The sequence below is a fragment of the Streptomyces paradoxus genome (genome assembly GCF_014202475.1).
Classification (GTDB): domain Bacteria; phylum Actinomycetota; class Actinomycetes; order Streptomycetales; family Streptomycetaceae; genus Streptomyces; species Streptomyces paradoxus.
Genome location: NZ_JACHGV010000022.1, coordinates 1 through 41,255 on the forward strand (window position 1 = coordinate 1; position 41,255 = coordinate 41,255).

The following is a 41,255-nucleotide window of genomic DNA, read 5'->3' on the forward strand; positions in this document are numbered from 1 at the left end:
GCTCGAGACGCGGGGCCTGCTCGAGCGCCAGCCCGACCCCGGCGACCGGCGTGTCAAAATCCTGGCGATCACGGACACCGGCAGAGAGATGGCCGAAGATCTGCTCGACCGCCTCCGCTTCGCCCGCGAACCGCTCGCGGCCCTCGACGAGAACCAGCGACGCGACCTGTGCGACCTGCTCCAGCTCATGGCCGACACCTGAGAGCAACGATCCACCTCCGCCTTGAACACCGTGCCGGGCAAGTCGATCGCCGTCCCGAGCAGGTCGCACAGCTCCGGCAGGACCTCGCCATCGGTCTCGCGCGGTCGCGCTCGGCAAGCTGCACGAAGCAGCGGAGAGCACCCTGGTGCCCCGGCCCGCCGCGCCGAGTTCCCACGCAAGCGCCGCCCAAGCATGGTTCCCACCAAAGAGGCGACCACCCGCCCCGGTGAGGGTCCAGACAGCGTCATGCTCTTGTGGAACCGGCGCCCGATCAGCGTCTTGATCCGCGCCAGCGTCCACGTCTGGTCCGGCCAGCCGTGCGCGACCGGCCCCTTGGCGAGCTCCTCCTCGAGCACGGCGAACAGGGCCTCACCCAGCTTGGGCCGTGACACCGGCCCGGCAGACCGCAGCCCCTCGGTGCCGGCGTCGTGCCAGGCCCGGCGCCAGCGCTGCACCGAGCGCACACTCACCCGCAAGTCCTTGGCGACCTCGGCGTTGGAGGCACCCGCAGCGAAACGCTCCGCGGCCTCCAGCCGGATCCGCTCGCGAAACGCCTGCCGTTCAGGCGTCAGCCCACCACCCTGTGGATATCTCACACAACAGGCATACCGCGACGATCACACATCGTCAGCCCTCAACGACATCACGCCGCAAAGGTCAGTAAGCACTGACTACGAGAGGGGCGTCAGCCTCTGGCTGACGCCCCTCTCGTAGTCGTAACAGGCCGGCACACCACGTGCTGCGTACCGGACATCCTGAGGAAGCACTCCCGGCATCACACCTCGACCTCATCGGAAGGGGACGCGGAACACTGCGGACGCGACGGTGGTGGTTCCATTGATCTCGGGACCACCACGCCGAGGAACAACGCCCGCGCCGCGAGAGGGGTGAAGGTCACGCTCTTCTCAGCTCAGCCACCTATTGGACGTTGGGAACCCGGAACGGTTCGTGCCGCTTCGACGAGCTCAGGTTCAGACATCCGGCGATAGGCCGAAGCCACTTGCATTGGCGCTCCCACCCGCGTATACCGAGCCGCTCTTGGTGAGGGCTTCCCCGAAGCACACCGACCACGAGTTCTTCGCGAGCCCCGAAAGCGAGCACGCCCAGGCACCCGCCTGGATGGTGGATGGGTTGTACAGCGCCACCCTTGCCTTCGCGACGTAGATGCTGTCTTGGTTGTTGCGCACGATCACCGCACCCTGGACGGAGGTGCCGCTTGGCGACCTAGTTGAAAAACACCTACTCAGTGCCCGGTGGGACCCGCGTTGCCTCCTTCGCTGTGTGGGTGGTGGTCAGCGTTTGACGCGGCTGCGGATGGCGAGGACGGCCATGCCAAGGAGGACGGGCTCGGCCAGCCGGGAGGCCATTTCGGTGTAGGTGCCGGCGGTGGTGAGGTCCTGACCGGAAGAGCGGAAGATCACCGAGTTGATCACCACTCTCAGACTCTTCTCCACCCGTTCAGTGGTGACGCGTTCGGCTGGCGGACCGGTCGGATTGACCGGGTCGGGGGGCGGCGGTAAGGATGACCTTTTGTCCAACGGCGGCCTGACGGCCGGTGATAGTCAGCTTGGGATCACTGGCGGGCAGGCTCCACAGCACCATTACCGCGATCGTGACGGCCATAGTCGCTCCCAGCCAGGCCAGCGCGCGGGTGGCACGCAGCCCGTACCCGGATAGGGCCCAGTAAGCGGCCAGCAGTGCCCGCTCGCCCCTGGGCCGGGTGGTGTCGTGGCGGCGCATCTCGCACTCGCCGTAGTAGAAGTCGGCGGCGTCCGGCTCGTTCTTGCCGTCCTCCAGTGACTTGCGCAGTTGCCGGTTTCAGAGCGGGGGCATCCTGCGGCGGCGTCCAGCTGCGGGCGGTGCCACGGTCGGGGTGGCGGGCGGTGCGTGTACGCCAGTGGTGCTCCTCGATCAGGGTGTTGCGCTGGCTCCATCTCCAAGGCAAGCCGCATCGGCGCAGCCTCCGACCCCGCCGGCATGACTGGCGTGCCGACCGGGTCGGAGGTGCCGACGGGCGGTTGTGTTGTGCGTCAGTCGGTCAGGTTTCCCATCTTCCAGATGGTCATGGACTTGACGACGCTGCCGTCGCCGAAGAGCCGCAGGCCGAGAGAGTCCTGCCGGAAGGGGTAGGCGCGGGTGGTGATGGACTTGTGCGCGTTCGCGTATGCCTCGATCATCGAGCGGTCCAGGAACACATCCAGTGACAACTCTCCGTTGGAGAGCGTCAGCGGACCTTTCTGGATGCCCAGGTTGGCGTCGACGCTGGAGTTGTTTCCGGATCGTGTTCGGTCGACGCCCAGTTGTCCGGCCGGGGCGTCGTAGAACAGACGGGTCCGCTCTTCGCCACCGGGGCTGCGCAGCACATCGAGTCCGAAGGTTCCGGCGCTGCCCCGTTCCAGGGTCAGCTTGATGTGGAGCATGTCCCCCTTGATGTCTGCCAGGCGCGCGTTGGCGTCGGCGACGGAGATCGGTTCGTTGATGTCGAGGAGTGGTTCGCCCACATGGAGCCGGGAGACCTCCTCGATAGGGCTGACTCCCAGGTCTCCGTCAGGTCGCATGGACAGTTGGACGGGGAGGCCGGCGTTGTGGGCCCAGCCTGCGTCGTAGTGGGCGCGCTCCGTGCGCCGGTCCTGCGCGATGCTGAAGACGAGGGAGCGGCCCTTGTCGTCGACCGTGCCGCTGGGGCCGGTGAAGTGATCGCCGTAGTCGAGCAGTTTGGGCTCGGTGGTGTCGGGTGTCCATCGGCGGGCCTGGGCGTCCCAGGTGCCGACCCAGTAGTAGGTGTACTTGCTGCTGTACTCGGCGGGGCCGTCGGGGAAGGACGGGTTGACGAGCAGCGCCCGTCGCTGGCGTCCCTGGTCGTCCTTGCCGATGGGGAGGAAGGTGGGGAGCTCCCAGACCTGGCCGGTCCTGGGGTGGGCCTCCACGTCACCGACCATGAGAGGTCCCGCGTAGGTCCAATCGGTGAGGTTCTTGGACGTGTAGAGGAGCGCCGTCCCGCCGACGCTTTGGCCTGAGGTGGTCTGGACTCCCGAGCCGACCAACTGGAACCAGGTGTCGCCCTCCTTCCACACGTCCTGGTCGCGGAAGTCCCCGAAGCGGACCTTCCGTCCGGCGCCGACGTCCAGATCGGCGGTCTGGATGGTCACCAGGGTCGGGTGCATCTTCCACTCGACCAGGTCCGGGTCGCCGGGGTCGACGGGGCGTGCGAGTCCGGTTGCCTGATTGGGGCGCTGGGAATCGTTGCCGGCCGTGAACAGCAGGACCGGGACACCGTTCTCGTCGAGCGTCGCGTCGCCGGACCAGACGCCGTCCGGTGCCACGCTCCCCGCGGTGGGGGCGAGGGCGACGGGCAGGTCGCGCCAGTGCACCAGATCCTCGCTGACCGCGTGCCCCCAGCCGATGTTGTGCCAGTAGGGGCCGTGGGAGTTGTGCTGGTAGAAGATGTGGTACTTGCCGTTGACCTGGATGGGGGCGTGGGGCTCGTTCATCCAGTGGTTGGGGGCCGAGAAGTGGTAGCCCGGGCGGTAGCGGTCGCCGTCGTAGCGTGAGCGGTCCATGGCCATACGGGCTTCGGGGATGCTGCCCCCGGCGAATGTCCGCATGTCGTGCTCGTGGCCGGCGCGCACGGATTCGGCGGTGAGCGCGTCAGTGTGGACCTTCACCTCGTCGACCAGGCCGTTGAACATGTTCACGGCAAAGGTGCCGTTGATGATGGCGGGCTGGTTGTGGCGGCCGATGAGCAGAGGAACGTCGGCCCTGGCCAGGCGGGCCGTGGTGGGGATGGCTGTCCGGGCGACCCGCTCGCCGTTCAGGTACAGGCTGATGGTGCCCTCGCTCGGAACGAAGACCGCCGCGATGTGCGCCCGCTTGCCCGCGGCCAGAGCCGCCGCCTGGGGAACCGCCGTCTCGTACCAGGCGTCACCGGTGCCGATGCCGAACTGCCACACGCCGTGTCGGCCGACGCCGAGCGAAAATCCTCGGCGTGCTGCCTTGTCCTGCTGGTTGACGATGGCCGAGGGCTTGCCTTCGTCGCCCCATTCGAAGGCGCGCGGCGCGACCCAGGCTTCGACGGTCATACCGTCCGTGGGGAGCTGGGTTTGCGATGCGGCGCGGGTGACCCAGGTGGAGTAGCCGTCGAAGAGAAGGGCGCCGGAGAGAACACCATCCTCTTGCCGCTCGGTACGCCACAGTGGGTCGCTGTTCGGCTTGTAGACCGCGTTGTTGAAGACGTAGCTGATGGGATCCGCGCTCCGGCTGATCCGCTCCGTGGTCGCGGTGCCCTGCCCCTCGGCGAAGTCCCAGTAGGCAGCGAGCCCCTCAAGGCCCGGGTCCGGAGCCTCGTCCAAGCCGACTCTCACGTCGTCCAGGTTGATGTGTCCCCAGCCGCCGGTGGCCCGGTCGACCGCCGTGATGCGCAACTGCTCGCCCAGGTACTCCCGCGCGTCCCAGGTGACACGGCGGTACGCCTCGTCGTCGGTGCCGGTGGCCTTGTGCAGGACGGTGCCGTCCAGTGTCGTCAAAGCCACGTACAGATGGTCGTCGTTGCGGCCGCCGGAAACCAGGACGCTGGCCATCCCGGTGCCGGTCAGGGTGAACGGCTCGGAGGTGACGGTGCCCGTGGGGGCATCACCGCCGCCCGCGAATCCCCACAGGTGGTAGGTGCCCTGCTGGTTGAAGCAGCAGCCCCATCCCCAGCCCGGCTGGTTGGTGACTGATCCGTTGAAAGCGGCTCCTGTAGTGCTCCAACCGCTCAGGTCTCCCCTCTCGAAGCCGGGGTTGGACAGGGTGCTCTCACTCGCGCCCGCCTGTCCCGACATGAGGGGAGTTGTCATGCCGAGACAAGCCACGAGGACGAGCAGTGTGCGTAGCAGGCTGCCCGGGGGCCCTGTCCTGGATATCGCTGATGAACGCGTGCGCATGCATACCTCCGGTGATGTGTTGAGGTGTGTTGAGCAGGCTGATCAGTGCGTTTCCTGGTCGCGGGCCCACGGCAGCGCCCCGGGAGCGTGGAACGTGGATGGGGCAGGTGGTCAGGAGCGCTGGACAGGCACGTTGACGTCGTCGACGTTGATGTGGCCCCAGCCGCCCGTCGCCTTGTCGACGACCTCGACGTAGATCCGTTCGCCGATGTGCTCGGACAGGTCGAAGACGACACGGCGGTACTGTTCGGCACCACGCCCGGTCTCCTTGGCCAGCACCTTGCCGTCGTCTGCGCGGACGACGGCGGCGTAGAGCCGGTCGAGGTCGTTGCCGCCGGACACGAGCAGGTCGACCACGCCGTCTCCGCCGAGGACGACGGTGGCGGAGCGGAGCACACCTGTGGCGTCGTCGCCGCCCGCGTTCGGGTTGTAGCCCCACAGGTGGTGGCCGGCCGGGTCGTCCGCCGTCTCGGCCTGGTAGAAGGGTCCGCCCCAGCCCCAGTCGGTACGGGTGGTCACGTTGGCGTCGCCGAAGGTGGTGCCCGAGACGACGGTCCATCCGGTGAGGTCGCCGGTGGCGAAGTCGTGGTTGGGCAGGGCGCCGACGTTCGTCGGGCGCGGCGGGTCGTAGGCGGCCGGCGCGACGGACGTGTCATAGGCGCCGTTCATGCGCCAGACGTCCAGGGAGACGACCCGGGCGGAGCCGCCCTCGCTGGTCAGCCGCAGGCCGGTGGCGTCCCTCCGGGTCGGGTAGACGCGGCTGGTGAGGCTGTTGGTGCCGTTGACGTACGCCTCCAGCATCGAACGGTCGAGCAGGACCCTCAACCTCAGCTGTCCGCCGACGAGTTCGACCCTGCCGCCGTGGACGCCCTTGCGAACGTCCGGGTCGAGGCTGGAGCGGCCGCGGTCGCTGGAGAAGCGGTGCTTGCTCGTGTCATAGGAGAGCAGAGTCCGCTCACTGCCGTCGGCGCTCGCCCGGACGGCCAGGGTGACGGTCGTGGCGTCGCGGGGCTCGATGACGGCCTCGATGTCCAGCATGTCACCGGAGACGCCGACGAGTTGGCGGTCGGCCTCCTTCACCGAAGCCTGTCGGATCTTGACCAGCCGTCGGCCCCGCAGTCCGGCCGCCTCTTCGATCGGCTCGACTCCGAGGGTTCCGTCCTGGCGCAGCGAGACGCTGACCGGCATGCCGGCGTTGTGAGCCCAGCCGGACTGGGCGTGCTGCTGTTCGCTGCGGCGGTCCTGGGTGATGCTGAAAAGCACCGAGCGGCCGTCGGGGGTGACGAAGCCGGACGGGCCGGTGAAGTGCTCGCCGAAGTCGAACTCGCGGGGCTTTTCGTGGTCCGGCACGAAGCGGAATGCGCCCTTGTCGAAGGTGCCGATCCAGTAGTAGGTGTGCTTGACGGCGTCAGGGCTGAACGCCTCCCACCAGGGGCTGACCAGCAGGATGTGCTTGCCGCTGCGATTGCCCTTCGGGCCGGGGAGCGGGAGAAGCACCGGCAGCTCCCAGACTTCTCCCGGCTCGGGGACCTTCGCGAGGTCATTCCAGTGCAGCGGCCCCCGGTACGTCCAGGGCCCCTCGGGCCTGCGCGCGGTGTAGACGAGTGCGGTGCCGCCGTGCTTCTTGGTGACCCGGGTGCCGTCGTAGTCGACGATGCCGCTGCCGACCAGCTGGTACCAGACGCCGTCCTCCTCCCAGACGAACGGGTCGCGGAAGTTCTCCGCCCACGCGGTACCGGGGCCGGCGGGGAGACCGGCCGGGGCCTCGGTGACCGGCTCGGACTTCATGGTCCAGGTGGGCAGGTCCGTGTCGCGGTCGGTCTTGTACGAGGACACGGCCATCCCGGTGCGCTGACGGTAGGGCAGCCGGTCGTCGCCGCCGGTGAAGAAGAGCACCGGCCCCCGGTCGCCGTCGACGTACGCCGAGCCCGACCAGATCCCGTCCGGCCCGACCGAGTCCCCTGCCGGGGCGAGGGCTATGGGCATGTCCCGCCAGTGCACCATGTCGGTGCTGACGGCATGTCCCCAGTGGATCTGGCCCCAGAACGGGCCGAGCGGATCGTGCTGGTAGAAGATGTGGTACTTGCCCTTGAAGTACACGGGCGCGTGCGGCTCGTTCATCCAGTGCCAGGGCGGCAGCATGTGGAACTGGGGGCGGTGCCGGTCGCCGTCGTAGCGGGCCCGGTTCAACGTCAGGTCCGGGCGGGGCACGCGGTGGCCCGGCAGCGCGGCGACCCTCTCGGCGTGCTCCCGCTGGGCGGTGGTGTCGTCCAGGGTGCCTTGGCGGATGACAAGGCTGTCCATCAGGCCCATGTACATGTTGGCGTGGAACTCGCCGTTGAGCAGGGTGGGCCGGTTGTGCCGGCCGATCAACAGCGGCTCGCCGGGGGCCAGATGGGGGGCCTTGTCGGGAGTGGGGGCGGTGCCGATGAGGCGGCCGTCGCGGTAGAGGCGCAGCTGGTGGGCGGCCGGGTCGTAGCTGGCGGCGACGTGGGTCCATCGGCCCTTGGAGGCCGGCCGGTCCTGGGCTCCCTTGACCTCGATCAGGTCGGTGCCGAAGCCGAGTTGGAAGACGATCTGTCCGAAGCGGCGCAGGCCCAGCAGAAAGCCGGTCTTCGCGTCCGGGTTGTGCTGGTTGACCAGGGCCTGGGGCTTGCCGTCGATGCCGTGCTCGTAGGCGTAGGGGGCGATCCACGCGTCGACGGTCAGGCCCTGGGCGGGGTCCAGCTTGCCGGGGCCCTTGGCGGTGACCACGGTGGAGTAGCCGTCGAAGTACAGCGCCCGGCCGCGCACTCCGCGCCGCCTGACGGGGTCGGTGTCCGGCTTGTAGCGGGCGTCTTCGAAGACGTAGTCGATGGGGTCGGCGGAGCCCGAGACCGCCTCCCGGGCGACCGTGCCGCCGCGCTCGTCGAAGTCCCAACGGGCGGTGGGACTTTGGGGGCCGCGCCGGCCCTCCGCAGCGGCGGAAGCGGAAGCGAACGAGAGCGGTACGACGGCCCCGCCGATGGCGGCGGACACGACGGTGAGGGCTGTTCTTCTCCTCATGGGCGGGCTCCTGGGTGGTGCGCGGCAGGTCTGACGCTCTGCCAAATCGGTTTAAGCGAGATGGCTCGGCATCGTTCGCGCCCCGCCCCTGCTAACGCAAGAGCTAATGCATACCGTTTTACCTGGGTGACGCAAGAGAGACGGACAAATCGCCATATACCTCCCCGATTTCTCATTCGAGATGTCTGCGGTGTTGACATCCGGCCACAGGCGCATCAATCTCTTCGCAACTTGCTAATCCGATTTAACAACGGAGCTGAGCAGCGTGTCTGAACGTCGTGTGACCATGGCCGATGTCGCCCGCCATGCGGGCGTCTCGCCGACGACCGCGTCGTTCGCCCTGTCCGGTCGCACCGACATGCGCATCTCCGATGCCTCCCGCCAGAAGGTGCTGGACGCCGCGAAGGAGCTGGGTTACCGCCCGAACGTCACCGCGCGCAGCCTGCGGACGAAGTCGACGCAGACCATCGGGTTCGTTTCGGACCGGATCACCACGACGCCCTTCGCGGGCGAGGTGATCCGCGGCGCGATGGAGGCCGCCCGGGAACGGGACAACCTGCTGTTCATCACGGAGGCGGGCGGCGATCGCGATGCCGAGTCGTCGCTGGTCCACGCGCTGCTGGACCGCCAGGTCGACGCGGTGATCTACGCGTCCATGTTCACCCGGTACGTCACTCCGCCCAAGGAGCTGTTCGGTCGCCGCGTGGTCCTGCTGAACTGCCTGGCCCCCGGCTTCGACGCGCCGTCCGTCGTCCCGGACGAGTTGGAGGCCGGCCGGGACGCGGCCCGCGCCCTGCTCGTGGCCGGTCACACCGAGGGCATCTGGGCGATCGGCGGGCACCAGGCCGTCCCGGCCACGCCCGAGGGGATCATCGCGGGCAACGAGCGCATGCGCGGTCTGGAGGAGGTTCTGCGGGAGGGCGGCGCGCGCCTGGACGGCGTCATCGAGTGCGACTGGGACACGCGGGACGGCTACCGGGAGGTGGCCGCGTTGCTCGCGGCGGGTCACCGTCCCCGGGCGCTGGTGTGCCTGGCCGATCGGGTGTCCCTCGGCGCCTACCAGGCGCTCGGCGAGGCGGGTCTGGCGGTGCCCGGCGACGTGTCGGTGGTCTCCTTCGACGACCAGGACATCGCGTCCGTGCTGCGCCCGGCGCTCACCACGCTGAAGCTGCCGCACTACCGATTGGGTCGACTCGCCGTGGAGTTGATACTCCGCAGGGGGCCGCTCGAAGCAGTTGTCCACCGTGTGCCCATGCCGCTGCGGGAACGTGCCTCCATCGGCGCCCCTGCCGGGGGCTGACACCGGGCACCCGAAGACGGTTGTCCCGCCGCCAGGAGTTCTGACCCTCCGGGCGGCGGGACGACCACCAAGAACAGCGACCGTCGCAACCGGTCGCCAAGGCGGGTCCGGCAAGACCCGTCTCAGTGAGATGGAGGAACCCTCGTGGTGTTCAGAACCAGGCGCCTCGCTGGTGCGAGTGTAGCTGTGGCAGCGGCGACCGCGCTGGTCGCCGGATGCGCGACCGGCAGCGGCGGCAGCACGTCCGGAGCCGACGGCGACACACTGACCCTGTGGACGCACAACGCCGGCAACTCGGCCGAGCTCGACGTCGTCAAGAAGATCATCAAGGACTTCAACGGATCCCAGAGCAAGTACAAGGTCAAGCTCCAGGCGTTCCCGCAGAGCGACTACAACAACTCCGTCGTCGCCGCCGCCTCGGCCCGCAAGCTGCCGTGCCTGCTCGACGTGGACGGGCCCAACGTGGCGAACTGGGCCTGGGGCGGCTACCTCGCCCCGATCGACGTCTCCGGCAGCGAGGTCCCGCTGTCCGACCAGCTGCCCAGCACCGTCGGCCGCTACAAGGACAAGGTCTACGGCTTCGGCTTCTACGACGTGTCCCTGGCCTTCTTCGCCCGCAAGTCGGTGCTGAACAAGTACGACATCCGCATCCCCACCATGGACAAGCCGTGGACGAAGACCGAGTTCGACGCGGCGCTCGCCAAGCTGAAGAAGAGCGGGAAATTCAAGTACCCGCTCGAGATGGGCACCGGCGGCACCGGTGAGTGGTGGTCGTACGCGTACTCCCCGCAGCTGCAGAGCTTCGGCGGTGACCTGGTCAACCGCGACGGCTACAAGACCGCCTCGGGCACCCTCGACGGCAAGAAGTCCGTGGAGTGGGCGACCTGGTTCCGCTCGCTGGTGTCCAAGGGCTACATGTCGAAGAAGTCCGGCGCCGACCCCAACAAGGACTTCCTGGCCGGCAAGAGCGCCATCCAGTGGGACGGCAGCTGGAACGCGACCAAGAACGCCGACAAGCTCGGCGACGACCTGGCGATCATCCCACCGGTCGACTTCGGCAACGGTCCCAAGATCGGCGGCGCCTCCTGGCAGTGGGCGATGAGCTCCAGCTGCTCCAACAAGGACGGCGCGCAGGCGTGGCTGAAGTTCTCCCGCCAGACCAAGTACTTCGTCGACTACGCCAAGGCCACCGGCACTCTCCCGGGCACCGAGGCCGCCGCGAAGCAGATCGACGGCTACCAGCCGGGCGGGAAGTTCAACGAGCTCGTCCAGTTCGCGCGCAAGTACGCGGAGGTACGCCCGGTGACCCCCGCCTACCCCTACATCTCCACCGAGTTCGAGAAGGCGGCCCAGGACATCCTGTCCGGCGCCGATCCCAAGAACGCTCTGGGCCAGGCCGCGAAGGACATCGACAACAACCTGAAGACGAACAACTACAACGCCGGCTGACCCTGCTCCGGTCCGGTTCGGGCCCCGACCGCGCCTCCTCGCGCGCCCGAACCGGACCGGCTCCCCCCTGGAGCTACCGTGACCACCATGATCGCAGCCCTTGAGCGGCTGCGTCCGGTCCGGCGAACCCGAACGACCAACGCACGCCGCCGTGAGAACCTCACCGCCGTCGGCATGGCCACCCCGGCCGTCGTGCTGCTGATCGTCTTCCTCGTCGTACCGGTCGCCCTCGCCTTCGCCCTGGCGTTCACCGACGCGAGGCTGATCTCACCCACCCCGGCCCGCTTCGTGGGCCTTCGCAACTTCACCCAGCTCTTCGAAGACCCGGTCTTCTACAAGTCCCTGCGCAACACGGTGTACTTCGCCGCCGTCGTCGTCCCGCTCCAGGCCGGGCTCGCCCTGGTGCTGGCACTGCTGGTCAACGCGAAGGTGCGCGGTGTCAACTTCTTCCGCACTGTCTACTTCCTGCCGGTCGTCACCTCGATGGTCGTCGTCTCCCTCCTGTGGACCTTCCTCTACCGGCAGGACGGCCTGGTCAACCACGTCATCTCGGCACTCACCCTCGGACATGTCGACGGCCCGGACTGGCTGGGCAACCCGGACACCGCCATGCCCGCCATCATCCTGATGTCGGTGTGGCAGGGCGTCGGCTTCCACATGATCATCTGGCTGGCCGGTCTCCAGACCATCCCCGCCGAGCTGTACGAGGCCGCCGACCTGGACGGAGCCACCCGCTGGCACCGCTTCCGCCACGTCACCTGGCCCGGACTGCGCGCCACCCGCACCTTCGTGCTGGTCACCATCACCATCGCGGCGTTCAGCCTCTTCACCCAGATCAGGGTGATGACGCAAGGCGGCCCTCTTGACTCCACCACCACGGTCGTCTACCAGGCCGTGCGCACCGGCTACGACCAGCAGCAGACCGCGTACGCCGCGGCCATCTCGCTGATCTTCTTCGTGCTCGTGCTGGCCGTGTCCCTCGTCCAGCGATTCCTGACCCGGGAGAAGGACTGACATGACCTCCGTCCTCAAGCACCTCGGCGGTCACGTCGGCCGCGTCGTCCTGGCCCTGGTCTTCGCGCTCCCACTCGTCTTCATGCTGATCTCGTCGTTCAAACCGGACGACCAGATCTTCAGCGACCTGGGCTCCCTGCGCGCCTTCCTGCCGGTCGGCGCCCTGTCGCTGGACAACTACACGGCCGTGTTCGAGCGAGTCCCGGCGGCACAATTCCTGCTGAACTCCGTACTGATCTCCTCGATCACCGTCGTGCTCGGCATCATCGTCAACAGCATGGCCGCCTTCGCCCTGTCCCGCATGCGCTGGCCCGGCCGCAAGCTCGTCCTGACCGGCATCATCGCCACCCTCATCGTGCCGTTCGAGACCTTCGCCCTGCCGCTGGTGTGGTGGGTCAACCAACTGCCGCTGCTCCGCGTCAACGGCTTCCACCTGGAGTGGACCACCGGCTGGATGGACACCTACCAGGTCCAGATCGTGCCGTTCGTCGCCAACGCCTTCTCGATCTTCTTCTTCCACCAGTACTTCCAGAGCATCCCCAAGGAGATCGACGAGGCGGCGATCGTGGACGGCGCCGGCTGGTTCACCATCTACCGCCGCATCGTCATGCCGCTGTCCGGCCCGGCCATCGCCACCGTCGCCATCCTCACCTTCCTGCCCGCCTGGAACTCCTACCTGTGGCCGCTGATGGTCGTGCAGAGCGAGAACCTGCGGCCGGTCATGGTGGGCATCTCCTACTTCTTCCAACTCAACGTGGGCTGGGGCCAGATCATGGCCTACTCCTCCATGATCACCGTGCCGATCCTGGCCCTGTTCGTGGCGTTCCAGCGGTCGTTCGTGAACAGCATCGCGTCGACGGGCGTGAAGGGCTGAACCCGCGCCCGCGCCCGCGCAACGCACCGCGTTTCTCCACCCCTCTTCTTCCCCGTGTGCTTCACGCACCCCAAGAAAGGCCCCGTGTGTCCACGCCGCCTGCTGACCCCCACCTTCCGGCCGTGCATCTGCGCCCCCCGCGCAACTGGATCAACGACCCCAACGGGCTGGTCTTCCACGACGGCCACTACCACGTGTTCTTCCAGTACAACCCGTACGCTCCGCGGCATTCGAACGTGCACTGGGGCCACTACCGCAGCCCCGACCTGATCAACTGGGAACCCCTCCCGGTGGCCCTCGCCCCCACTCCCGGCGGCTACGACGCCGACGGCTGCTTCTCCGGAAACGCGGTCTCCGACGACGGCCGCATGGTGGCCTTCTACTCGGCCCACCGCACCGACCGCTGGTGGCAGCCGGTGACCACCGCCGAGTCGTACGACGGCGGAATCACCTGGACCAAACGCCCGGAGCTGCTCATCCCCGAGCCGCCCGCCGACACCACCATGTACCGGGACCCCTACGTCTGGCAGCAGGATGACCGCTGGCGGATGCTGGTCGGCTCGGCCCTCGCCGACGGCCGCGCCGCGGCGCAGCTGTACGAGTCCGACGACCTGGAGCACTGGGAGTACCGCGGCCCCTTCCACGCCAGCGATGCCGCGGCCGGCTCCGGCCCGGTCGGATGGGAATGCCCCCAGTACGCGACCTTCGGCGACAGCGGCGTCCTGATCATCAGCGACTGGACCCCGCAGGGCGGCCCCAGCCACACGACCGTCCACACCGGCCGCGAGCAGGACGGACGCTTCACGGCGACCGCGGCCCCGGTGCCGCTGGATCACGGCCCCGACTTCTACGCCCCCGCGCTGCTGAGGGCCCCCGGGGAGGACCGCTGGCTGCTGTGGGGCTGGGCGTGGGAGGCCCGCGACGACGCCTGGGCGCATGAAGCAGGCTGGGCCGGCACCCTCACCCTCCCCCGCGAGGTGACCCTCGCCGCCGACGGAACGGTCGTCCAACGCCCCGCTCGCGAACTGCTCGCGCTGCGTGGCGAACGCGTACTGCACCGCACCGGGCACGTCACACAGTCCGGGGCGACCGAACTCGGCCAGGTCAGCCGCTCCTTCGACCTCACTGCCGTCCTGACCCCGGACTCCACCGGCACGAGCGGCCTGCGCCTGGTCACCGCCGCGGACGACACCGAGTACCTCGACATCAGCCTCGATCCCACCACCGGCCAGCTCACCGTGGACCGCAGCCACGCGTCACTGGACGCGAGGGCGCGGGGAGGCTCGTATGCCGTCCCGTGCCCAGCCGCGACGCCCGGCACCCCCGTGGAGCTGCGCGTGATCGTGGACCGTTCGATCGCCGAGGTCTATCTCGGCGACGGCCAGGTCCTCACCCTCAGGTTCTATCCAATTGCCGAGGGACCCTGGCGACTCCAGGCCCGCACGACAGGCACGGGACGCAGCGACTTCACCGTCGAGGCATGGAACCTGACCCCGGGCGGAATCCGTCAGGAACCGCTGCTGGCGGGCCAAGGGCAGGACGCGTAACGCGCCGCCTGTCCTACGTGTCCTCAAAACGCCGTCCTCACCTCGAAGCGGGTGAGGACGGCACCGTCGTCGACCTACCCGTTGACCGCGGCGTACCAGCCGGACCCAGGCACGGGAGCGGCAGCCCCACGCCCCTCCCTCAGAAAGGCAGAGAGTCACCATGACCCGACACGGCTCCCCCAGCAGTGTCACCGTCCTTGGCGAGTGCGTGGCCGACACCTTCGCCGACCCTGGCCGGTCCGGCGAACTCGCACTGCGCGCCCTGCCCGGTGGTGGCCCGGCCAACACCGCCGTGGCCCTTGCCCGGCTCGGCACCCCCACCCGCTTCCTCGGACGGTTCTCCAACGACGTCTTCGGCGCCCTCTTCCGAGACCGCCTCAGCGCCTCCGGCGTCGACCTGACCGGCAGCGTGAGCGCCCACGAGCCCAGCACTCTCGCCGTCGCCGACCTCGACGAGACCGGCCAGGCCACCTATACCTTCTATGCCGACAGCGCCGCCGACTGGCAGTGGACCGCCGCCGAACTCGCCGCCACCCAGCAGGACGACGCGGTCTGCCTGCACACCGGATCCCTGGCCCTGGTATGCCAGCCCGGTGCCGGCCACATCGAGGACCACCTCGCCAGCGCCCGCGAGCACGTCACCGTATCCATCGACCCCAACGTCCGCCCCCTGCTCGTACCGCCCTCGGCCTACCAAGAGCGGCTTCCTCGCTGGTGCGCCCTTGCCGACATCCTCCGCCTCAGCGAGGACGACCTCGCCCTGCTCCTCCCCGGTGCCGGCCTTGAAGAGGCTTGCGACACCTGGCACAGCGCCGGCGCACGCCTCGTCGTCATCACCCTCGGCCGACGCGGCGCACTCGCCTCCTTCGACGGCCACCGCGTCACCGTCCCGACCCCAGCCACCGACGTCGTCGACACCGTCGGCGCCGGAGACTCCTTCACCGCCGGCCTGCTGCACCGCCTCGCTGCCCTCGGACACCTCGGCGGACGACTCGACCGGCTGAGCCTCGAAGACGTCGCCGACGCGTGCTCGTTCGCCGCCCACGTCGCCGCTCTGACCTGCTCCGTCCCAGGCGCGAACCCGCCCAGGGCAGAACACCTGGCAACCCCGTTCCTCTCCAGGGATCGCCGCTTCACCGAGTCTGCGTCCACCTCCACCTCGTGACCCAGTCATCACCGAACTGCGCACACGCAAGGGCAGTGCCGTAGTCGCCGCCGGTGGTGATCAACATGATCGAGTTGTCGGCGACCATCGCGCGGCGTCGCCGCGGTGGACGCACCGTGATCGATCAGTCTCTCACTGATCGCTTCGGTTGCACCGGGCTCACCGCCCCAGGCCATGCGGTCGCCGTATGGGTCCGTCCCTCTTTCACGCGGCGAGGACGTCCCGCAACTCACGTACGGTACGTTCCCGGTGGTGCTGGGCGGGGATGGCCTCGTACAGGTCCAGGGCGCGGCGGCGGACCAGGCCGGTGCGGTAGTCGACGGGCAGCGCTGTCAGGGCGTCGACCGTACGGCGGCACGCCTGCTCGGTGTCGCCGTCGTGATGGGAGCACGCCGCCGCGTCGATGTTCAGCAGGGTGCGCGTCATGGTGCTGGTCGGCGCGGACAGCTCCAGAGCGCGCTGCTGGCTCTCGTTCGCGCGGCGGGTGTCCTCGAGGGTGGTGAAGGTGTGGCTGAGGTGGACGTGGTGCTTTTGCTCGCCGTACGTCAGCCACGTGTCCGACCGCTCACTGTCTGGGAGCCGTTCCATGAGGGCGTCGGCGGCGGCGCGGGCCTGCTCGGGCTGGTGGTTGAGGGCGTAGGCGCGGGCGGCGACCGCGGCCGCCAGCGTCGCCGCGGCGGTCGGCCGGTGCCCGGCGACGTGACGGGCCCGTTCGGCGAGGCCGGCCGCCGCCTTCGGGGCGCCGTAGTTGAGCGGGACCATCGCCTCGCGGGCGAGGACCCAGGCGTGCAGCTGGTCGTCGCCGGATTCGGCGGCGGCCCGGGCGGCGGTGGCGAACCAGGCACGGGACTCGCGGCGGCTGCCCAGGTCGTGTAAGACGATCGCGGTCATCCCGGCCATCTGCCCGGCTGTACGGCACAACCGTGCGCGGACCGGTGCGGGCTGCGGGACGGTGAGCAGGGGGCGCAGGGCCGTGAAGTCGGTGACCAGGTCGGCCAGTACGCGGGTGGGCGCTTGTCCGTGGTAGCCGTATCCGTAGCTCTCGGCTGCGGCCTCGAGGTCGGCCAGGTCCTGGGGAGTGTCGGGGGAGAGGGTCTGGTCGACGTCGGTCCGGGCGGCGGTGAGCGCGGCGAGGGCCGGAGCGGTGAGGCCGGCGGCCAGCGCGCCACGCAGCAGGTTGCGGCGCTTCATCGGATCTTCTCCATGGTCGGACTCCGTGCTGTGGGCGGCGGTGTCTTCCCAGGGTTGCGCAGCAAGCCCCAGTAGGGCACCGGGAATGCGCAGTCCGCCAGCGATTCGCTCGACAGTCGTGAAGGCGGTGACAGATGTGATGCCCCGAGCGATCTGGCTGACCCGCTCGGCTTTGAGCGCGCACGCTTCGGCGATCCGGTTGAAGGAGATCCCCACGTCGTGGGCCATCGCGAACACCGTGGTGAAGTCCCGCTCGCGCAGGGCCCGGACGAACACCGGGTCGGCCAGCAGACGGCGCGGCACTTGGGCGGGTGACGGCGGTAAGTCGTCCACAAGTCCCCCAGAACTCTCGTGGAATGACGAAGCGTCAGCCCAACGACCATACCCACCGTGGGGGCCCCGTCACGGGGTTATCGCCCGTGCGGTTCACGGCTGTACTGGCGGTGTTCGCGGCCGTGCCGTCCAGGGCCCGGCCGACTGATCAGGAGGAGGGTCCTCATGCAGAGTCCCGCCACGCCCCCGCCCGGCGGCCTGGTCCGCTCCCGTCGGCTGATCGTCGCCGCCCGGGGCCGCAACGCCATCCCCTCGGACGGCGGCGGCACCGCCAAGAGCGACGGCAACGACTGACGACCGGGAGCCCTACGCGATGACGCACACATCCATCGCGGCGTGCCTGGGCGAGGACTTCCTCGCCCAGGCACTGCACCGCGAATACCGCCACGTACCAGGCGCCCTCGATGTCGCCGGACTGATGACCTGGGACGACCTCAACCAGATCCTGGCCGCACACCGACTGGAACCGCCGCGCATGCGGCTGTCCCGCGACGGCGAGACGCTGCTGGTCGGCGGGTACACCACGCCGGTGGCCACGCGCCGGCACACGGTGTGGCACCGCCTCCACCCGGCCGAACTGCACGCCCGCCTCCAGGAGGGCGCATCCCTCGCCCTGGACAGCGTCGACGAACTCCACCCGCCCATCGCCCGCCTCTGCGAAGCGATCGAGCGCGACCTCCGCACCCGCGTGCAGGCGAACCTCTACGCGTCGTGGACCAGCACCGAGGGGTTCGGCGTCCACTGGGACGACCACGACACCGTCATCGTCCAGCTGGACGGCGCCAAGCGGTGGCAGATCTACGGCACGACCCGGCCGTTCCCGCTGTACCGCGACATCGAGGACCCGGGCGAGGCGTCCACCGAGCCGGTCGCCGACCTGGTCCTGTGGCCGGGCGACGTCCTGTACGTGCCGCGCGGCGTGTGGCACGCGGTCTCCGCCGACCAGGGCACCCGTTCCCTGCATGTCACCTGCGGTCTGCAGACCCACACGGCGACGGACCTGATGGCGTGGGTGTCCGAGCAGCTGCTCACGCACGAGGACTGGAGGCGCGATCTGCCGCTGCTCGCCGCGCCGGACGTCCAGGCCGACGCCGTGGACGGGATGCGCAAGCGGCTCGCCGAACTGCTGGACGACCCGACGCTGCTCGCCCGCTACCGGGCCGCGATGGACGGCCAGGCCGTCGGCCGGATGGTGCCGAGCCTGCCGTACATCGACGGCGTTCCCGTCGACGGCGGCCTGCGGGTGCGGCTGACGACCGCCCGCGCCGTGCTGGAGGTCGGTGAGGACACGGTGACGCCACGGCCACCTCGCCGCACCCGCCACCACCCCCGTGGGCGCATGGCTCGCCGAACAACGCCACCTCGCAGCCAAGAACCAGCTCGATCAGGCCCGCGCCGACGCCCTGAGCACCCTCGCACCCGACTGGCGCCTGCCCCACGGCGCGGACTGGCACCGCAAGTACCACCTGCTGCGCGCCCACCTCGCCTCCGGAGCCGACCCCGCCACCCTGACTCGCGACACCCAGCTCGGCGGCGTGAAGATCGGCTCCTGGCTGGCCCGCCAGCTCACCACCTGGTCGGCCCTCGCCGACGGCCAGCAGCAGCTGATGACCGCCCTCGGCCTCACCCCCGAGAACAACCCGCTCGCCCCCGCCCGCCGGGCCCGCCGCACCTTCGAACAGACCGTCCAGCTCCTGGAACTCTTCCTGCACCGCGAAGGCCGCGCCCCCGCCGCCCGCGAGAGCATCCGCGTCGACGGCGACACCGTCAAGATCGGGGCCTGGCTCGCCAAGACCCGCACCAAACACCGCACCGGCCAGCTCCCCGACGACCATGTCCGTCTGGTTGCCGCGCTCTTCGACGGAGACTGGACGGCCGAGAACGCCACCCCGGCCGTCCTGGCGTAGCCGCTCCCGCAGACCGCGCCGCCTCGCGGACCCGGTCCACGACGTGCCGCGGTCGTACATTACGCGGAACGTGCAACGGGCCCCGCTGCACCAGGCGGTGGCGGTTGCGCCGTCGGTTCCCTCGGCGCCCGCGTGCTGTGGTGCCCGCCCTCGAGAGCCGGCCGGTGGACGGTCAGGGGCGGCTGCGCGGGACGGCGTCGACGCGGCTGGTGTGCTGAATGTATTCGGCCTGCGGACCCGAGCTGACCGCCTACCTCGACGGCTTGCTGCGGCAGCGGGAGAGACTGCGGTCGATGACCGAGGCCGACGACTGGGCCCGCGCCGAGGCCACCCCGTCGGATGAGGAGATCTCCCGCGTCCGGCGGCTGATGCGACGCGTCACCGAGGAGGCCGACAAACTCACCGACGCCGAACGCGCCGAGATCCAGCAGGCCGCAGTCATGGTCCGCAAGACCCGCCAGGGCTTCCTCGGCATGCCCCGCATCCCCCAGCCCCTGCCCGACCTACGACCGGAGTGACCCGCATGACCCCGACCGACCCCGCAGTCCAGGCCATGCTGGAAGGCCGGCGAGCCGACACAGGCCGACGCCGTCAGCGGGTCCTCGCCGCCCTGGCCGAGGCCGCGAAGGACGGCTCCGAGACCAGCGTCGCGGCGATCGCCCGCCGCGCGGGCGTTGACCGCACCTTCCTCTACCGCCACCGTGACCTCCTCGGCCAGGTCCATGCCCAGGCCGCTGAGCCGCCCACGGTCCCCGGCGGCCGGGGGCCTGTCGTCAGCCGGGCGTCGCTCCAGGCTGACCTGGCGGCCGCCGACGCCCGCACCGCCCACCTCGCCGCCCAGGTCCGCCGCCTCGAAGCCCGCCTCAGCGATGCCCTTTGCGAGCGGGTCTAGCGCGAGTCCGGCATCGGCGGCCCCGACGACACCGAACAGCTTCAGGCCCGGATCACCACCCTCGAACAGCAGGTCGTCGACTTGGAGCTCAAGCTCCAGGACCAGGGCGACGACCTCGCGGCCGCCCGCGCCGCGAACCGCGAGCTGATGGCCCAGCTCAACCGCGGACGCGACATACCTACGCATCCCGGCTGAATCCCCAACAGGTGGGGGGTTCAAGGGCAACGGAGCCGATTTCAACCCTGCCATGAGTGCGTGAAGTCATGAAGCGGCGCATCTTCTAGGCTGGCTGTTGGCCCTGCTCCCGAATGCACTCCCCAGGAGTCAGCCGCATGCTGGCAGGACTCGCAACCAGCGGCACTCACCGCGCGAACCGCAGGCTGATCCTTCCTTTCCGGTCGATTTCGGCGATCTCTACATAAACCTCGTCACCGACTCTGACCGCCTCCCCGTAATCGACGCGTTTACCAAATTGCCGTCGCATTTCAGTGATATGCAGTAGACCCTCCTCGTCATACGGCAATGACACGAACATCCCGAACGAGAGGATCTTGGCTACTGTTCCTGGACAGCGAGCACCCACCGACGGCCAGCAGTATTCGATGAGCGCGGTACCGCTGGTCGACGACGGTGCGGACAGTAAAGCCAGCGCCTGAGGGATCGTCAATCGTCTGCTGATCTCCTTTTCGAGTAACCCAGTGATGAGCGGAGCAAGCCGTCCCGCGCGTTTCAGTGGTGGAGCTTGTTCAAACAGGACCGCAGCGAGTGATCCAGATGGGCTGTCCCTACGGAACGGGGAGATACCCTCGACGGCTTCATAAAGTGTCACCCCGAGAGAGAACGCATCGCAGGCCGCGTTGCCGCGGTGGCCGCGGGCACGCTCAGGGGCGATGTATTCCAGCGAGCCGATAAATCCCCCGGGTGCAGTGAGCGCTGTGTCCACCTCGTGTACGGCAATCCCGAAGTCGGTGAGGAGTACCTCACCGGTATCGGTCAACATGATGTTGGCCGGTTTGACGTCCCGGTGAGTAATACCAGCTAAATGCGCCGCGCCGAGCGCCTCGAGCACGGCCACAGCGATCCTCGTCGCGTCGTCAAGGGGCAAGAACTTGTGCGAATTGAGGGAGTCGGCCAACGAACAACCATCGACCAGACGCATTACGATCCAGGGAACGCCGCCTTCGACGACCACGTCGTACACCGTGATGACCCCAGGATGGTCGCGGATCCGCGCGGCGTTGCGTGCCTCGCGTGCCGCTCGCTCCAGCCTTTCCGACTGCTCGGCGGGCGATGCTGCGGGCGGCAGCCGCACTTCCTTCACCGCTACGTCAACGCGCAGGGCCTGATCGTGGGCCTTCCATACCCGTCCGAATCCACCAGACCCGAGTATTCCGATCAATCGGTACCGGCCACCGATCACATGCTTCGGCTGCGATTGCTGCCCCATGGCGCCCCCCATTCGGCAGTTGTCACAGCACCGCCGAATGGAGACAGCGTACGGACAACGTGGTGGGCTTGCCACAGGATCGTGCACGTCCGGCACCCGAGTGTGAGCATCTGTTCAACGCGCTTGCCGAGGCCGTGATCGCGTTCGGGCGCCGAGGTGGAGTTCGGGCGGGTCGCGGTCACCCCGAGCAGATCGCCGCCTACGACCTGCCGACTGTCCCAGGTATGCAGCGAAGCCGAACGCATACGCCGCAACCTGGCCCGGGTACTTCCCCAGGCGTCCGCACCCCAGCTGAGTGCAGCGCACACCGCCGGCGGACCGACGGACCCTTCAGCCGTCCGGTAGGGCAGGGAGCCGGGCGAGACGGCGCAGGCCGCCGCTCGTCCGCCGGGCGGCGCCGGGTTCAGATACGCCAGGAACGCAGGGTGTCCGCAATGTCGTAGATCTTGAGCCGGGTCTCGCGGGCTTTCCTGATCAGGTCGGACAGCGCCCCGTACGGCGGGTCGATGCCTTCACCGGACTGGTCGAGGTACTGGGTGGTGACGAAGGCGGCGAAGAGGCTGTTGCGGTGGGGGAGCGGTTCGAGCCGCACGATGGTGTGCAGGAGCGCGGCAGCACGCCAGGCGGCGTCGGGGTTGGACTCGGCGAGCGTCGGTGTGCGGGTCTTGTGGCGGGCGACGGCCGCGACAAGGGCCGAGTAGTCGGTGACGGACACGTCGTCGTGGCCGAGGGCGATGTCCTGAACGTCCAGGAGCCAGGAGACATCTACGTACAGGGTCTCGCTCATCAGGCGGCACTGGCTCCTCGGTCGCGCTCGGAGGGAGGAATCTCCTCCGGGAACGCCGCGTCGAACTCCTCGCGCAGCCGGTCCGCCCAGGACGCAGCGCCCGCCACGAACCGCCGACGGTGCATCTCGCGTACGCCCAGGTCGTGCAGGTACTGCTTGAGGCTCTTGCCCTCAGCGGCGGCAGCAGCACGCACGCCTTCCATCTCTTCCTCGGTGAAGGACACATTCAGTGATGGCATACCCGCATGGTACCTACTTGGTGCCTGCCGAGGAAGCAGAGTAGACGCCGACGCCCCAGGTCCGATCCAGGACTGGCCGGGGACGGACGCACTGCCCGCTCGCTTCCCTCCCGGCCGGCGCCCGCAGCCGGGAGGCCACCAGTGGCACCCCCGGGCATCCGAGCCAGAGCGCCGCGTCGCCTCGCCAGTGTCTGCCGCGGGCATAGGCGGCGCCATTGAGGCCAGATCCCACGGATGCGGCCGGCGAGATCGGCCGACCAGGGCCAGGAGGCATCGCTGGTGGCGGTCACCGCCCGTTCCAACCGCAGCAAAGCAGACCAGGACCCGGCTCAGTGGCTCCCGCCCGCGGCCGACGCGCACTGCCGCTACCCCGCGGAGTGGGTGGCCACCAAGCTCCGCTGGAGCCTGACCGCGGACGAACTCGAGTTGGCGGCCCTGCACGAACTGGCCCGCCACTGCCCGCCGCAGAACGTGCCGTACGAGCCGGCCTCCCAAGCAGCTCCACCGTCGAGGCCCGAAGACGCCCGCAGCCGACGTCGGGCCTCACCGGTGTGATTCGAGTTCCTGACGGACGTCGAGATAACAGCGCAGCCGTACACCCGGCTCGCCCGGCACACGAATCGTGCGGTCCGCCGACGCGGTCGCCCAGCGCCCGGCAAGCAGCGCCTGAACGCCGAACGCGGTCTGGTCGTCGCACGCTGCGACGTCGACGACGGCCAGGCCCGGCTGCGCCACGTGCGCTTCGCTGATCGGCTTCATACCCGGCATGACGCCGCCGTGCTCCTGCAAGTTCCCGCCCGCTGGCACGTTCACCCGACCGAGTAGGCCATCACCGGCACGGCCCGCCGCACCCCGCCTCTGCGGTCTAGGAGCTCACCCACCCGCCCGGCCCTGATGGGTTTCGCGTCAGCGTCGTGATCCGGGGGCCGACGCGCTCGTAGGAGCAGTGCTTGGTGACCGGATCCAAGACGGCGACTTTCAACGGGCTCTGAGCGGCCTCCTCGAGACGCAACAGCCAGTCCCGGCCGGGGACCAGGATGGTCAGGTCCGCAGGCCACCGGTCGAGCGCTGAGGGGTCAGGGCACGCCACACCGGCCAGCTGGAACGCTGCCCCCGCGCGCGGCCGGCTGTAGAGGAGCAGCCCGTTGCCATGGGCGGGGCTCTGCTCGCCGCACGTGACGGCCTTGCCGGAGGCGGAGCGGACCAACTCCATGAATGCCGGCCACAGCGAGGCCTTGATGCCCGCGTGCTCGAAGAAGGCCGTCAGCCGCTCCTGCTCTGCCTGCTGCTCTTCGTGCGCTTGTTCCTGGGCGGCCAGCCGGCGGTCCTCGGCAGCTAGTCTGCGCTGCTCGGCGGCCAGTCGGGCCCGTTCGGTGGCAGCGGCCCGCTTCTGTGCGGCCTGTCGGCGTTGCTCGGCGGCGGCCTCCTGCCGGACGGCTTCGGCATCGGCCTCCAGCCGGGCCCGGGCGATGGCCAGGTGGACGTAGGAGCGGGCGGTCCACCACACCGTGCCGTCCGGGCCGGTATGGGCATGGACCCGGCCCTGGAGAATCCACCGGATCGCATCGTCCAGGGAGCAGCTGATGTGGGTCCACGCCGCTTTCGTCTTCCCCGTGTGTGGCGAGGCCCAGGTGTAGCGCGCCATGCCATAGCGCACTGTCCATGCGTCCCCGCGGTTCCTGGGGGGCGCTAACCGCAGGGAGGGCACGCCGCGCTCCCACGGCCGCTTCTCCATCGAGATCCAGCACACCGCCACACCGTCCGCCGCGTAGCGGTCCGTCCGCATCCGCGCGTCCTGCGGCGTCATGGGCGACAACTGTGCCTCCAGCGCCATGAACGGCCGGTCCCGCTGGTCGAAGACCAGCACGTCCGCACGCCAGGTCCGGGCCTCGTTGCCGACCTCCAGCTCAGCTCTGAAGCCCGCCGCCCGGGCGGCGGTGGCCAGCTCCAGCTTCAGCAGGTGATGCTCGGGCGACTCGTTCGCCAGCGCGCAGTCGTTGGGCCGCACCTGGTGGTAGAAGTGCCGGGCACGGTGGGGGGAGATACGCGCGAACACCCTTCCCCGGCACTCCGGACACGCCAGCTCCAGACCCTTCACACGGTGCACGTCCGCCCAGGACCGGCCACACCCCAGATCGTCCAGTGACGCATCCAGCCGGCCCCAGTGCGCATGCACGGCGGTGTACCCCATCAGCCCCCTCCCGTGTGGCCCGAAAAGGACAGCATCCCCTCGTGCCGAGACGGCGATACACCGGATGAGGACGCGCGGCTCGGGCCGTTCGTGCTCCGATGAGCCGGTTCCGGCCGGCTGCTGGCGGTGCCCGGCGGCGGCAGCATCGGCCGGACACAGGGCGCACCGCCGGGCGGGTCCAGTCTCTCCCACGACCGGCTCGGCCCGGCGGGGGTGTTCAGCTTCAGGGACACCGGACCGGCCGAAGCCGTCTCTGGCGGGATGCGCTTGTCAGATGCGCGCTGCCACCCGACGTGGTCGAACTGCTTCTGGACATGGGCGCGCGGAAGAAGTCGGCCAGCTGTCCGGCTTCAGCGTGAGCGCTGTGCTGTGGCCGTGGGCTTGGCGCCCGGCCCGGCGCCTTCGGCGTCCGTCTGCAGTCAGGTGCGGCGATGCGAGTGAGGACCTCGCCTACGGTCTCGGGGCCGAGTCCGCCCGGCAGCACGGTCTTCCAGTGGTTGGGCACGGCCCGGTCGACGAAGCCGTCGGGGTCGGCTTCCTCGCCGAGTTCGGACTCCCAGCGGCGCCAGGCCCGCGGTGGACGGCCTTCTAGGCGGTCGCTCAGAGCGTGAGCACCGGTCGCGTGGAGAAGTTGTTGTACAGGCCCTCTCCGTCCGGTCCGTACGCGAACTCGGCCATCTCGGGGTTGCGGTTGGCGGTCGCCAGCGGGAGCCAGGCCAGCAAGTGGCCGTAGCCGCCGCACACCGACTCGCCCCCGTCGCCGCCGTGGACCGCGGTCACATCGCTGGTCAGCTCGGCCGGCAGGTGTCGTAAGCGATGTGCAGGCCGAAGGCGTTCAGCTCGTTGTGCGGGCCGGGTGTCGTCGCCGTGGGGGATGCGGTCGAGGGGACAGTCGTCGCCCCACCGGAACAGGGTGTTGGACCCGGCACCGCAGGCGTGTTCCCACTCGTCGGGGCTCGGCATCCGCAGACCACGGGCGGAGAGGGCTGCCGGTATGTCGGCCGGGGGTTCGGTCAGGGTCTCGTCCTCCACGGCCATGAGGACGGTGTCCAGGTGGACGCTGCGGGGAGCGCTGAGGATCCGCGCGAGATGGGTCCGCAGGTCGGGCAAGCACTCAACGCGATCGACTCGACCGCGGCAGGCGGGCGACGACGCACGGAGCGCAAACATTGGGCGTCGAACTCGCTGGCGCGCAGCGGCAGATCGACCATCGGGTCAGGGCCCTGAACGGCGAGGGCGCCGAGGACGCGGTCGTGGTAGGCAGTGGCCTGGGCTTGGGTGAACCGCTGCTCGACAGAATGGGCCACGGAGCCGGGCTTCGGCACATACGGGGCCAGGCGCTCCATCAGCGTCGGGAAGTCGTGGCCCTCCCGACGGTAGTACGGGCGCTCCGCACTGCCGGCCTCGGCTGCGTCGAGGCGCACGGGTGTCCAGGAAGGCCGCGGCTCGGCGCGGTTCGGGCAGCAGCCCGTCGCCCATCCAGCGGGCGCGGGTGAGGAAGTCGCTGTAGGCGCCGGGGTTGTTGTAGAAGCGTTCGTCGCCGACGCAGCCTCGATCGTCAGTCGAGGCCTTCGATGATGCGGAAGTCGCGCTCGAAGCCGTCGGGGAGTTCGGCCAGCGCCTTCTGGTAGGCCGCACTCTCGTATGCGGCGACCGCCTGTTCGAAGCTGTCGAACTCGATCAGGACAACGCGTTCGGCGGTTCCGGCTTCGTGTGCGACGACCCGGCTGCCGATGCTGGCGAGCACCCGCCCGCCTGCGGCCTTGACGGCCAGACCGGCCAGTTCGTTGTAGGCAGCAAGCCTCTCAGGGTCTGTGATGGTGGGGTAGACGCTGACCCAGTAGCCCTTGGCCACAGTTACCTCCTGTGTTCGGAATTGATGCTCAGAAGCTTGCTCAGATCAATGGCCGGCGCGCTGTAGGTCAGCGAGCCGACGGAGACGGCGTCGAAGTCGGACGGCTTCGATCAACCGGCTGGGGCTGCGGTCGGAGCCGGTCGAGTCGATGACCGGCCTCGCCGGAAGGGCGGCGGCCTGAACTGGAACGAAGAGGAGCCGACAAGTAGGGAGGAGTCGCACTAGTACGGCGTGATCGGCCATCACCCCTGAGCCCCTGCCACAGATGCCGCCAGAACTGGCCGGGCTCTCACCGGAGCAGTTGGACCTGCTGCGCACCGGCACCCTCGCCTTGAGCGCGCGGGCCTCATCGCATAACCCTGCGCACGATCGCTGCTTGGCCGCCGACTCGGATCCGGTGTCCCGTGCGGTCGCGGTGGACGGTCGCTGTGATGGTGGACGGGCTGCCGAGGTGGTCACCCATATCGACAGCGAGGCGGTGTGTGCCGAACTCGGCAGCATGCGCTGCCAGGCAGGCCGTGCTGTTGGCGTTGGCGATGTCCTCGGGGACGCCGATCGACGGGGCGAACATCCGGGCTGCTGCTCGGCCGTGTCGGTCCGGGGGCGAGTAGGCGTAGCAGCCCAGCAGACCGTAGCGGTCACAGGCTGCGCGTAACAGGGTTGAGTCCGGCGTGAGTTCGGCCAGTGCGGCGCGGGATCGGATGGGCAGCAGAAGCCTCGGCCGCCCGTTCGACGCCACGCAGGCGTCGCCGGCGACCGCGTCCTCCGTCAGTCCGAGGCCGCCTGCGACTGCCCTCAGTTCGGGTCCACCGGCGCTACGCAGGCTGACCGGGCCCGGGTCGAACGACGCCGTCAGGCCGTCATCGTCTCGGCTTGCCCGACCGTCGAAGCTGCGGTGGGCCGTACGCAGGACGGCGCGGTAGTCGTGGTCGCCGCCTTCCCGTTCGGCGAGCACGGCGAGGGCGGCGACGGTGCCGTGTCCGCAGGCGGGCAGTTCGTCCTGGGCGGTGAAGAACCGCAGTGTGTACGCGGGCTGACGACGCTCGATTCCGGTCGCGCGGAGGAAGACGGCGTGCGATGTTCCCAACTCCGTGGGAATGCGGCATCGCTCCTCGTCGGTGAACGGCGCGTCATCCAGAACGGCGGTCGGGCTGCCACCCGCGCCGTCTCGCTGACACGCGTCGACGACCGCTACCTCGGACATGGCACCGGGCCGGTGGTCAGCAGCATGGTCAGGTCCAGTGCGGGCGCGCTGTGCGTCAACGCCCCGACCGAGATGAGGTCGACGCCCGTCCCGGCGATGGCGGGAACTGTGTCCAGGCGGATGGTGCCCGAGGCCTCCAGCAGGATCCGGGAAGCGTCGGCCCGCCCGGCCCGGACCTTCACGACCTGCTCGATGTCGGCCACCGGCATGTTGTCGAGCATGATCCAGCGGGCTCCGGCGTCGAGGGCCTCGACGGCCTGGGTGACGGTCTGCACCTCGACATCGCTCTCCACGGTCTGCCCGGTGCGCGCCATCCCGCGCCCGACCGCCTTGATCGCGGCGGTCACCCCGCCCGCCGCGGCGATGTGGTTCTCCTTGAGCAGGACCATCGCCGCGAGATCGAGGCGGTGGTTGTGGCCGCCGCCGGCGGTGACCGCGTACTTGTCCAGGGCACGCAGGCCCGGCGCCGTCTTGCGCGTGTCCAGAATGCGCGCCCTGGTCCCTGCCACAGCTTGGACGTAGCGGTCGGTCAGCGTCGCGATGCCGCACATGCGCTGCAGGAAGTTCAGCGCCGTACGCTCCCCGGTGATCAGGCTGCGCGCCGAACCGGACAGGTGCACCAGGACTTGGCCGTCGGCCAGTCGGGCGCCGTCGGCGACGGCCGGCTCGACCTTGACCTCGGGGTCGACCTGCGCGAAGACCTCGGCGACCATGGGGAGGCCGGCGGCGATGCCGCTGTGCCGGGTGCGGATCTCGGCCGTGGCCGCCAGGTCCTCGGGAACGCTCCACTCGGTGGTGATGTCCTTCCCTGACGTGTCCTCGGCCAGGGCGGCAGCGGCGGCGGCCCGTGCTGCCGCCGAGGGAAACTCGGTCGTGGTCATCTGGTCTCCAGCTCTGAGTGGACGTTGGCTTGGTGGCGGCAACCGCTGACGAGGCAGCATTGAAGTTCCGCTGGGCCGATTTGCAGGACCTGGTGGATCCTGTACTCGATCTCCCACGTGCCGGTCACCCGTCCCCCCGCCACGAACAGGTTCCGGGTGAGCCGTCCGTGCGACTCGGCGCCGACGTCGAACTCGGGGCACCTTGCGCATGTACCGGTCCTCCCGGCCGGTCTCGCCTCCGTCGACCCGGGCTTTCAGGAACGCCTCTCACCCAGGTCGTCAGGGCAGGTGCCACAACAGCCCCCGCCGTTTCGATTTCCGAAGCGGTCACCGATGCTAGCGTGTCGGAATTCGAAGCATCAACCCTGGAGAGCTGGACATCCCGACATGGCAACACCCAGACCTGGCAGTCCTGTTCGCGGCTCGACCACCGGCCGCCCCCTCATGGCCGCACTCGATCTGTTCGGACGGCGGTGGAGTCTGCGCATCCTGTGGGAGCTTCGCGCGGGTCCGCTTGGATTCCGCCCCTTGCAGAAGCGGTGCGACGACATGTCCTCCAGCGTGATGCGGCAGCGCCTGACCGAACTGCTGGATGCCCAGGTGATTCACCAACTACCGGACAGCCGCTACGAGCTCACCCCGCTGGGACAGGAGGCGCGCCACGCCCTGAACCCCCTCGCCCGCTGGGCGGAACGCTGGGCGGCCACGATCGACCCGCAAGGGTCGGACCACACCGACGACCAGTCCGCCAGCCGCGTCTTACATCCGGACACCGTGGACGACGGGACGCCAGAGAGGGACTCCGCGGACTGACGCCCCGCCTCGGATCGGAGGCGGGGCGGGACCGCCGGCTCACGAGGTTGCCGTGGCTCGGCCGAGCGCCGGGGACAGGCACGAAACCTCCGCCAATCAATGTGGGCCTGGCCCTCTTCGTCGGCCACCAGTTCGCGCAGTGCGGCGTAGTTGTGGCGTACCTGTCGTGCAGGCTAATTGATCTTGGTTGTGACCTGCTGTTGCTCAGCTGTACTGAGTGGTACGTCTGTATTCCAGGGGAGGATTACGCCGGGCCGAGGCGTTGGCGATGGGCGATACGTGGGTTGAGCTGGCCGTGTTGCTCTGACGCAGTGAGCTGAGCGTCATGTCGGCTTTTGCGCAGTGTGGTCGGCGCGCCTGTAGGCAGGGGGAGTTGGCGGCTGTTCCCGGCTGGTGCTAGCGGGTTGTTCAGCGGGCGTACAGGCGTTGCCGGAGCAGGTCGTGGTCGGCGGGTGCGAGGTGGGGCAGCCGGAGGCGGTCGGCAAGGCGGTGGAGGAATGCGGTCTGCTGCGCGCGTGTCAGGGGGTGCGAGGGCAGGCGGTCAAGGGCAGCGGCGAGGATGAGGGTCTCGGGGTGGATGACCAGGCTCCGGCAGGTCAGAGCTGGGGAGGCCGGGCCTGGAGGGATGTGGGGGTTGGCGTTGGTGAGGCGGTCAAGGCGTGTGAGCCACCGCTGGTGCAGGTGCTGTTGGTGGTCGTACCAGCGTGTCGTGATCGTCGATGCCCAGCTCAGGGAGGCCGTCGTTGCGCGGCGGGCTGTGGGGCGGGGCCGGGTGAGCTCGGGGACAGGGCGGATGTCGAGCGGGGCGGGCTGCCGGGAGTCGCTGGAAGCCTGCTGGTGGCGGGTGCAGATCATGATGCGGGGCGAGTTGGGTGCTGGGTGGATCCACGCGGGGGCGGCTTGGTGCGGGCTGCGGCGGATGGTGCAGGCGGTGCACGCCGGTAGCGGCTGCACGGCGGGCGGGACGGGCTGCCAGCGGGCGATGGCGGCTGGGCGAGCCGGCGCCGCAGCCGGAACGGCGGGAGCCTGCGGGGCGTCTGCCGTCTCCACCCTGGACGCGGCCGGCTCGGTAGACGCCGCTGGTGCCGGAGCGGCTGCCGGGACTGCACCGGGGGCGGGATACTTCGCCGCCTACCCCTCCAGCAGCCGCTGGTAGGCCTCCAGCCGCGGCGACTTCGGCTCGCTGCGGCCATTCTCCCAGTTCTTCACCGACTGGGTCGTCGTCTTCAACGCGGTGGCGAGGCGTGCCTGGGTGATGCCGGCAGCCTCACGCAGCCGGGCACGCTCTGCCGGAGGCGGCAGGTGCGGCTCCTCGTTCAACAGAGCGTCGACGGACGCGAACAGCTCTTCCTCAGATGCCATGACCCCGCACCCTTACTCCAGACCAGCTTGCTTAACCATAGATTTATCCCATTCCTTAACCTTCCATCGCCCAGTCCAGCCCTAGCGCGGCGAGTGTGGCGAGTTTGTCGGTGGTGAGCTTGGCGCGCCTGGTCTTGGTGTTGCTCAGAAACACCCCGAGTCGGACTTCTGTGCCATCGGGCAGGATTTCGGTGTGGGTGCGGCTGATGGGCCCTGCAGAGCCGGTGCGGGCTTTGTATTGCGCCAGGGCAGCAACCCCTCGTTCGAAGGCTCCTGAGGGGCCCTTGGGGGCCCTCGTGGGCTCTGGTCCCGGTGGGAGGGGTGTGATGCCGAGCTGCTCCAGGCGCTGGCGCTGTCCGTCCGTCAGGTTATGCCAGGTGGTGTGCTGGCGCTGCCGGGCGAGCCATTTGCCGATGTCCATTCCGTGGATGGTGACGCCAGGTAGGACGTCGGCCTGGCCGTCTTCGTTGCGTAGGAGCTCGCGCACCGCGGTGTAGTGGCGTTGCCAGTCGGCTGGCCACTCCGGATTCCAGTGCTCGTCGACGGCCTCCAGCGCGGCCTTCCACTCGGGATGACCGTCCAGCGCACCGGGGCGGCGCAAATTGCTCAACCACTGTCCTACCGGCCTGGACAGGGCCACTGCGGACCTCGGAGCACAGAGGGTCCAGTGATCCTCGTAGTACGCCTTGGCCGCCTCTAGATTCTCCTGGAACCTCTCGTCGGCCACGGACCAGACCATGCCGAGCCGCTCGAGCCGTTGCGCGCGCCGGCCGCTCATTTCCCCGGCCGCGTAGGCCCTTCGCTGCTCTGCCACCCATTGCCCCAGGGGTGTCGCGCCTTCGCGGTGTCCGTAGGGCACGCGGGCGTGTGATTGGGCGTTGGGGTGGCAGTGGGTGGGCGTCAGCCGAATCGTGGTGTGGATGTCCTGGTAGTGGGTGCAGGACGGGGCTGTGGTTGCTGTCATGGGGTGACCAAGCGGCTGTTGTGGGGCGGCTAGCAGGTTGGTGGCTGGCTGTCATGGGTTTCGCTGTTCCTGTGTGAGGGGTTGGCGGGGTCGGGTGGGCTGGGCCGTATGACGGCTGCGGGGAGTCCGGCGGGTGGGGCCGAGGGTGGGCCGGGGGCGGCTGGGGTTGTGCCGGCCGGGGGTGTGCCGTTGGCGCGGGGTGTGGTGGTGCGGCGGCTTCTTGCGGTGGATGGGCAGGGGACGCTGTCGGGGTTGCATGTGCGGATCGCGGCGGAGCTGGCGGGGGTGTCGGAGCGGACGGTGTGGCGGTGGCTGGCCGATGGACGCCGGGGCGATGTTGAGGCGCGGCCGCGGCAGGACGGGTTTTCGCTGAGTGACGCGTTGTGGGAGGTCCTGGCTCAGGCGGGCGGGAACGTCGCGGAGTTGCGGCGCAGGATGCTCCGAGCCCAGGAAGAGGGGGCGTTGGAGGAGTGGGATGCGGAGTGTGTGCCCTCGCTGCCAACGTTGCACCGCGTGATCAAGCGGGATCTGGGGGCGGGCCGGGTTCTTGAAGTGGCCCGTCCGGCAGGGGCCCGGGTGGGGCTCGAGCCGAGCCGGTATGACCGGGCACTGGCGGATTTGGGGCTCGTGGACGGGGCGGGCGGTCCGCTTGTTGTCGACGGGCCGCCCGCCGACGTGTCGGTGCCGGAGGGCGCCGCGGATGCGGGGGTGCGGGGCGGTGGTGTGCGGTTGTACGTGCCGGGCGCCCGGCTGGTGTCCACACGGCAGGTGGCCGCTGTGGCGGAGGCTGTGGGGCATACGGTCGCGGCCCGCGGGATGTGCTGTGTGTACGGGGATACGGGCCTGGGGAAGACGGTCGCCGTCGAGCAGGCTTTGCATCTTCTGCCCGGCCGGGTGCGGGTGTGGCGGGCGGTGGCCGGCGTGGCGCCCGGTCTGCCGCAACTGCGGGCCTCGCTGTGTGAAGCGCTCGGGCTGCCGTCGGGGGCACTGCCGCACCGGGCCGGACCGGCCAGCCAGGCTCTGACGCGGGCACTGGCCGAGCCGGGTGTGCTGTTCATCGATGACGCCCAGCGGCTGACGCCGCCATTGCTGGATTATCTGCGGCAGTTGTGGGACGCGCCGGGCTGTGCGGCGGCGCTGGTGCTGTGCGGGGCGGGAAGCGAGCGGGCCCTCGCCCGTGCTTCGGCGCTGCGCTCACGCGTGCTGACCTGGCATCAGGTTGGCCGGCTTGAGCCGTCTCAAGTGCCGCAGACGCTGACTCTGTTCCATCCCGTGTGGGCGCAGGCGGACCCGGGCGACCTTGCGCGGGCGGACGAGCAGATGGCGCGCGGCAATTTCCGAACGTGGGCGAAGATCACGTCGCATGTCTACGCGGCCCGCGAGCGCGGCCCCGCACGGCGTGTGGACCGGGAGCTGATCGAGCAGGCCTGCGCGCGTCTTGGCCCCTACCCGTGACGGTCCGGGCTGCTCGGGGGGCCTCGTGTACGGGGGCCTTCATGTGTTCCGACGAGGTGAACGAAGGCGCGCTCTATGGAAGCGGAAGTGAGGGGGCACGGTGTGGGTGGGCAGTCGATGGCGCCGCCGGAGGATCCGGCCGGTGTTTTGGGGGAGGAGTCGTTGACGGTGTTGCGGGCGCCGGCGGTGCGTCGTCTGCTGGCGCTGCGTGCCGAGCGGCGGCTGTCGCGGGAGCATGTGCGCCTGGCTGGGGAGTGCCTGGGGGTGTCGGAGCGGACGGTGTGGCGGTGGCTGGCGGAGGCCTCACGGTCGCCTCAGGCCGCGATCCGCCCCGGGGAACGCAGCGGTGACCGGTTCGAGATCACCAGGGAGATCCGGGTGCTGCTGGCGTACTGGCACGGCAACGCTTCCGCGGTCCACCGCCAGTTGGTGGCCCGGGCCCAGACCGGCGGCCATGACGGTCAGCCGACGACCACAACTGAACCCGCGGCTTCTCCCGCAGGCGCCCCGCCGGCCGCGGTACCGCTGCTGGACCCGGTGCCGTCGTTGTCGACGTTCCTGCGCGCGGTGCGGCGCGATCTCACCGCGGGGGAGCGGGCCGGTCTTGCCGCGGGGCCGGATGCGGCACGCGCGCACGACGTCTTCGGCAAACGGGCGGCCTCCTGGCGCAATCACGTGTGGGAGACCGATCATGTCCAGGCACCGCTGCTGGTCGATGCCGACGGCGACCTGGTGCGCCCGTGGGTGACCTGGTTCATCGACACGGCCACCAAAGTCATCACCGGCACCGCCGTCACCCCTGGCGTCCCTTCCCGCGCCTCCGTGCTGGCTGCGCTGCGCGCCGCTGTGCTGCGTGAGGAGCCCTACGGCCCCGCGGGAGGGACACCGGAACAGGTGCGGGTGGACCGGGGCAAGGACTTCCTGTCCGCGGCCGTCACCGCGGCGTTCGGCACGATGGGCGTGACGGTGAAGGACCTTCCCGCCTACAGCCCCCATCTCAAGGGCACGGTGGAAAACCTCAACCGGGCCGTCGACCGGATGCTGTTCGCGGCCCTGCCCGGCTACACCCTCACGCCCGCCAAGCCCCGCTCCGGCCGGCGACGCAAAGGCGCGGGCCGCAGGCCGGAGACGTCCGGTGCCATGTCGTTTCAGGACTTCACAGCGGAAGTGCTGGCCTGGACACACTGGTGGAACACCGAGCACCGGCCGCGGGCGCTGGCTGGCCGTACGCCGCTTGAGGCATGGCAGGCCGATCCGACTCCTGTCACGGACATCCCTGCTGCCGATCTGTGGACGTTCACTCTGGAGGACGACGGCCGCCCGCGAAAGCTGACCAGCCACGGCGTGCGGTGGCGCGGGCGCACATACATCGCCCCCTGGATGACCGGCCAGGCCGGCCGTACCGTGACGGTGCGCTACATGCCGCACCACGATCACGAGATCGACATCTGTGACGCGAGCGGCAAGTATCTCGGGCCCGCGCACCTTGCTGACGCGGCCACCCCCGAACAACTCCAGGCCTTGCGTACGGCCCGTGCGGAGCGTGCCCGACGTCTGCGCGCCGAGGTGAAAGCCGCCGAGACCCTGCGCCGACAGCGCTTCGCCCCGGCCACCACGGCCGGGCCGGCTCAGCGGCTGGGAGCCCTCACCTCCGCTCAAGCCGGGCACGAACTGGCCGCTGTCGAGCACACCGACGCCTCGAAGCTGGCGCTGCCGGACCTCATTCCGCCCGCCGCGCCCCCGGCTGACTGGCGCACACCGCCCTCCCTCGCCACCCGGACTACGCCGGACCGCCCTGTTCCGCTCCAGCCCGAACCCGTTCCCGACGGCCCGCCCGGGCAGGCCGCAGACCCCGCTGAAGACGGAGATGCTTCGTGACCGCGGCCACCTACCAGTACGTCGAGCTGCCGGATGCGTCCGTGGTCACCACCCGCGCCCTGCTCACTGCCCGCGAGAACATCACCGACACCGTCGCTGCCCGCGCCATGATGTGCATCCACGGCGGCGCCGGCTTCGGCAAGACGCTCGCCGTCAACACCTGCCTGCGCGCACTCGAACCCGGCGAGGACGTCCGCAAGATCACCTTCCGGGCCCGTCCCACCGCCCGCGCGGTGCGCTACGAACTGTTCACCGCGCTCGACCTGCCCGGCGAGCCACCGCGCCACCCCAGCGAGTTCGACCGCCTGCTGAAAACCGCCCTGGCCGAACGCCCCCGCACCTTCCTGGTCGACGAGGCCCAGTGGCTCGACGGGGAGGCGTTCGAATACTTCCGCTACCTGTGGGACGAACCCTCCACCCGGCTTGCGGTCATCTTCGTCGGCGGGGAGGGCTGCCACACCGTGCTGCGCCGCGAACCGATGCTCTCTTCGCGCATCTTCATCTGGCAGCACTTCACCCGCCTCACCCCCAGCGAGGTCCTCGAGGCCATCCCCCTGTTCCACCCCATCTGGGCCGACGCCACCCCCGACGACATCACCTTCGCCGATCAACACGCCGCACACGGCAACTTCCGCGCCTGGGCCCAGCTGACCGCCCACACCCGCACCGCCCTGGCACGCACCGGCCGCCCCCGCGCCGACCAGGAACTGCTGCGCTGGGCCTTCAGCCGCCTTGCCTGACCACCACGCCGCCATGCCGCTCGCCGTGCCAACACCCGTCACCGTGGTCATCGACCGCCATGACGACGCGATCCACACGCACACCGCTCTGGCCGCCCACCATCCGCCGTCCGGCCGGATCACCCTGCATCCCGGCCCGGGCACCACCAGTGAAACCGGCCTCGCCCACGACCTTCTGGCCGCCCTGGAAAAGCCGCCCCTGCTTCCAGGCCGCTTCCCCGGCGGCCGCCAGCCCGCATGGGAAGCCGCCACGGCCTGGACCACTGCCCTTCCCGTCACCCGGCTGACCGTCCTGCGCGCCCACCGCCTCACCGCCCGCCGCGCGATGCGCCTCCTGCAACTGCGCACGCTCACCGGTATCCACCTGACCCTGGTCTGCCACCGCCCCCACCTGCCCGCCGCCCTGCACCAGGCCCTGCAGACGGCCGACCACACCATCACCACCGACCTTCAGACCGCCCGCCGCCACTACTACGGCGCGACCGCCCCCATACCGCAGCCTGCCGACGAGCCCGCCCGGCCGGCCAGCCGGTGGCTCACTCTGCCTGCACTGGACCGCCTTGTCTCCTACGACAGCCCCAGCCCCTGCGCCGCCCCGTGCACTCCGCCGCCGATCGTCTGGCGGCACCGCCCGCCACCCACGCCTCTCACCCCGTACGCTGCCCAGCAAGTCGTCCATCGGCTTCATGGGGTGACCGCGCACCCTCGCCTGGCCGCGACCGTTGCCGCCGCACTGATCACCGGCGCCTCCCTCCAGCAACTTGCTACCGCACGCCCTCGCGACTACGACGACGCCGCAGCCACACTCGCCCTACACGACCGCGCCCGCTACACCGACGGCTGCGCCGCCTACCCCGTGCCGCCCTGGGCGGGTGTCTTCCTGCGGGCGGCGGCCTGCTTCGCCCGGCTCGTTTCCGGCGAGGACCAGGAATTGTTCGCCGCGCCAGGCAACCGTGCCCTCCTGCTGCGCGTGGCGGAGACGGCCAGGCTGCGCCCGCCCCAGCCGCCTGCGGCTCGTCGCCAAGGCGCGGCCGGCCGTGTGGAGTGGGACTGGCGCGAGCGGCAGGAGGCCAAGAGGTACGAAGCGATGCTGGCCGTACGCGCCAGGCCCTCGCGGCGCTGAACGCCCTGACGCGTCCGATCAGAGGGGCAGACTCATCCGATCGAGAAGTCGACGAACTCGAGGTCGCTGAAGGCGATGTGCAGGCCGTGGGCGCGGCGGCCCCCGTCGCGGAAGTAGGCATGCCCCAGCGCGCGGGCGAGGATCACTAACTGCTGCTGCTCGCCCGCACCGGCGTCCCGGGCGGCGAACAGCTCCCGGGCGACCTCTCCCGGCAGGTACTGGGTGATCCACCGCACCCGCGGATCGTCCGAGGAGCCGGCCGCAGCAGCGAACCCAAATCGCGCCCTGGTGTGGAAGACGAAGCCCTCCGCTTCGGCCTGGGCACGTCTGCGGGCCCGTATCCGGGGCTGCCACCGAGCCAGGACCGCTTCCTCGATCGCCCGGACATACAGCGGACCCGGCGGGCGACGAGCTCCGGACTTCTTCGTCACCCACCTCTGCACGGTGCGCTGCGACACCCCAAGGACTGCGGCCACCCTCCGGGTGGAATGCCGATGTGCTGCCAGCAGAAATCGCAGGCGAGCCTCGGTGCTCAAGGGAACAGGCCGGGTGCGCAACGCCTGCTCCAGCCCCTGCTCGATACGCCCCACGTCCGCCTCTCCAAGCGGCCAGTCGACAGGCCGGCATCCCAGCCCGTGACTTCAGTCCTCCCACGCTGTCTGCCCCCTGACCGCCGTTTCCGGCATTCCCGTGACAGCACCAACTGGCGTCGGCTACGAGAGCCCCGGGAGAGCGCCGATGAAGAGCGGGTTATGCCCAGCGCATGCCGATGCGGGAGAGCTGTTCCACGCGTTCCGGTGACAGTGTCGCGGCCCGCGAGCGCTGGTTGCCGATCCATGCCCCCAGCTTGAGCTCTCGCTGCTCCTGGTCCTCGCCGCTGTCACCGTCTCCGGCGCCACCGATGACGATCCGTTCAATGTGCTTCCTCGGTACGCGAAGGTGCCCCTCACGCTCGTAGAACTGGCGGGCGGCCTCGTAGTTCATGGCCCACTTGTCGGCCTGGCTGGTCCGTGGCTTGGGTTTCTCGTTTTCGTCGGCGGGTTGGATGCCGAGGATGTGTTCGCACATCCACTGCTGCACGGTGGTGAGGTTGTCCCAGCCGTACCGGACCGAGCGCACCCACCGCCCGAGGTCCTCGCCCTGGTGCACGACCTCACCCGGCTCCATCGGCAGCGTGCCGCCGGCCTCCAGGTGCAGGCGGACTAGATGGAAGGCGCGTTGCCACTCCACTGGCCAGGCCGGGCACCAGGAGGGATCGATGTCCTCGAGCTGCTCGCGGCGCTCCTGCGACAGCGCGCCGGCCGACGACTGAACCGGTAGCCCTTCGGCACGCCGCTGCTCGATCTCGGCGGCCTTCCGGGCGTTGGCTCGCGCGTTCTTCAGCCAGATGCCCACCCGGTAGCCCTGGTAGGTGGCGTCGAGAGGGGCCAGGAGGTGGCCCGTCTCGGCTGCCCATCCGCGCGCCGCTGCGAGTCCTTCTTCCCAGGCGACGTCGTAGTGGGACCAGATCATGCCGAGCTTTTCCAGCTGTGCGATGCGGTCTTCGTCCATGTCTCCGCGGGCGTAGAACCTTCGTGCGTCGGCGATCCATTGCCCCAGCGGGAAGGAGGCGAGGGAGGCCGGCCATCCCTCTGCTTCCGCTTCCTGGTCGCCGCGGTCGGGGACGCGGTAGGTGAAGGGGACTTTCAGATCGTCGTGGAGTCGGTGGTAGATGGCGGCGGCTTCGATGCCGCGTCGCCAGTGCTGGTGTTCGGGGTTGAGGACGCGCAGGTTGATGAAGGCGGCCAGCTGGGCGGGGTCGCGGGGGGTGCTGAATTTCAGCAGCTCTCTGGCCGGTACTGACAGACCACGGTCGCTGCCAGCTGCTTCGTCTTCCTCGGGCCCGCCGCGGCTCTGTACGCCCCTGACGCGGCTTGGCGCCTGCTGCTGCGCCAGAGCCTCCACGACCCGGGCGTCGTGCGCTCTGAGCGCCTCCAGCAGCTTCGCCAGGCCGCCGAACGCCCGTGAGGTGAGCATGTTGTCCGCCGTCTCACCCGGCCCGAGCAGGACCGGCACCACGAGCGAGGCGACCTTCCCCTCGCCGGGCTGCATCCGTAGCGCCCGGCCGACGGCCTGGACGAGGTCGGGCATGGAGCCGCGTACGTCGGCGAAGTACACGGAGTCACAGTTGCGGGTGTCTACGCCTTCGCCCAGGACTTTCACGGACCCCAGGTAGCCCTTCTCCACGACCGCGCCGTCCGTGGCGATCCCATCGGCGAACTCCGTCAGAACTCGGCGACGGTGCCCCGGCTTGTGATCGCCGCACAGCCAGTTGGCCCAGATCGTCCTGGGGTACAGCTCCGGGTCGGCGGCGTGCAGCTGCGCGGCGACGTCGGGAAGGCCGGCCGCGAAAGCCTCGGCCTCGCGGACGACATGGTGGAAGACGAGCGTGCGCCGAAAGCCTTCCTCGGCCGACGCCTTCACCAGCGCGGTCTGCAGCGCGGCGAGCCGCGCCCCGCGCACCTGCTCGGAATGCGCGTCTTCGCCCAGCAGCTGGGCGGCCTGGAGCTGCGTGTCGGTGATGTCCACGCACACCACCTGGTAGGGGGCACAGATTCCCCTGTCGATGGCGTCCGAGAGAGTCAAAGTGAACGCCCTGCTGCCGAACGGCCCGGCCGGGTCGTCCTCCATGCTCGCCACCAGCTCGCCCGGCGCGCCCTGGTCGGCGTCCTCGTCCAGCTGCCACAGCCGGGGCGTGGCGGTCATGTACAGGCGCCGCAGGGCGGGGATGCGGGTGTTGTCGTGAACGACTGCCCACGGCCGGCCGATCCTGCCCGAAACCCTGTGCGCCTCGTCCACGACGATCAGGGACCACCCAGGAAGGCCGGCGGCGTGGGCCCGTTCCAGGGTGCCCAGTCCGAGGGAGGCGTACGTGGCGAACACGGTGACGCGGTCGAACGGCCGCACCCAGTCGACCAGCTCGTCCACGTCCGTGGTGTTGGGGAAGCCCGCCTCCTCACCTCGCAGGGAGGAGACCCCGATCATCGGACCTGTGCGGCCTCCCTCGCGCCACGCGGCTTCGGTCTGGGCAAGCAGGTCGAGGGAGGGCACGAGCACCAGCACTCGGCCGGCACGGAGCTCCTCGGCGCTCCGGGCGGCCACGAGGGTCTTGCCAGTCCCGGTCGCCATGATCACCTGAGTGCGGAGCCCGCGCGGAGGCACAGTCGATCGTGCAGGAAATTCGAGTGCCCGGAGTACCGCGTCCACGGCTTCCCGCTGGTGGGGACGGAGGTTTTTCATCGCCATTTCAGTCTGCCCTCTCCTGCAAGCTGAACGAAGGGCTGCATACGGCGAGGAGCGACAACGCGCACCCAGACCACGCAAGATGGACTGCGTCCCCTTCGTCGAGAAACCAGGATCACCTTCCTGATCCAGAACCGAAGATCACGCTGGGAGCGCCTCCTGATGCCCACAAACCCGGAGCCATCTGATTCCAGAGTCTATCGCATACTCAAAACGAAGCACGCTTCTTCATGAACAACATCAGTCCTGGCGAATCAGCACCGAGCCGATGGGTACTCCCTTTCTCTCATTGTCCGCCTGCCTTGGAGCGCCATGACACAGAAAACTGAAGACGAGATGGGCAACCGGTTCTGCAAAGCGTGTGGCACGCCGGCCGAAGACGGGAGGCTGTGCAAGCACTGCGGCACCGTTCTGGACTTCCCTGACGAGGCAGGTCTGGTCGAAGACCAAGGTGCGGGAGTGCGACGCGATTTCGAGGGACGGACCGGGCCGCGAGACCAAGGGTGACCGGACCAGCAGGTACACGTGCCGTGTTCGCCTTCCCTTTCTTGCCGCCAGTCTCGGGCCGCGCGAAGCGCGCCCTGGACCGCCTCCGCTCATGTCTGCGGGGGCGAAGGCAGGGCATACGGGCTTCACGCCCTTGAGAGGAGTTCGTTTCATGGTTGGCATCGTCGCGGCGGTGTTGTTCTTCGTTGCGTTTTTGATCAACGCGGCGGACATCAGCACCAACGATGTGTTCTCTTCGACGAACGTCATGCTGCTGGGACTGATGTGTCTGGCTCTGCACATGGCCGGGGTCGGGACCGGTTGGGCCCGCAGACGTTGACTCTGGTCTGCGCATCTGATGACAGACCGTCACCAGATGCGCAGACCAGACCCACCCTCGCCTGTAGCCAGCTGGCCCGCGTCAGCGGGCCGAAAGGTCCTGGAGGCGCAGCCGGAGGGACCGTCAGGCGGGGGAGCGCAGCGGACCCGCCGGCCAGGCTGGAGCGAAGCGGAAGCCTGGTAGCGGGACGCAGTCTCGCCAGTCCGGGAGCGGAGCGAACGGACTATCAACCTCGGTGCGCAGCACCGAGGTTGAGCGGGAGGCGCAGCCTCCCGCCAGCGCTCACGCGGAGCGTGAGCGCAACCACCGTGCGCAGCACGGTGGTTCGCTTGCACATCGCGCAGCGATGTGGTACCCGCTCCGCGGG

At 69.5% G+C, this 41,255-nt stretch carries 36 protein-coding genes and 4 pseudogenes; 19 read left to right on the forward strand and 21 right to left on the reverse strand.

The window, feature by feature from the left end; all coding sequences use genetic code 11:
• Nucleotides 1–202: MarR family winged helix-turn-helix transcriptional regulator (locus HNR57_RS38155; protein WP_376772338.1), on the forward strand; the 202-nt coding region annotated here is incomplete at its 5' end.
• Nucleotides 203–438: 236 nt separating this feature from the next.
• On the opposite strand, the pseudogene HNR57_RS38160 reads toward HNR57_RS38155, so the two are convergent.
• From HNR57_RS38160 to HNR57_RS38180, 5 genes and pseudogenes are all read right to left on the reverse strand, one after another.
• A pseudogene (locus HNR57_RS38160) lies at nucleotides 439–798 on the reverse strand (helix-turn-helix domain-containing protein); the annotation flags it as partial.
• 375 nt (nucleotides 799–1,173) lie between these two features.
• Complete coding sequence (locus tag HNR57_RS38165) at nucleotides 1,174–1,395, reverse strand: hypothetical protein (protein ID WP_184567848.1); 222 nt, start codon at nucleotides 1,393–1,395, stop codon at nucleotides 1,174–1,176.
• Between the two features lie 99 nt (nucleotides 1,396–1,494).
• The gene (locus HNR57_RS40760) at nucleotides 1,495–1,656 is read right to left on the reverse strand and encodes a hypothetical protein (protein ID WP_313675816.1); all 162 of its coding nucleotides are present in this window, start codon (nucleotides 1,654–1,656) and stop codon (nucleotides 1,495–1,497) included.
• Nucleotides 1,657–2,232: 576 nt separating this feature from the next.
• Nucleotides 2,233–5,037 (reverse strand): GH32 C-terminal domain-containing protein, encoded by a 2,805-nt coding sequence (locus HNR57_RS38175; protein WP_184567850.1) that lies wholly within the window; start codon nucleotides 5,035–5,037, stop codon nucleotides 2,233–2,235.
• Between the two features lie 198 nt (nucleotides 5,038–5,235).
• Entirely contained in the window at nucleotides 5,236–8,169 is a 2,934-nt protein-coding gene (locus tag HNR57_RS38180) for a GH32 C-terminal domain-containing protein (RefSeq protein WP_184567852.1), read from the reverse strand.
• A gap of 265 nt (nucleotides 8,170–8,434) precedes the next feature.
• Here HNR57_RS38180 and HNR57_RS38185 point away from each other — a divergent pair, with 265 nt between their 5' ends.
• The 6 genes from HNR57_RS38185 (at nucleotide 8,435) to HNR57_RS38210 (ending at nucleotide 15,518) form a co-directional block, all read left to right on the forward strand.
• Nucleotides 8,435–9,469, forward strand: a complete 1,035-nt coding sequence (locus HNR57_RS38185; protein WP_313675817.1) for a LacI family DNA-binding transcriptional regulator — start codon at nucleotides 8,435–8,437, stop codon at nucleotides 9,467–9,469.
• A 186-nt stretch (nucleotides 9,470–9,655) separates the two neighbouring features.
• The gene (locus HNR57_RS38190) at nucleotides 9,656–10,918 is read left to right on the forward strand and encodes an ABC transporter substrate-binding protein (protein WP_313675818.1); all 1,263 of its coding nucleotides are present in this window, start codon (nucleotides 9,656–9,658) and stop codon (nucleotides 10,916–10,918) included.
• 87 nt (nucleotides 10,919–11,005) lie between these two features.
• Nucleotides 11,006–11,932: a carbohydrate ABC transporter permease gene (locus HNR57_RS38195; protein ID WP_184567856.1), complete on the forward strand. Its 927-nt coding sequence runs from the start codon at nucleotides 11,006–11,008 to the stop codon at nucleotides 11,930–11,932.
• Between the two features lies 1 nt (nucleotide 11,933).
• Entirely contained in the window at nucleotides 11,934–12,806 is an 873-nt protein-coding gene (locus HNR57_RS38200) for a carbohydrate ABC transporter permease (RefSeq protein WP_184567858.1), read from the forward strand.
• Nucleotides 12,807–12,928: 122 nt separating this feature from the next.
• Entirely contained in the window at nucleotides 12,929–14,353 is a 1,425-nt protein-coding gene (locus HNR57_RS38205) for a glycoside hydrolase family 32 protein (RefSeq protein ID WP_313675819.1), read from the forward strand.
• Between the two features lie 160 nt (nucleotides 14,354–14,513).
• Nucleotides 14,514–15,518: a carbohydrate kinase family protein gene (locus tag HNR57_RS38210; RefSeq protein WP_184567862.1), complete on the forward strand. Its 1,005-nt coding sequence runs from the start codon at nucleotides 14,514–14,516 to the stop codon at nucleotides 15,516–15,518.
• Between the two features lie 204 nt (nucleotides 15,519–15,722).
• Here HNR57_RS38210 and HNR57_RS40150 read toward each other — a convergent pair whose 3' ends face one another.
• Nucleotides 15,723–17,042 carry an NsdA family TPR-like regulatory protein gene (locus HNR57_RS40150; RefSeq protein ID WP_184567864.1) on the reverse strand — a complete coding sequence of 440 codons (1,320 nt, stop codon included), beginning with the start codon at nucleotides 17,040–17,042 and terminating at the stop codon, nucleotides 15,723–15,725.
• Between the two features lie 165 nt (nucleotides 17,043–17,207).
• On the opposite strand from HNR57_RS40150, the gene HNR57_RS40490 reads away from it, so the two are divergent.
• Nucleotides 17,208–17,336, forward strand: a complete 129-nt coding sequence (locus HNR57_RS40490; RefSeq protein ID WP_281403950.1) for a hypothetical protein — start codon at nucleotides 17,208–17,210, stop codon at nucleotides 17,334–17,336.
• Nucleotides 17,337–17,517: 181 nt separating this feature from the next.
• Nucleotides 17,518–18,033: pseudogene (locus HNR57_RS40765) on the forward strand (JmjC domain-containing protein); the annotation flags it as partial.
• A 161-nt stretch (nucleotides 18,034–18,194) separates the two neighbouring features.
• Here HNR57_RS40765 and HNR57_RS40770 read toward each other — a convergent pair.
• Entirely contained in the window at nucleotides 18,195–18,332 is a 138-nt protein-coding gene (locus tag HNR57_RS40770; RefSeq protein WP_313675821.1) for a hypothetical protein, read from the reverse strand.
• 41 nt (nucleotides 18,333–18,373) lie between these two features.
• Here HNR57_RS40770 and HNR57_RS40775 point away from each other — a divergent pair, with 41 nt between their 5' ends.
• From HNR57_RS40775 to HNR57_RS38235, 3 genes are all read left to right on the forward strand, one after another.
• Entirely contained in the window at nucleotides 18,374–18,949 is a 576-nt protein-coding gene (locus tag HNR57_RS40775) for a type III restriction endonuclease subunit R (RefSeq protein ID WP_313675822.1), read from the forward strand.
• A 218-nt stretch (nucleotides 18,950–19,167) separates the two neighbouring features.
• Nucleotides 19,168–19,467: a transposase gene (locus HNR57_RS38230; protein ID WP_184567866.1), complete on the forward strand. Its 300-nt coding sequence runs from the start codon at nucleotides 19,168–19,170 to the stop codon at nucleotides 19,465–19,467.
• Nucleotides 19,468–19,472: 5 nt separating this feature from the next.
• Nucleotides 19,473–19,841, forward strand: coding sequence for a TetR family transcriptional regulator (locus tag HNR57_RS38235; protein WP_246555386.1), 369 nt, complete (start codon nucleotides 19,473–19,475; stop codon nucleotides 19,839–19,841).
• Between the two features lie 361 nt (nucleotides 19,842–20,202).
• Here HNR57_RS38235 and HNR57_RS38240 read toward each other — a convergent pair whose 3' ends face one another.
• The 3 genes from HNR57_RS38240 to HNR57_RS38250 all read right to left on the reverse strand — a co-directional run bounded on the left by HNR57_RS38240 (nucleotide 20,203) and on the right by HNR57_RS38250 (nucleotide 22,314).
• On the reverse strand, nucleotides 20,203–21,288 hold the full coding sequence (locus HNR57_RS38240) for a serine/threonine-protein kinase (RefSeq protein ID WP_184567868.1): 1,086 nt from the start codon (nucleotides 21,286–21,288) through the stop codon (nucleotides 20,203–20,205).
• Nucleotides 21,289–21,691: 403 nt separating this feature from the next.
• Complete coding sequence (locus tag HNR57_RS38245; RefSeq protein ID WP_030836397.1) at nucleotides 21,692–22,075, reverse strand: hypothetical protein; 384 nt, start codon at nucleotides 22,073–22,075, stop codon at nucleotides 21,692–21,694.
• Entirely contained in the window at nucleotides 22,075–22,314 is a 240-nt protein-coding gene (locus HNR57_RS38250; protein WP_184567870.1) for a hypothetical protein, read from the reverse strand. Before HNR57_RS38250 ends, HNR57_RS38245 begins: the two co-directional genes overlap by 1 nt.
• A 237-nt stretch (nucleotides 22,315–22,551) precedes the next feature.
• Here HNR57_RS38250 and HNR57_RS38255 point away from each other — a divergent pair.
• Nucleotides 22,552–22,869 (forward strand): annotated as a pseudogene (locus HNR57_RS38255) (hypothetical protein); the annotation flags it as partial.
• Here the strand turns inward: HNR57_RS38255 and HNR57_RS38260 are convergent.
• From HNR57_RS38260 to nadC, 6 genes and pseudogenes are all read right to left on the reverse strand, one after another.
• Nucleotides 22,858–23,073 (reverse strand): DUF6207 family protein, encoded by a 216-nt coding sequence (locus tag HNR57_RS38260; protein ID WP_184567871.1) that lies wholly within the window; start codon nucleotides 23,071–23,073, stop codon nucleotides 22,858–22,860. The pseudogene HNR57_RS38255 and the gene HNR57_RS38260 overlap by 12 nt on opposite strands.
• Nucleotides 23,074–23,179: 106 nt before the next feature.
• Nucleotides 23,180–24,505 (reverse strand): competence protein CoiA family protein, encoded by a 1,326-nt coding sequence (locus HNR57_RS38265; RefSeq protein ID WP_184567873.1) that lies wholly within the window; start codon nucleotides 24,503–24,505, stop codon nucleotides 23,180–23,182.
• Between the two features lie 600 nt (nucleotides 24,506–25,105).
• Nucleotides 25,106–25,612 (reverse strand): annotated as a pseudogene (locus HNR57_RS38270) (hypothetical protein); the annotation flags it as partial.
• A gap of 451 nt (nucleotides 25,613–26,063) precedes the next feature.
• Nucleotides 26,064–26,360 (reverse strand): DUF1330 domain-containing protein, encoded by a 297-nt coding sequence (locus tag HNR57_RS38275; RefSeq protein WP_184567875.1) that lies wholly within the window; start codon nucleotides 26,358–26,360, stop codon nucleotides 26,064–26,066.
• Nucleotides 26,361–26,706: 346 nt separating this feature from the next.
• Nucleotides 26,707–27,564 (reverse strand): PhzF family protein, encoded by an 858-nt coding sequence (locus tag HNR57_RS38280; RefSeq protein WP_184567877.1) that lies wholly within the window; start codon nucleotides 27,562–27,564, stop codon nucleotides 26,707–26,709.
• The gene (nadC, locus tag HNR57_RS38285; RefSeq protein ID WP_184567879.1) at nucleotides 27,552–28,445 is read right to left on the reverse strand and encodes a carboxylating nicotinate-nucleotide diphosphorylase; all 894 of its coding nucleotides are present in this window, start codon (nucleotides 28,443–28,445) and stop codon (nucleotides 27,552–27,554) included. Before nadC ends, HNR57_RS38280 begins: the two co-directional genes overlap by 13 nt.
• Nucleotides 28,446–28,889: 444 nt before the next feature.
• Here nadC and HNR57_RS38290 point away from each other — a divergent pair, with 444 nt between their 5' ends.
• A complete protein-coding gene (locus tag HNR57_RS38290) occupies nucleotides 28,890–29,258 on the forward strand; it encodes a winged helix-turn-helix transcriptional regulator (RefSeq protein WP_184567882.1) in 369 nt (122 codons plus the stop codon).
• A gap of 408 nt (nucleotides 29,259–29,666) precedes the next feature.
• On the opposite strand, the gene HNR57_RS38295 is transcribed toward HNR57_RS38290, so the two are convergent.
• From HNR57_RS38295 to HNR57_RS38305, 3 genes are all read right to left on the reverse strand, one after another.
• The gene (locus HNR57_RS38295; RefSeq protein WP_246555395.1) at nucleotides 29,667–30,113 is read right to left on the reverse strand and encodes a hypothetical protein; all 447 of its coding nucleotides are present in this window, start codon (nucleotides 30,111–30,113) and stop codon (nucleotides 29,667–29,669) included.
• A 276-nt stretch (nucleotides 30,114–30,389) separates the two neighbouring features.
• Entirely contained in the window at nucleotides 30,390–30,620 is a 231-nt protein-coding gene (locus HNR57_RS41040; RefSeq protein WP_376772339.1) for a helix-turn-helix domain-containing protein, read from the reverse strand.
• Nucleotides 30,621–30,675: 55 nt separating this feature from the next.
• On the reverse strand, nucleotides 30,676–31,584 hold the full coding sequence (locus HNR57_RS38305) for a helicase associated domain-containing protein (RefSeq protein WP_184567884.1): 909 nt from the start codon (nucleotides 31,582–31,584) through the stop codon (nucleotides 30,676–30,678).
• A gap of 189 nt (nucleotides 31,585–31,773) precedes the next feature.
• On the opposite strand from HNR57_RS38305, the gene HNR57_RS38310 reads away from it, so the two are divergent.
• From HNR57_RS38310 to HNR57_RS38325, 4 genes are all read left to right on the forward strand, one after another.
• Nucleotides 31,774–33,039: an ATP-binding protein gene (locus HNR57_RS38310; RefSeq protein ID WP_184567886.1), complete on the forward strand. Its 1,266-nt coding sequence runs from the start codon at nucleotides 31,774–31,776 to the stop codon at nucleotides 33,037–33,039.
• A 117-nt stretch (nucleotides 33,040–33,156) separates the two neighbouring features.
• Complete coding sequence (locus tag HNR57_RS38315; protein WP_246555388.1) at nucleotides 33,157–34,917, forward strand: TnsB C-terminal domain-containing protein; 1,761 nt, start codon at nucleotides 33,157–33,159, stop codon at nucleotides 34,915–34,917.
• Nucleotides 34,914–35,657 carry an AAA family ATPase gene (locus HNR57_RS38320; protein ID WP_184567888.1) on the forward strand — a complete coding sequence of 248 codons (744 nt, stop codon included), beginning with the start codon at nucleotides 34,914–34,916 and terminating at the stop codon, nucleotides 35,655–35,657. The genes HNR57_RS38315 and HNR57_RS38320 overlap by 4 nt, the downstream gene beginning before the upstream one ends.
• Nucleotides 35,658–35,670: 13 nt before the next feature.
• Entirely contained in the window at nucleotides 35,671–36,780 is a 1,110-nt protein-coding gene (locus tag HNR57_RS38325) for a hypothetical protein (RefSeq protein WP_221343521.1), read from the forward strand.
• A 32-nt stretch (nucleotides 36,781–36,812) separates the two neighbouring features.
• Here the strand turns inward: HNR57_RS38325 and tpg are convergent, their stop codons facing one another.
• Together tpg and HNR57_RS38335 are read right to left on the reverse strand one after the other, a co-directional pair.
• Nucleotides 36,813–37,370, reverse strand: a complete 558-nt coding sequence (tpg, locus tag HNR57_RS38330; protein ID WP_184567890.1) for a telomere-protecting terminal protein Tpg — start codon at nucleotides 37,368–37,370, stop codon at nucleotides 36,813–36,815.
• A 160-nt stretch (nucleotides 37,371–37,530) separates the two neighbouring features.
• Nucleotides 37,531–40,065, reverse strand: a complete 2,535-nt coding sequence (locus HNR57_RS38335) for a DEAD/DEAH box helicase (RefSeq protein WP_246555389.1) — start codon at nucleotides 40,063–40,065, stop codon at nucleotides 37,531–37,533.
• 655 nt (nucleotides 40,066–40,720) lie between these two features.
• Between HNR57_RS38335 and HNR57_RS38340 the strand changes: the two genes are divergently transcribed.
• Nucleotides 40,721–40,888 (forward strand): hypothetical protein, encoded by a 168-nt coding sequence (locus HNR57_RS38340; RefSeq protein WP_086605152.1) that lies wholly within the window; start codon nucleotides 40,721–40,723, stop codon nucleotides 40,886–40,888.
• Nucleotides 40,889–41,255: the final 367 nt, after the last annotated feature.

Excerpts from the sequence above, each read along its gene's own strand:
- HNR57_RS38175 (WP_184567850.1), bottom strand. The coding sequence starts at position 5,037 with ATGACAACTCCCCTCATGTCGGGACAGGCGGGCGCGAGTGAGAGCACC.
- HNR57_RS38180 (WP_184567852.1), bottom strand. The coding sequence starts at position 8,169 with ATGAGGAGAAGAACAGCCCTCACCGTCGTGTCCGCCGCCATCGGCGGG.
- HNR57_RS38195 (WP_184567856.1), top strand. The coding sequence starts at position 11,006 with ATGATCGCAGCCCTTGAGCGGCTGCGTCCGGTCCGGCGAACCCGAACG.
- HNR57_RS38200 (WP_184567858.1), top strand. The coding sequence starts at position 11,934 with ATGACCTCCGTCCTCAAGCACCTCGGCGGTCACGTCGGCCGCGTCGTC.
- HNR57_RS38210 (WP_184567862.1), top strand. The coding sequence starts at position 14,514 with ATGACCCGACACGGCTCCCCCAGCAGTGTCACCGTCCTTGGCGAGTGC.
- HNR57_RS40490 (WP_281403950.1), top strand. The coding sequence starts at position 17,208 with ATGCAGAGTCCCGCCACGCCCCCGCCCGGCGGCCTGGTCCGCTCCCGT.
- HNR57_RS38230 (WP_184567866.1), top strand. The coding sequence starts at position 19,168 with ATGTATTCGGCCTGCGGACCCGAGCTGACCGCCTACCTCGACGGCTTG.
- HNR57_RS38235 (WP_246555386.1), top strand. The coding sequence starts at position 19,473 with ATGACCCCGACCGACCCCGCAGTCCAGGCCATGCTGGAAGGCCGGCGA.
- HNR57_RS38240 (WP_184567868.1), bottom strand. The coding sequence starts at position 21,288 with ATGGGGCAGCAATCGCAGCCGAAGCATGTGATCGGTGGCCGGTACCGA.
- HNR57_RS38245 (WP_030836397.1), bottom strand. The coding sequence starts at position 22,075 with ATGAGCGAGACCCTGTACGTAGATGTCTCCTGGCTCCTGGACGTTCAG.
- HNR57_RS38250 (WP_184567870.1), bottom strand. The coding sequence starts at position 22,314 with ATGCCATCACTGAATGTGTCCTTCACCGAGGAAGAGATGGAAGGCGTG.
- HNR57_RS38260 (WP_184567871.1), bottom strand. The coding sequence starts at position 23,073 with ATGAAGCCGATCAGCGAAGCGCACGTGGCGCAGCCGGGCCTGGCCGTC.
- HNR57_RS38265 (WP_184567873.1), bottom strand. The coding sequence starts at position 24,505 with ATGGGGTACACCGCCGTGCATGCGCACTGGGGCCGGCTGGATGCGTCA.
- HNR57_RS38280 (WP_184567877.1), bottom strand. The coding sequence starts at position 27,564 with ATGTCCGAGGTAGCGGTCGTCGACGCGTGTCAGCGAGACGGCGCGGGT.
- nadC (WP_184567879.1), bottom strand. The coding sequence starts at position 28,445 with ATGACCACGACCGAGTTTCCCTCGGCGGCAGCACGGGCCGCCGCCGCT.
- HNR57_RS38290 (WP_184567882.1), top strand. The coding sequence starts at position 28,890 with ATGGCCGCACTCGATCTGTTCGGACGGCGGTGGAGTCTGCGCATCCTG.
- HNR57_RS38295 (WP_246555395.1), bottom strand. The coding sequence starts at position 30,113 with ATGATCTGCACCCGCCACCAGCAGGCTTCCAGCGACTCCCGGCAGCCC.
- HNR57_RS41040 (WP_376772339.1), bottom strand. The coding sequence starts at position 30,620 with ATGGCATCTGAGGAAGAGCTGTTCGCGTCCGTCGACGCTCTGTTGAAC.
- HNR57_RS38305 (WP_184567884.1), bottom strand. The coding sequence starts at position 31,584 with ATGACAGCAACCACAGCCCCGTCCTGCACCCACTACCAGGACATCCAC.
- HNR57_RS38315 (WP_246555388.1), top strand. The coding sequence starts at position 33,157 with ATGGCGCCGCCGGAGGATCCGGCCGGTGTTTTGGGGGAGGAGTCGTTG.
- HNR57_RS38325 (WP_221343521.1), top strand. The coding sequence starts at position 35,671 with ATGCCGCTCGCCGTGCCAACACCCGTCACCGTGGTCATCGACCGCCAT.
- HNR57_RS38335 (WP_246555389.1), bottom strand. The coding sequence starts at position 40,065 with ATGGCGATGAAAAACCTCCGTCCCCACCAGCGGGAAGCCGTGGACGCG.
- HNR57_RS38340 (WP_086605152.1), top strand. The coding sequence starts at position 40,721 with ATGGTTGGCATCGTCGCGGCGGTGTTGTTCTTCGTTGCGTTTTTGATC.